Origin of the sequence: Burkholderia aenigmatica (assembly GCF_902499175.1) — a bacterium.
Taxonomy (GTDB): Bacteria; Pseudomonadota; Gammaproteobacteria; order Burkholderiales; family Burkholderiaceae; genus Burkholderia; species Burkholderia aenigmatica.
In genome coordinates this window covers 1-52,243 of sequence record NZ_CABVQC010000067.1, presented here as the reverse complement: position 1 = coordinate 52,243, position 52,243 = coordinate 1, and the positions used below count along the sequence as shown (strand labels likewise).

Sequence of the window (52,243 nt, the reverse complement as noted above, 5' to 3'; positions counted from 1 at the left end):
CTCGCCGGGCACGACGACGTGCGCACGTTCGACCTGCTGTGGCGCGCGGCCGCGCCGCTGGCGGTCGCTCGTCTCGATACCGAAACGAAGCCGGTAGCCGCCGCCGCGCTGCCCGCCTGAACCCCGACGCCGACACGGCCGCGCCGCGCGCTCGCAGCACGCGGGGCCGGCCCGTCGTCCACGCGCGCCCTCCCGTCATCCATCACGACATGCCCGACACCATGAGCACTCTCGCCCAGCCCGCCGCCCACGCGCCCCGCCGCGTCCGCAACAGCCGACTCGCGACCGCGAGCATGATCGGTACGTCGCTCGAGTGGTACGACTTCACGATCTACAACACGCTCGCCGCACTCGTCTTCAATCACCTGTTCTTTCCGTCGGTCGATCCGCTGGCCGGCACGATCCTCGCGTTCTCGACCTATGCGGTCGGCTACGTATCGCGCCCGCTAGGCGGTTTCGTGTTCGGCAATCTCGGTGACCGCATCGGCCGCCGCGCGGTACTGATGCTCACGCTCGTGCTGATGGGCGTGACGACCGCGCTGATGGGCGCGCTGCCGACCTACGCGCAGGCCGGCATCCTGAGCCCGATCCTGCTCGTCGCGCTGCGCTTCGTGCAGGGCGTCGCGCTCGGCGGCGAATGGGCCGGCGCGGTGCTGCTGTCGGTCGAGCACGGCGACCAGAAACGGCGTGGGCTGTCCGCATCGTGGACGCAGATCGGCCCGTCGTTCGGCACGCTGCTCGGCACCGGCTGCATCGCGCTCGTGACGCTGTCGACCACGTCGGGTGACTTCCTGTCGTGGGGTTGGCGCGTGCCGTTCGCGGCCAGCGCACTGCTCGTCGTGTTCGGTTTCTGGCTGCGTCGCGGTGTCGACGAAACGCCGCAGTTCGAGCAGCTCGCCGAATCGCACGCGACCGCCGAGGTGCCCGTCGCCGACGTGCTGAAATACCACTGGAAGCGCCTGCTGATCGCGGGCGGTTCGCGAATCGGCTCGGACGTGCTGTATGCGCTGATCGTCGTGTTCACGCTGACCTACGTGACGACCGTGCTGCATCTGTCGCGCCCCGTCGCCCTGACGGCCGTGATGATCGGCACGGCCTGCAACGCGCTCGCGGTGCCGTTCTTCGGCGCGCTGTCGGACCGCTTCGGCCGCCGGCCCGTGTATCTCGCCGGTGCGCTCGCCGGCATCGTGTGGGCGTTCGTGTTCTTCACGCTGCTCGATTCCGCGCGCCCGGGCGCGGTCGTCGCGGCCGTTGCGATCGGCCTCGTGATCCATGCGGTGATGTACGGCCCGCAGGGTGCGTTCGTGACCGAACAGTTCCCGACCCGCGTGCGCTATGCGGGCTCGTCGCTCGCGTACACGCTGGCCGGCATCGTCGGCGGCGGCTTTGCGCCACTCGTGATCGCCGCGCTGTTCCGGCAGACGGGCACGACGACGGCCGTATCGCTGTATGTCGCCGCAGCGCTGGTCGTCACGTCGATCGCGCTCCTCGCCGCGCGCGAAACCGCGCACCAGCCGCTCGCGGATTGAACGTCGCCGCCAGCCGTTTCATTCCTTCGTACTTCAAACGGATACCCGCATGCAAACCCTGTCGTTCAACGTGATGTCCCGGCAACACGCGCCGGCCGCCGTCGAGGTCGAGATCGAGCGCGTCGTGATCGCCGGCTGGGCCGGCCGCGATCCGGCCGCGATCCGCGCGCATATCGACGAACTCGCGGCGCTCGGCGTCGCGCCGCCATCGACCACGCCGTGCTTCTATCGCGTGTCGGCCGCACTGCTCACGCAGGCGCCGTCGATCGGCGTGCTCGGCGCGCGCTCGGGCGGCGAGATCGAATGCGTGCTGGTCGACAGCCCGGCCGGCACGCTCGTGACCGTCGGCTCCGATCATACGGATCGCGAAGTCGAAGCCTACGGCGTCGCGGTGTCGAAGCAGGTGTGCGCGAAACCGCTCGGCCGCGACGCGTGGCTTTACGCGGAAGTCGCGGATCACTGGGATGCGATCGAGATGCGTTCGTGGCTGATCTCGCGCGATGGCGAGCGGACCGCATACCAGCACGGCGCGGTGAGCGGCCTGCTCGCGCCCGACGTGCTGTGGCAGCGCTTCGACGACCGCCGCACGATGCCCGCGCGCGGCGCGATGTATGGCGGCACGGTCGCCGTGCATGGCGCAATCGCGGCGATGGGCGACGGCGATGCGTTCGAGATGGAACTGCACGATCCGGTGCTCGGGCGCAGCCTTCGGCACCGCTACGCGGTGGAGGTGTTGCCGGTCGTCGCGTAACGGGCCATGAGCCATCGCGCGGCACACGGGCGCGACAGCTGTCTGTCGCCGCGCGTGTCCCTGCCGGTACGGCTAAAAGCAGTGATAGTCCGGGAAGTTGAACTGTGAGTTGCCGCAATACAGCACACCGACCAGGTTGGTGCACCCGCTCAATGCAAACATGATTGCCCCCACAACCGACACTTTCCATCCGATATGCAACATGGCGCCCCCGTTTTCGCTGTTTCGACGTTGACCGCCATGATGCGCATCGGACGCGCCCGGTTATGTGGAAAATTGTTGTCGCGCGGGTTCCGCGGTTCGCGATGACGCGTTCCCCGTGCCCGGGCGCAGCCCGCGGCACGGGTAGGCGGACGGCGGGTCGCCGTTCCTCGCGCAAGCGATGACGGCGGCCGCGGAGCACGCCGCCGCGCGTCACGCCTTGAACGTGACCCACGGCTTCAACCGGACCGCGCTGCGAATGAGGCCGGCCTGCTCCTGCGCGTCGATCACGGGCCCGATCGGCTTGTAGGCTTCCGGCGCTTCCTCGATGCGACGCTCGTCGCGCAGCGTGACGCAGCGCCACGTGCCCGGCGCCTGCTCCGTGCGCATCCGCCGCACCGCCTGCCGGCGCACGCTGCGGCCGGCGCCGTGGCTGCACGACCATAGCCAGTCCGGATGGCCGAGCCCCGTCGCGAGAAACGACGCATCGCCCATCGATCCGGGAATCAGCGCGAGATCGCCGTCGCGGGCGGGCGTCGCCCCCTTGCGATGGATGTTCATCCCGTCTTCGCGCAGCACGACGTTGTGCGGCACGTCGACCACCAGTGCCGAGCGGGTCTCGCCGGTGAGTTCCGCCAGTTCCTTGCGCACCATCTCGGCCAGCACGACACGGTTGAGCCACGCATAGCGTGCGGCCGTGCCCATCGCGACGAGGTATTCGCGCGCCAGTTCGCCGGAAAGACCGTACAGGCCGCTTTCCGGATGCCTGACGCCCGCCGGCCACGCCGCGCGCGCCCGGTCCATCCAGCGGCGCCCGACGTAGAAACCGACATCGCGCGAACCACTGTGGATCATCACGACGACATCGTCCTTCGCGAGTCCCGCACGGTAGGCCGCATGTCGGTCGAACACTTCGTCGACCACCTGCAGTTCGACGAAATGATTGCCCGCCCCGGGGGTGCCGAGGCACGGATCGCGGAATACCTCGCGCGACCCGACGTGTGCGTCCGGCGCGTATTTCGCGCTGCCGTCGAACCGGTCGAGGCCGATGCACGCCGACAGTTCGTCGATGAGCCGGTCGCGGTCGACGTGCTGCCAGAGCCCCTGCGGCGCAACGCGATCGACGAATGCCGCCGGGCCCGCATCGAACAGCGCGCGGAATGCGTCACTGCCGACCGGCACGTCGCGCCGGTCCGCGAGAATCGCGCGCGTCAGCCGCTCGACGAGCGCCGTCTCGAACGGCGCGAGCGCCGACCGCTTGAGGCCCGTGGTGACGAGACGCATCCCGCAATTGATATCGGTGCCGATCGCGGCGGGAATCACGAACGCGTCGTCGGTCGCGACGATCGAGCCGACCGGCGCGACCCCGCCCGGATGAAAATCGGGCGTCGCGCACGCATTGCATACGCGCTGATGACCGTCCGGCGAACGGACGGCCGCGAACGCGAGCAACTGCTGAACGGCCTTCTCCTCGAGCGGGAGCGAAGCGGGCAACAGGACGGATGCCTGCGTCAGTTCATTGCGCAGGTGATAGATGCCGGCGTGATAGTCGACATGGATGCCTTGCCGTTGCAAGGCCTTTTTTAAGCGAGGAAGAGTAGACATCGCTGCTGGAAATGAAAAAGGTACGACGCGACCTCCGGCCTTCCGGCGGTCGTGGGTACCTTCCTGCAGCAGCGTCGAGGAAGGGAGCGCGGATCATAGCAGAACGCGATTCCGTTCGCGACCGCCGTTGCTCAGTTGAGACACCCGAGCCCCGCCAGCGTCGCCTCCACCGCCGCGTCGAGCGGCGTCACCGGCTCGCGGCCGAGCACCGCGGTCACCCGCGTGTTGTCGAGCCGGATCGGCTCGCGCCACAGATAGCGCATCTCGAGCAATTCGCGCAGCGTCGTGACGAACGGCGCCGCCGCCCACACGAACCACCACGGGAACTTGCGCACCGTCGGCCGCAGCCCGTGCCGCTGCGCGACGCGGCGCACGGCCTCCGCCATCTGCGTGCCGTCCGCGTCCCAATGGCCGCCGAGATGAAAGCGCGCGAACGGCTCCAGCGTGTCGCGCCGCTCGATCAGCTCGACCATCGAGCGCGCGGCGTCCGGCACATACGACCATTGATGCCCGATGCCGTCCCGCCCCGGCACGCTGATGGCCGCAACCGGCCGCCCGGCCTTGACGAACCCCGCCGCAAACCAGCTGTTGCCGGTGAGCTTCGGCCCGAAGAAATCGCCGGCACGCACGATGATCGTGCGGACGCCCTGCCCGGCCGCATCCTGCAGCCGGCGCTCCAGCTCGACGCGGATCGCGCCCTTGCGTGTCGACGGATGCTGCGGCGCATCTTCGACCAGCACCGGAAATGCATCGGCGCCGTAGTTGTAGACGGTGCCCGGCAGCACGACGGTGGCCTGCTCCGCCTTCGCCGCCGCGATCGTGTTGTCGATCATCGGCAGCACCTGCCCGGCCCAGTTCCGATAGCCGGGCGGATTCACCGCGTGCACGATCACGCTGCAGCCGCGCGCGGCCCGGACGACCGCGTCGCGGTCCATTGCGTCGCCGCGCATCCACGCGATGCCGTCGCGCTCCACGACCTCGGCGTCGAGCCCGCGCTTCAACCCACGCACCTGCCAGCCCGCATCGCGCAACTGCCGCGCGACTTCCCCGCCAATCCCGCCGCTCGCGCCGAGCACGAGTGCCTGTCGTTGGGTCCCGCCTGCGTGGGTCGTCATTGCCGCTCTCCTTGAATGAACTTCCGTGATGACACGCATTCTGGCGCGCCTTCAGCTATCAAGGAATTGCCGAACCTAGTTGATCAGCTATACATTTATGTATGACCGCCGATCTGAACTGGGAACGCTACCGCACCTTCCTCGCCGTGCTGACAGAGGGCTCGTTGTCCGGCGCGGCCCGCGCGCTCGGCATTACGCAACCGACGGCCGGCCGCCACGTCGCGGCGCTCGAGGCCGGGTTCGGCCAGACGCTGTTCACGCGCTCGCCGTCCGGCCTGCTGCCGACCGAGGCGGCGCTTGCGCTGCGCGGCCATGCGGAGGCGCTGCGCAGCGCGGCGGCCGCGTTCGAGCGCGCGGCCGCGAGCCACGGCGCCGGCGTGCGCGGCATCGTGCGGATCTCCGCCAGCGACGTGATCGCCGTCGAAGTGCTGCCGCCGATTCTCGCGCAATTGCGGCGCAACCATCCGGGGCTCGTCATCGAACTGGTGCCGACCGACCGCATCCAGGACGTGCTCAAGCGCGAGGCCGACATCGCGGTCCGGATGGCGCCGCCCGTGCAGGAGGCGCTGGTTGCGCGGCGCATCGGCGAAATCGATGTCGGGATGTATGCGCGCGACGACTACCTGGCGCGCAACGGGGTGCCCGCGACGACCGACGAACTCGCGCATCACGCGCTGATCGGCTTCGACACGGTCACGCCGTTCATCCGCTCGGTGGGCCGCAGCATGCCACTGTGGAAGCGCGATGCGTTCTCGCTGCGCACCGACAGCAACCTCGCGCAGCTCGCGATGATCCGCGCCGGGTACGGGATCGGCTTCTGCCAGACCGGGCTCGCGAAACGCGACGCACGGCTCGTGCGCGTGCTGCCGGACGGGCCCGCGATGCAGCTGGAAACCTGGGTCGTGATGCACGAGGACCTGCGGACGAGCCCGCGCTGCCGCGCGGTGTTCGATGCGCTGGCCGACGGGCTGCGTGCGTATGTGGACGGCGAAGCCGTCGAATAGACGGTTCCGGCGGCGTACGCGAACGAAGTGAACGAAGCGCCCGAGCGGCGCTATTCGTAGATTTTCCCGGCGAACAGGATGTCCGCCATGCGCCGCCACGGATTGTCGGGCAGGTCGTAGCAGCGCAGCCCTTCCTCCGACGCTTCGGCCCAGTCGACCATCGCGTCGAGGTATTCGCCGATCGAGTGGTTTTCCCAGCCGAGCGCGGCGCGCGCGTACGGCGACGGCGGCACGTCGGCCTCGAGCTGGCGCTCCTTGTTCCAGTCGTGCCCAAGCACGCGCAGGAAGTGGATCAGCGAGCGTTCATCGACCACGCGCTCCAGCGCATCCTGCAGCTTCGCGGCCATCTGGCGTTGCAGTTCGTCGTTCATTTTTATGTTCCTTCGCGCGCCTCTCAGATACGCGCCGCCGCAGGTCGTGCGGCCCGGTTTTACATCAGCAATTGCCGCGACAGCACCTCGCGCGCCTGCGTGACGGTTTCGCGTTCGCCCGGCATCGGCGGCGTCAGCGAAAACACCGCGTCGGGCAGCGGCGGCAGCCGGTATTTCGTGCCGAGCCGCATCAGGCCCTCGCCGATCGCCGACGCGCACAGGCAGCCCACCCCGAGCCCCGCCGCCAGCATCGACTGCAGCCCCGCGACCCCCGACGCGCTGTGCACGAGCCGGTACGGCGTGTGCTGCTCGTCGAGCGAGCGCACCGCGACCTGATGCATCATGCAATCGTCCGGTAGCAGCACGAGCGGCAACGGCTCGGGCAACTGCTCGGCGAGCGCGGGCGATGCGACCCATGACAGCGGCTCACGCCGCAGCACCCAGCGCGTATCGGCCGACGCCGGCCGGAACGGCCCGCTCGACAGGTTCATCACCACACCGAGATCGACCTGCCCGCGCGCGTGCGCGGCCTCGATATCGGCGCTCTTCATCGCGCTGACGTGCAGGCTCAGCTGCGGGTAGCACTCCCGCAGCCGCGCGAGCAGGCCCGCGACTTCGTTGGTTCGGTAGTAATCGGTGATCGCGACGCGCAGCTCGCCCTTGATCGCCTGCCCGCGCACTTCGTCGAACGCGGCCTCGTTCAGCGCGACGATGCGCCGCGCGTGCTGCAGCAGCCGCGAGCCGGCCGGGGTCGGCTCGACCCCGCGCTTGCTGCGCACGAACAGCGGCACGCCGGCGCGCGATTCAAGCTTGCGCACCTGCTCGCTGACCGTCGACTGCGACAGGTGCAGCAGCGGCGCCGCGGCCGTCAGGCTGCCGGCGTCCGCGACCGCCGCGAAAGTACGCAACTGATCCAGATCGAAACCGCGCATCGCCATTCTCCATCCATCGATTAACCCGATGGATGCTACCACCAATTCCCGCTTTTCCGATTCATTACCACCACCCAGAATGGGGGGCAATCGCCCATCCACGGCCGAACCGGCGCCCCTGACGTCACGTCCGGCGTGAATGTGGCACTCATTCTTTCGGACTTGCTTCCATGACGAACGACACCCTTGCCCCCTGCGTGCCGGCCGGCACGGCCGCCGCGGCGACGCCGCGCAGCCACCACGGCTGGGCGCTGGTGGTCCTGCTGGTTGGCGCGATTCTGCCGCCGCTCGACTACTTCATTGTGAATCTCGCGCTACCGGCCATCCGCGACGGCATCGGCGCGCGCCCGGCCGAGTTGCAGCTGGTCGTGTCGGCATACGCGTGCGCGAACGCGGTCGTGCAGATCACCGGCGGCCGGCTCGGCGACCTGTACGGCCGCAAGCGCATGTTCATGATCGGAATGGCCGGCTTCGTCGTCGCGTCGACGCTGTGCGGGCTCGCCGGCAGCGGCGCGGTGCTGGTCGGCGGCCGCGTGCTGCAGGGCCTGTTCGCCGCGATCCTCGCGCCGCAGGTGCTCGCGACGATCCGCAGCGTGTTCAGCCCGCAGGAGCAGGTGCGCGTGATGGGCTTCTACGGTTTCGTGTTCGGCCTCGCGGCCGTGATCGGCCAGCTCGGCGGCGGTGCGTTGATCAGCCTGCATCCGTTCGGGCTCGGCTGGCGCGCGATCTTCCTCGTCAATCTGCCGATCGGCATCCTCGCGCTGATCGGCAGCTGGCGCTTCATCCCGGAAAGCCGGCCGCCGCGCGGCCAGCGCATCGACGTGCCGGGCATGGCGCTGCTGTCGCTGTTCCTGCTGATGCTCGTGTACCCGCTCACGCACGGGCGCGAGGCCGGCTGGCCGCTGTGGATGATCGCGTGCCTCGCCGGCGCGCTGCCGATGCTCGGCGCGCTGCTGGCGGTCGAAGCGCGCCGTCTCACGAGCGGACACGATCCGCTGCTCGACGTGCGCCTGTTCCGTAACCCCGTCGTCGCGCTCGGGCTCGTGCTGGCGTTCCTGTTCTATACGCTGAGCGCGTTCTTCCTGAGCTACGGGATCTACCTGCAGGGCTGCCTGAACTGGTCGCCGCTTGCGTCGGGGCTCGCGATCCTGCCGCTCGGGCTCGGCTTCCTGTCGAGCCCGTTGCTGATGCCGCGACTCGTCGGCCGGTTCGGCGGCTATCGCGTGCTCACGCTCGGCTTCGCGATGCTCGCGGCCGGCGTCGCGACGGCCGCCGCGCTAGCGGGCGCGGCCGCGCCGGGCCCCGGTTTCTACGCGGGAATTGCGGCGATCGGAATCGGCCAGGGACTCGTGCTGCCGTCGGTCGTGCGGATCGTGCTCGCGGAAGTCGACACGGCACGCGCGGGTGTCGCATCCGGCATGGTCACCGCGATGCTGCAGATCGGTGCGGCCGTCGGCGCGGCAACGCTCGGCGGCATGTTCTTCGCCCGGCTCGGCGCGCATCCGGCCGCACTCAATTACGTGCAGGGCTTCAGGACGTCGATGTTCGCGCTGACGGTGGTGCTGCTCGTGTGCATCGCGCTGTCGGCCATGCTTGGGCCGCTGCATCGGCAGCTGCATGCAGGCACGTAAGCGAAACGGGAATCGCGGCGCAGGCAGGGTCTGACGCGGAAACGGTGTAGACGCAGCCGCTCCCCTGCACCCGGCTCACGCGTGATGCTTGCGCTGTGCCTGGCGCGCTTCCCATTCGGCCAGCTCGACGCGATAGCGCGCGAGTGCTTCGTCGTAGAGATCGAAGACGCACGGCGAACAGCCGCTGTTGCAGCAGTCTTCCAGTTCGGGTTGGATGGGCGGGGTCGGACGGGGATCGTCGACGGACGGATCCCCGGAAGGTTGGTTCGGCACGGCGTGGTCCGGTGAAGTAAGACGATCAGTATAGGTCGATCCGGGCCACCGCCGCTTTCAGCAGACCGAACGGCTAGATCACTGTCAGTTCGACCCGCGTCGACGACTCGACCGTCGACACCTTCGACGTCGCGAGGTCGATCACACGCATCACCGTATCGTCATACGTCCGGAAGTAATACTTGCGCGCCTCCAGGTCGGCGATCGAGATCCACTGCGTGTATTCGTAGACCGGCGTGTCGTGATCGACCTCCTCCTTGATCCACCCTTTCGGAATGTCGAAGGTATTGACGATGTGCTCGGCCAGCCGGATCGCGTCGGCGCCGCCGTGCGGATTCTCGACGGACGTCACATAGCCGACCGCGCGCACGAAACGCGACGCCGGCGTGATGTCGCCGGGGAGGCCAAGCATCCCGTACCCCTGGCCGTACGACTTGAGCTTCACGTGTTTCGCATCGCGCGACAGCGACAGCGTCCTGCTCGCCGGTGTGACGCGCGACAGGTTCAGGTAGTTGTGCAGGTTGGTGCAATGCCAGTCGAACGGCGGCGAGTTGGTCATCACGCCGAGCGGATTGTCGTGGACGCGCAGTTCGCCGTGGACCGGCTCGACGACGAGCGACGCGCCGCTCGCGTCATGCAGCGTGTAATGCACGGGCGGCGCGCCATTGAACGCGGGATGCGGGATATCGGCGATGACGATGCCGCCAAGCGCCTGCTTGACGTCGCTCACGTTGTCGAAGCTGGTCAGCGCCCACGTGAGGAAATCCCACGGCGCCAACGCGCGCGCGGTGTTCTCCGGCGTCAGCGCCGGATACGCGGCGAACCCCGGGAAGTAAAGGATCCCGCCGGCCAGCCCCTTCTCGTTGATGCCGTCCACCAGGATCGGCATCTGCAGCCCGTTCATGCCGATCGCCTTGTACTTCGTCGTCCAGCTCAAGCCCTGCTTGCCGAGCGGCTCCGACGCGTTCAGCGTCTTGCCGGCCTCGACGACGACCGGGACCGAACCCAGATCCGGCGCGAACTCCATGGTTCTGCCATAGACGACGTGCTCATCCACCGTGCGGATCACAAAACTCGTACACATGTTGTTTTCCTTGTTTTGACGAGAAGCAATAGCGGGCGCGTGATCGTCCCGCCCCTCGGAATGTGCGCATTTCCAACTGACGAAAGCGCGTGTGAATCATAACGGTGCAAACGTGCGACAGGCGCAAATCACTGCGGAATTACTGCTACGTCAACAGTCGAATCGATTCACGCCGCGAATGAAAAAATGTGGCCGTCCGGGCGCCACCCGATCAGGGCAGGCGGGTTGCACAGGCCGCGAGCGGCGGCAAAAACGAACTCATCCATAATGGCGCGATGGTCGACAGCATCGATCCGCTTTGCCCGACCCATTCTCGACTCAATGGAGCTGCATCATGGCCGAAGCAGTGAACCCGCCGGAAGTCTGGGCGCCGTTCGGCGCATTCTCGATGGCCGTGATCCAGGGCAATGGCCGGATCGTGCATCTGAAGGGACAAGTGGCGCTCGACCGCGACGGCCAGGTGGTCGGCCACGGCGACATGCGCACGCAGGTGCGGCAGACGCTCGACAACATCCGCGCCGTGCTCCTTGCGATGGGCGGGCAGATGCAGGACGTGATCTCGCTCGTGCACTACGCGACCGACATCGATGCGTTCATGCAGGCCGGCGACATCCGCAAGACGTACTTCTCCGAGCCCTATCCCGTGACGACGACCGTCCAGGTCGAGCGCCTCTACCATCCCGATCTGCTGATCGAGATCACCGCCGTCGCCGAAATTCCGTTGGAGCGGTTTCGCCGGCCTGCATCGCGTGCGTGAATCGGCGACGCGACGCCGCGCCGTTTGACGCGCCGGCCAGAACATGCCGACCGGCGCGCTGCACTCGACCCGCGTGCTTACTTCACCTGCGCGCCCGGCTTCGCGGCACCCGCACCCGCCTTGTCGGCCAACGGCTGCCACGCGGCACCGAGCGAATACCAGTCGACGCGGCGCGTGAGCGTCATGATGCCGGCGAGAATCGCGAACAGCAGCAACGAGCCGAGCATCAATGCATTGTCTTCCGACAGCAGCAGCCCATAGAGCGCCGCGTACAGCACCGTGAGCAGCGCGGCAAACACCGCACCGCGCTTCACGCTTTGCAGCACGAACGACAGGTAGAAGCCGAGCAACCCGATGCATGCGCCGCTCGCCGCGAGATACGCATACGCGAACCTGATGTGCTCGGACAGGCTCAGCAGCAGCAGGAAGAACAGCGCGAGCGACAGGCCGACCAGCGCGTACTGGATCGGGTGAATGCGCAACCGCTTCACGAGCTCGTACATGAAGAAGCTCGCGAACGTGAGCATCACGAACAGCGCGCCGTACTTCGTCGCGCGTTCGGCCTGCAGATAGACGTTCACGGGTTCGATCACCGACACCGACGCCATTTCGATCGCACCTTCCCCGTTGCCCGACGCAATCTGTTCGCGCGCCTTCGTGTTGAACGACGTCACGCGCCAGTTGCCGGTGAAGCCGTGCGCATCGACCGTGCGGTTGTTCGGCAGGAACGCGCCGTCGAAGCTCGGATGCGGCCACGTCGATTTCAGCGAGAAATCGTTCTGGTCGCCCACCGGCGCGATCGCGACGGAATCCGCGCCGCGCAACGGCAGGTCGATGCTGAACGGCACGGCCGCCCCCGCGCTTGCGTCCGCCAGCGCCGCGAGATCGACGTTCGCGTGCACGCCCTGGCGCAGGCTGTCCAGCCGCGTGCCCTGCTCGACGTCGAAGCGCGCGCCGCCGATGCGCAGGTCGGGCTGCGCGGTCAGCCCGCGAATGTCGCCGATGCCGATCGCGACGTAAGCGTCGTCGACCTTGAAGCTCACGTGGCCGTCCGCCTGCGGCAGCTTCTTCAGGTCCGGCAACGGCAGCGTGCCGGTCAGCCGGCTCGCCAGCTCGTACACCAGCGCCTTGTGGATGCCGCGATAGCGGACGCTGGTCGTCAGCGTGCCGTCGACGTTCAGCGTCTTCGGGAACACGAGCAGGCGCTTCGTCTCGCTTCTGAGGCTCGTCTTCGTCGCGCCGCCGGCCGGCGTGTCGTCGCGCACGCGCGTGACTTCCGTGTAATGCACGACGAGCACCGGGCCCGTCACCGTCTGCGGCCCCGCATAGCTCGACCAGATGCTCTGCAGTGCATCCATCCGATACGCGGAGCGTTCCTGCACGATGCTTTGCACCATGTGCAGCGGGATCAGGATCAGCAGCGCGAGAAACGCGGTGATCGCGAATTTGAACAACAGGACTCGATTCATGGCCGACGGGTACCGGAGTAAAAGGGTACGGTCAGCATGAGCAGCCCCGGTGAAGGGCGATTGAAGCCGGTGTGAAGCGAATGTGTGGCGAACGTGAAGCGCGCTCAGCCCGCCGACGGCAGCGTGAGCGTCGCGCACGCACCGCCTTCGTCGCGGTTCGCGAGCGCGACCTGGCCGCGGTGCAGCATCGCGACTTCGCGGACGAAACACAGCCCGAGACCCGTGCTGCGATCCTGCCCGTCGGGGCGCGGCAGCGAATAGAAGCGCTCGAACACGCGCGCCAGTGCGTAGTCGGGCACGCCGGGGCCGTCGTCGGCCACGCGCACGACGGCGACGTGCGCCCTGCCCGCCGGCTGCCGTTCGAGCACGACGCGGATCGTGCTGCCCTGCGGCGCGAAATCCAGCGCGTTGTCGAGCAGGTTGCCGAGCGCCTGGCGCAACAGGAACGGATCGCCTTCGACGATCGCCGGATCGGCCGCGTCGTGTGCGTCGATCGCCAGGTTCACGCCGCGCTGCCGCGCGCGCGGCTCGATATCGTCGACGAGCTGTTCGAGCACCGGCCGCAGCGCGACCGGTTCGCGCACCGACAGGCGCTGCTTCTGCTCGACTTCGGCGAGCGCGAGCAGCTTGCGGATCATCTGTTCGAGGCGGCCGGCCTGGCGGCGGATGTTTCCGGTGAAGCGCCGGCGGTTCGCCACCGGCATGTCTTCCTGCAGCAGTTCGGCCGCGCCGCTGATCGCCGCCAGCGGGCTCTTCATCTCGTGCGTGAGCGTGTGGATGTAGGTCTCGACGTACTGCCGGTCCTCCAGCCGCTGATGCATGCTTTCCACCGCACGCCCGAGCTCGGCCAGCTCGCTCGCGCCCTGCAGCGGCATGTCGGCCCGCTCGCCCGCCGCGATCGCGCGCGCATAGCGCTGCAGGCGCCGCAGCCCGACCACCAGCCACCACGTGCAGGCCACGCCGATCAGGATCGCGCCGCCCATCAGCAGCGCGCCGTACAGCATGATCTTGCGCTGGCTGCGCGCGATGAACGGCGCAACCGTCTGGTTCGGCTTCGCGATCGTCAACACGCCGATGATCTCGTTGCCGCGCCGGATCGGCGCCGCCACGTGCATCACGGTGCTGCTGTCGTCGTTCGGATCGCTGCGCGTGCTGCGCGCGCCGTATTCGCCGCGCAGCGTCCGATACACGTCGTTCCAGCGCGAATAGTCCTGCCCGACCGCTTTGCCGGACGAGTCGTAGCGCACGATGCCGTGCGCGTCGGTGATGTAGAGGCGGTAGCCGATCGTGTTCTTCTGCACGCCCCACACGTTCGCGCTGACCGGGCGCTCGTGCAGGTTCGCGAGTTGCCGCGCGAACGCGCCATCGGCGATGTCGCCGTTCGCCATGTCGGCGGCGGCCAGTGTCGCGAGCACTTGCGCGGTATCGACGAGCGTGTCCTCCATCGCCTCGCGCACGCCGGGTTTCACCTCCTGCACGAAGACCCGCAGCGTGATCAGCGCGGCCAGACCGACGATCAGGAAAAAACCGAAGAAGATGCGCAGGCCGATATGCATGGGCGGTACCGCTCGTTACGGTTGCAGCGAGTAACCCATCCCGCGATGCGTGCGGATCGGGTCGCGCTCGGGGTCGACCGCGCGCAGCTTGGCGCGCAGCGTCTTGATATGCGTGTCGACCGTGCGGTCGGCCGAGTCGAATGCCTCGTGCCACACGAGGTCCATCAACTGCTCGCGCGAATAGATGCGCCCGGGATGCCGGACCAGCAGCGCCAGCAGCCCGAATTCGTAGCGCGTGAGATCCAGCGCGTGGCCGAGCCACGACACGCGCGCGCCGTCGGTATCGAGCGTGAAACCCGGTGCGATGGCCGCAGCCGGCGCGGGCGCCGCTTCGGGTGCGGCCGTCCGGTAGAAACGCCGCAGGATCACGCGCACGCGCGCCGCCAGCTCGCGCGGCGAAAACGGCTTGACCACGTAATCGTCGGCACCGATTTCGAGCCCGACGATCCGGTCGATTTCATCGTGCCGCGCGGTGAGGAAGATCACCGGCACGTCGGAGAAGGTGCGCAGCCGCCGGCATACTTCGAAGCCGCTGAGATCCGGCAGGCCGACGTCGAGCACCACGAGATCGAAGCGCGCGTCGCGCAGATGGTCGAGCGCCGCCTGCCCGAGCGTGCAGTGGACGGTCTGCATGCCGTCGGTGCCGAGGGCATAGACGATCGTGTCCGCGATCGCCACTTCATCTTCGACGATCAGGATATTGGGCTGATGCATGGTCTCTGGCTGGGCTCGCGCAATCCGGTTCGACATTGTACGCACGGCCGGCCACGGCGCGAGCCCCTGCCCTTGCCCCCGCCGCGTTACGCCACGCGGCCGGTCACCGGAATCGACGCGCCGGTGATCGCCTGCGCGTCGGCCGACAGCAGGAAGCCGATCGTCGCCGCGATCTGTTCCGGCCGCACCCAGCGCGTGAAATCCGCATCCGGCATGTCCGCGCGGTTCGGCGGCGTATCGATAATGCTCGGCAGGATCGCGTTCACCGTCACGCCGCGGTCGAGCAGCTCGGCCGCCAGTGCCTCGGTGAGCCGCGCGACGCCGGCCTTCGCGGCCGCGTAGGCGCCCATCCCCGTGCCGGCCTTGAACGCCGCGCCCGCGCCGATGTTGACGATGCGCCCGGCCGGGCTCGCCAGCAGGTGCGGCAGCGCGGCCTTCGATGCGTTCAGCGCGGTCTTCACGTTCAGTTCGTACATCCGGTCCCACGTGGCGGCGTCGCCGTCGGCGATCGTCTGCCACACGAACGCGCCCGCGATGTTCAGCAGCGCATCGACGCGGCCGAATTCACGCTGTACGGTATCGAGCGCCTGCGCGGCGGCCTGCGGATCGACGAGATCGATGCCGCCGATGCGCAGCGCGTCGGCCGGCACGCCGGGCAGCGCCTGCGCCGCCGGGGCCGCGCCGCGGCCGATCAGCGCGACGCGTGCGCCGCGCTCGCCGAGCCACGCGGCCGTCGCGACGCCCAGATGACCGAATCCGCCGGTGATCGCGACTGCCTTGCCTTTGAGTTCGTGTTCCATCGATGTTTTCTCCTGGATCGAGGGTTGCTTGATGCGTGTTGCATGAGTCATGCCGGCCGCGACATGCGGGCGCGGCCGGCAATGCGCCACAGCGTAGCGCCGTTCACGCATCCGTGCGCACCGCGACGAGGCTGCGGCGGCGCAATTCCTCCGTCGTTTCGCCCTGGTTGTCGGGGCGCCAGCCCGGCGGCAGCAGCACGAAGCGGATCGCGGTCCACACGTCGCGGGCCGTGGCGACGTCGCGGGCGAGGCTCGCCCAGTGCTCGAGCTCGACGACGAACGGATTGCGCGAGCGGGTCGGCGTGACGAGGCCAAAGCGGCACGGCTCGTCAGCACGCTCGGCGACATAGGTGCCGAACAGCCGGTCGAACACCACCAGCACGCCACCGTAGTTCGCATCGAGATAGTCGAGGTTCGACGCATGGTGCACGCGGTGCGCGGACGGCGTGTTGAACACGTATTCGAACCAGCCGAGCTTCGGCATCCACGTGTTGTGCAGCCAGAACTGGTACATCAGGTTGAACGACAGGATCGCCAGCACGGCTTCCGGACGCACGCCGAGCCATACGAGCGGCGTGAAGAACATCGCGGCGCCGGCGATCTTGCCGGTCCAGCCGAGGCGAAATGCGGACGACAGCGTCAACTGGTTCGGCGAATGATGCACCGCATGGGTCGACCAGAAGAAGCGCACGCGGTGCGATGCGCGGTGATACCCGTAGTAGCAGAACTCCTGGCCGACGAACACGAGCAGCGCGAGCGCGACGCTGTGGAGCGGGATCGTGAAGAGCCGGTGCGCCCACGCGAGGTCGAACAGGGGCGTGGCGAGCGACAGCGGCACCAGCGCGAGCAGCTTGCGGCCCGCGAGATCGGCGAGCGACAACCACACCTCGTTCCAGTCGAACGGTTCGGGCCCGCGGGCGCGGCGCCAGGTGAGCACGGCCGCCTCGACGAGCGAGACGGCGACGATGAAGAGCGTGACGTAGTACGTGAGCTTTCCTGTGGTGGTGAGCATGATGGGCCTTTCCTTCGGTTGAGTCGGACGCGTCATGGGCGGCACGGGCTGCCATCGCGTCGAATGGAACGCACTGTAGTGGGCGCGGAATGGAAAAACCACGCGGGAAATGTGTCGCCGTATGTCGCGGGGAAAGGTGTTCGGGTGGTGTGTGGCGGTCAAGGGCGCTTGTGGATTGGAGGACGGCCGGTTTGGGGCTGCGCGTATGTGTGTCCGGCGGGGAATGTGTCGCCGCATGTCGCGGGAAAGGCGATCAGGTGCTACATGGCGGGCGCGGGCGCTTGTGGACTGGAGCCGAGCCGGTTTGGGGCTGCGCGTACGCCTGTCCTGCGGAAAATGTGTCGCCCGTGACGAAGCCGGTCGACGGCGTCGTACACGGCATGACACGGGCCGACGGACAAGCCCTGCGCGACAGCTGAACCCTGTCGTTACCGATCGGAAGGAAATCGATTCTTCGGATGGCTGGCGACGGTCGCGCCCTGTTACGGCGAAGCACGTTCCAGTCGCACATGGCGTACTGCATGCGTTCAAATCGCGTGACGCGGCTCGACACAAAACACGCATGAATCGGCCGGCAAATATGTCGCCGCATGTCGCCGCGACACGCTTTCGCGCTGCGCACGACACGGTCCGCTCGCGTGCCGCGGCACCGTGCCCTCACGCGACCGCATCGCCGACAGCCTTGCCCGGCGTGGCATGCCCGCGATCGCCGTGGCCGGCGCACGCATTCGTCGTACTTCGAAACAGCACGCCACGTGTAACACCGCGACATCTTTTATGACGCGACGGGCGGGTGTCATCGCCCTAAAGTTCGTCCCGTCGCCACGCCACTGCGTGCACCGAAACGAACCGCAAGGACACCCGATGAAAACCCGCTTCCTCGTCACCGCCACTGCTCTCACCCTCGCCTGCGCACCGGCCTTCGCCGGCTGGGCCGGCCACGGCACCGCGTACACGCCGCGCGGCACCTACAACGGCGCGCACGCCGGCTCGTGCGGCGGCGGCAGCTGCTCACATGCGGGCGGCGTGATCGGCCCCGGCGGCGGTATCGCGACCAACACGGGCACCGTCACGCGCACCGCGCCCGGCCAATTCTCGAACAGCGGCACGGCCGTCGGGCCGAACGGGCGCTCGGTCGAACACAGCGGCGACACGAGCTGCGCGGGCGGCACCTGCTCGCACACCGGTTCGCTGACGGGCTCGGACGGCCGCAGCGCCACGACGTCGGGCAGCGTGACGCGCAACGGCCCGGGCCAGTACTCGTCGAGCGGCACGATCACGGGCGCGAACGGCAACACGGCCAGCCACACGGCGTCGACGAATTGCGCGGGCTCGACCTGCTCGCGCTCCGGCACCGTGACGGGCACCGACGGCGGAACCGTCACGCATTCCGGCAGCGCGACGCGCGTGGCGCCGGGTGTCGTGACGACGTCGGGCGGCTCGACGGTCGTACACGGCGGCACGGTCTCGACCGGTGGCACGACCGTGATCCACGGCAGCACGACAGTGGGCGGCACGGTGGTCGTGGCCGGCGGAACGGTGCCGGTTCCTGTCCCGGTGCCGGCGCCTGTCGTGGCGCCTCCGCCGGCCGCCGTGGTCGTGACGACCCCACCGCCCGCCGCCACGGTCGCTGTCGCGGCACCTGCACCGGCCGCCGTCGTGGTCACGCCCCCGCCGCCCGTACCTGCCGCTGTCATCGTCCCGCCGCCCCCGCCGAAGGTCGTGCGCGTTGCGGCGCCGAAGGCTGTCGTGGTCGCACCCCCGCCGCGAGTCGTCTACGTCGCACCGCCGCCGCCGAAGGTCCTGTACCTCGCGCCGCCGCTGCCGCGTTCCGTGTACGTCGCCCCGCGTGCCGTGTATGTCGCCCACCCGCCGCGCGCCGTCATCTGGGTGCCCGCCCACTGGGCCGGCCGCGTATGGATACCCGCGCACTGGGCATAACCCGGCGCCGCTTCGTTTCGCTTCGTTTTCCATCCGCTTGTTTCATCAACCACCCGGCCGGCGCAGACCGTCGGCCACGCAAGGAGAAACCCCATGAAGTCCATCAAGAAGATGATTGCCATCGTCGTTTTGTGTATCGTCTCAGCAGCAGCGTCGGCCCAGCAGGTGCCGCCCGGCGCGGCGAACGGCGGTGCACGCGTCGAACGTGCGCTGATGCAGTTGCAGTCCCGTTTCGCCAGCGCGAACACGACGCACGACGGCAAGCTCACCCGCGAGCAGGCCGCCGCGGGCATGCCAATGGTCGCGCAGCATTTCGACGAAATCGACACGCAGCACAACGGCTACGTCACGCTCGAGCAGCTCGCCGGTTTCATGCGCCAGCGCATGGCGGCCCGTTGAACCCGCACGAGAATCCGGCCGCGCACGCACCGGGAGGCAAGCGATGGAACAGTCCTGCAGGATCGTCGTGCTCGACGACGAAGCCGAGCTGCGCAACATGCTGCAGCGCTTCCTGACCGGCCACGGCTTCCAGGTGCGCGCGGTCGCCGACGGCAAGCGGCTCGACCGCCTGCTACAGCGCGAACCGTATGACCTGCTGGTGCTCGACCTGATGATGGAGCCCGAGGACGGCCTGAGCGTGTGCCGGCGCCTGCGCGCCGAAGGCCAGACGCTGCCGATCCTGATGCTCACCGCGAAAGGCGACGCCGCCGACAAGGTCGTCGGCCTCGAGACGGGCGCCGACGATTACCTGGCGAAACCGTTTCTCCCCGACGAACTCGTGGCCCGCGTCCGCGCATTGCTGCGGCGGCAGAAGATGGCGGCCGGCGAGCCGACCGTCACGTCGCAGCGGTTGCGTTTCGGCGCATTCACGTTCGACGTCGGCCAGCAGACGCTGATGCGCGACGGCACGCCCGTCGAGATCCATTCGGCGCAGATGCTGCTGTTGCATGCGCTCGGCTCGTCGCCAAACCGCGCGGTGAGCCGCGAAAACCTGCTCGCCCGCGCGCGCGGCCGCGACCATGCCGCACTCGACCGCAGCGTCGACGTGCAGATCCTGCGGCTGCGCCAGATCGTCGAGGACGATCCCGGCAAGCCGCGCTTCATCAAGACCGTCTGGGGCATCGGCTACATGCTGGTGGCCGGCGTCGAGCCGTGATGCGCATCCCGCTGCCGCGCTCGCTGCTCGCGCGCAACATCGCGCTGCTGGTGGCACTCGTCGCGCTGTCGCTCGCCTGTTCGCTCACCGTGCTGCTGCACTACGTGCAGCGCCCGCGCATCGAGCGGGCGTCGATCGTCTTTTCCGACTACGTCAGGCTGCTCGACCGCACGCTCGCCAGCCTGCCGCCCGACGCCGGCCGCACGGTCATCGCGCAATTCGGCGGCCAGGCTGCGCTGCCGCCCGCCGCATCGCCGCAAGCACCGAACCTGGCGGCCTTCTTCCGCACCTGGCAGCGTGACGTGTTCATGCAGGCACTCGAACGCCACCTGCCGCCTGACCTCCCCGCGCGTTGGCAGTCTGGCGACGACGAGCGTCTCTGGATCCGGTTGCATGTTGCCGGCTCGCCTGTGTGGTTGCCGCTGCCGATGGCCGCCGACGCGCAGGCGAGCGGCATCACGACAGCACTCATGCTGTCGGTCGGGCTGGCGTTGCTCGCCGTGCTGACCGGCTACCTGATCCAGCTCCACCTGAACCGGCCGCTCGACGCACTGGCGCGCGCGGCGCAACGCGTCAGCGCGGGCGAGCGCCCACCGCCGCTGCCCACCGACGGCCCGACCGAAATCGCCGACGTGAGCCGCGCATTCAACCAGATGGCCGACGCGCTGCAACAGGCGGAAGCGACCCGCTCGCTGATGCTCGCCGGCGTGTCGCACGACATCCGCACGCCGCTCACCAAACTGCGCCTGGCGATCGCGATGGCGCTGCCGCGGGGCACGCACGACGCGCTCACCACGTCGACCGAGCACTACCTGGACCAGATCGATACGATCCTGCAGCAATTCATGGACTATGCAGGCAGCGGCGAACGAGAAACACCGCAAACCGGCGACCTGAATGCGCTGATCGGCCAGCTCGTCGCGGATTTCGCGGGGCTCGGCCACGAATTCGACTTCGACGAAGGCGCGGTGCCCGCGTTCGCGTTCCGTCCGATCGCCCTGATGCGGCTGCTGATGAACCTGATGCAGAACGCGGTCGTCTACGGCCGGACGGGCCTCGGCGTGCGCACGTGGACCGAGCGCGGCATCGCGTATGCGGTGGTCAGCGATCGCGGCAACGGCATCGGCGCCGCCGAACTCGAACGGCTCAAGGCACCGTTCAGCCGGGGCGCGAACGCCCGCAGCCATGCGGGCGGCACGGGCCTCGGCCTCGCGATCGTCGAGCGGATCGCCCGCCTGCATGGTGGGTCGCTGACGTTCCGCGACCGCGATGGCGGCGGGCTGGAGGCCGTCGTCGCGTTGCCGCTCGATTCGTCCGGGGCGGTGCGGCGGTCGCTGTCGGCCTGACGGACTGTTTGCCTGATGGCCTGCCTTACTGCCCGACGGCTCGCCCGTTCGCCGTTCGCCGTTCGCCGTTCGCCACTTGCCACTTGCCACTTGCCACTTGCCACTTGCCACTCGCCACTCGCCACTCGCCACTCGCCACTCGCCACTCGCCACTCGCCACTCGCCACTCGCCACTCGCCACTCACCGTCCACCGTCCACCGTCCGTTCGTCCGTTCGTCCGTTCGTCCGTTCGTCCGCCGTCCGTGCGTCCGTTCGCCCGTTTGTCTGCTCGCCCGTTTGTCTGCTCGCCTATCTGCCTATCTGCCTATCTGCCTATCTGCCTATCTGCGCGTCTGCACGCCCGCCCGTTCGTCCATCTGCCCGACGGCCAACCTACCATCCGCGCCAGCGCGCAGCCTTGCGTGACATCCGCCGACATAATTCCTGCGTGGCGCATCCCGCCCGACCTCCGCATACTTGCGCCTGCGTGTTGCGCAACGGCATGAACCCTCTCCCTCGCCAGCGATCACGCCCCGCTTCCGATCGTTCGCGTTCCTGAATGCCGCGACAGTATCGGCAACTTCATCCAGGCCACGGAGATCGACATGTTCCCTTCCCTTCACGCACTCGCCGCCCACGCCAAACGTCTGACCAGTGTCGCGCTGATCGCCGGCACGCTCGCGATGACCGGCTGCGCATCGACCGCGACCACGTCCATGACCGCCGCGCCGGCCGCCCGCACGCAGCCGCAGGTTCGTGCAGACGTCGTCTATGTGTCCGCGTTCGACGTGGCCACGACCGACGTCAAGGTCGACGGCGGGATGATCAGCAAGCTTGCGACCCTCGCGAGCGGATCGTCCGCCGACGTGCAGCGCCAGCAAAGCGCGCTGAAGACCCGCGACCAGCTCGCCGACGCCCTCGTGCGCGAGCTCCGGTCGCAAGGCATCCCCGCGCTGCGCGGCCCGGTGCCCGACGGTCGCGACGCGCTGGTGGTCGAGGGCCGCTTCGAGTCGATCGACGCCGGCAACCGCCGCCGCCGCACGCTGATCGGGCTCGGCGCGGGCAAGAGCGAAGTGAAGGCATCGGTCACCGTGCTGTTCCAGCCGGCGCATGGCGCACCGCAGCCGCTCGGCACGTTCTCGTCCAGCGCGAACAGCGGCCACCTGCCGGGCATGGTGGAAACCGCCGGAGTCGGCGCGGCGGCCGGCCGCCTCGCGACGTCAGCAGCGGTGGGCGCCGGCTTGCACGGCGTGTCGGAAGCGAAGCACGACACGGTGGCGTCCGATACGGACCGCCTCGCGCGCTCGATCGCGAAGCAGCTCGCGACGCAGAACGCCGCGAACGCGTGGCTGCCGACGGTGTCGGCAAGCTGACGCACCGCGCCGCCGCCTGCACAGCCCCGGCGGGCACGCTGGCGGCCGGCCGGGCATAATGCGCGAGGCCGCTCCGGCGCCACGCGCCGCGACCGAGCCGGGCGACCCGACAGCCCTCGCCGTTCTCGCCCTGAATCCTGAACCTCAACCCGTCAATTCCATGCAAGTACTCGTCGTAGGAACCGGCAAGCTGGCCAGCGAGCTGCTCGGCGCGCACCGGCTCGACCCGGCAACCTGTCGCGTGACCCCCTGGTCGGACAGCGCGCGCAACGATGCGCAGCGCAGCGACGCCCGAACGATCGTCGTGCACGCCGGTTCCGGCCGCGAACTCCCGGACGTGATCGCGTTCTGCGAAGCCACCGGATCGCCACTCGTCGAGCTGTCCACCGGCTCCGAGCTCGAGACCGGCTCGCACGCGTTCCCGGTCGTGCTGTGCCCGAACACGAACATCCTGATGCTCAAGTTCATGAGCATGCTGGAAACCAGCGGTCACCTGTTTCATGACTGCCAGATCAGCCTGACGGAGTCGCATCAGGCCGGCAAGACGTCCGTCCCCGGCACGGCTGTAGGAATCGGCCAGTCGCTCGGCGTGCGGCCGGAAGATATCCGCTCCGTGCGTGACCCGGATGTACAGGGCAGCGAATTCGCGGTCGCCGACGATCAGCTCGGCCGCCACGCGATTCACCGGATCCGCATCGACGACGGTGCGTGCAGCCTGCAATTCGAATCGCGCGTAGTGGGCGCGACGCCTTACGCGGACGGCGTGTCGCGTATCGTCGATGCCGTCCGGCTGCACGATCTCGAGCACCGCCGCTATTCGATCGTCGAGTTCATCCGCAACGGCTGGCTGTAATCGCAGCGATACGCGGCGGCGAGCATCCGTGCATCGCGTCGCAGACTTTTTTGCACAACGCAAGAAGCGGTGCGGTGCTGATTTCCGCAGATGTCGTCGACCGCCCGATCCGCGACATCCGGGCCGCCATGAATCTCGCCGACCGGCACCTGACGTCCCGCGTCGCCGGCGGTCAAGATCACGCCAGCCGGCTTCGCCGCCACGGCCGCTCGAGAAATCCGACGAGCAATCGTCCCGCCGCATTCGCTGGTAAGTTATCGGGCGAGGTTCATTCGCCGAGAGGGCGCGCGAGTCACCGCCGACTTCGGTGCCTGAACCGCTACCGTCACCATCTCCCCGAAAGGAGCGCAACCGATGACCCGCCCCGATTTCATCAAGCACTGGACCGAGCTCGAAGAACCGGAAGCGCATTGCTATCGCGGCGACACCGAGCCGATGGCGCTGGACGCACCGCTTTCCGCCGAGCTCGGCATCACCCGTATCGGCATTCATCACGTGCGGCTTCTGCCGGGCCGGCGGACGTCCTATCCGCATGCAGAAAGTACCGAGCAGGAGTTTGTGTACGTGCTCGAAGGCAAGCCGGATGTCTGGATCGACGGCGTGCTGCACCCCGTTGCCGAAGGCGATTCGGTTGCGTTTCCGGCAGGCACCGGCATCTGCCACACCTTCATCAACAACACGCAGGACGAAGTCCGGCTGATGGTGATCGGTGAACGTCCGCGCGACGACAACCGCATCCGCTACCCGATGAACCAGGCGTATGAGCTTACCCGCGCGGACCGCTGGGTGGACTGGCCCGAACGGCCGCTCGGGGGCCACAACGGGATGCCGGACTGACGCGCGCGAAGATGCCCGCGACGGTCATCGAACCCGTGTTCTGACGGACGCCATAAGGGCGTCGCTGACGCTCGACAGTCGACCCGAGTGCATGGCCGAACGGCCAGCAGTGATCCGGGCCAACCGTTACCGGCGCCCACCTCGCCATGGCGCGACGCGCAAAAAAATCCCTCCGCCGTCGATCCAGGCTGGAGGGCAAGCGATCCCGATCGTGCGGGATCGAGGCACGGGATGGACAGCCGGCCCGCTCAGGCCAGCCCGTTTCCCGACACGTACAGAAACAGCTCGGCGTCGCTGCGGATGCCGAGCTTCTTCATCGCGTTGTGCTTCTGCGTGCTGATCGTCTTGATGCTGCGGCCGTAGTAATGCGCGATATCGGTCATCGTCATCCCGCTCGCGCACATCCGCACGACTTCGATCTCGCGCGGGCTCAGCGCATAGACGTCGTCGTTCACGGCCATCGGCATCGGCCGCACGGCCGGCAGGAACGGACGGCCCGCATACGCGGCGACGATCGCGCGCGCCAGGTCGGCCGCCACGCCGCGCTTGTTGAGCACGGTCAGCACGCCCGTATTGCAGATGTTCTGCATCAGCGCCGGATTGTCGAGCATCGTCAGCACGACCACGCGCACCAGCGGAAACGCTTCGCGGATCGCCTCGAGCATCAGCAGACCATCCGCGTGCGCACGCCCCGGCATCGCGAAATCGGTCACTACGACATCGCAGTGCGTGCGCGCGATGCAGCTTAGCAGCGCGCCGGGCTCGAGGGCCTCGCCGACCACGCTGATACTCGTCTCGGATGCCAACGCATGACGAATGCCGTACAACATCAGCGGATGGTCATCCGCTATCACAACCCTGATACTCACTTTCGCCCTCCTTCGTCTCTCGCCATCAACTCAATGCCGTCAGGCGCCCGCTGCGCGTGCCCGTTCGCCGACGTGCGTCAGCAGATGATCCGTCATCTTCGATACTTCTGCTCCGGCGTTGCCGATCGCCGCCGCCGAGCCGGACATGAGGGCCGCGTGAAAGCGGTCGAGCAGGCAGTCGATGTGACGCTGCCCGAACAGCGCGTATGTGCCGCGCGCCGCATGACTCCATGCCCGCAGCGCTTGCCGATCCCCCGCGCGCAGCGCGCGCGACAGCACCGCGCAGTCGGCATCGAGCGACGCGCGGCACGCGGCGAGCACGTTTCGGGCATCAGCGCCGCCATCCCCCGCTACGCCGAACGCATCGAACAGCGTCGCGTAATCGAGCGCCGCCGCGTCGAAGCCGAGCGCGTCGCCGGCATCGTGCGATGCGCGCATGTCGAGTGCATCGAGCACGTCGCGCAGTTCGCCGGGCGTGACCGGCCGGCGCAGGCACGCAACCATGCCGGCGCCGGCCCAGCCGGACGCATCAGGGTCGGCCCCGTCGCCGGCCGTCAGGCCGATGACCGGTATGCGCGCGAGCCGTGGATCGCGGTGATCGCGCAACGCGGCCGCCAGCACGAACCCGTCCATCCCCGGCATCCGGCAGTCGGTCAGCACGACGTCGATCGGCATCGCGCCCGTCTCCAGCAGATCGAGCGCCGCGCGCCCGTCGTGACGCTCGATCGCACGATGCCCGAGGCGGGCCAGTTGATGCGCGAGCGCGATGCGGTTGACCGCGCGATCGTCGACGATCAGCACGCACAACGGCCGCTGGGGCGCCTCGGTGCCCCCGCTATCGTGCGGTGAATCGGCAGCGGCAACGGCAGCGCCGGAGTCAGACGTGGTCGCATTCGCGCGTGCTGGCGCCGCCACCGGGCAACGCAGCGTCAACGCAAACGCCGCACCGGTGCGATGCGTATCGAGCAACCGCAGGTCGCCGCCGAGCGCCCGCGCGAGCTTGCGCGAAATGGCCAGGCCGAGCCCGCTGCCGGCACCACCATCGCGCTCGACACCGGCATGCGTGACGAATGGCGTGAACAGGCCCGGTTTCAGCGCATCCGGAATACCGGGCCCGGTATCCTCGACGACGATCTCCAGCACGACGCCATCGCGTGCCCGCGATACCACGTCCGCACGCAACCCCACCGCGCCGTGCGCGGTAAACGCGATCGCATTGCCGACCAGGTTCGACAGGATCTGACGCACGCGCTCGCCGTCCGTCGTCACGCACGTGGGCACCGCGCCGGCCACCTGCACCTGCAGGCGCAGCCCTTTCGCGGCCGCGCGCGCCGAAAACAACGCCGACACGTCGTCGAGCAGCGCGCGCGGATCGACCGCCGACGGTGCGATCGGCAGCCGGCCCGCGTCGACGCGCGCATGCACGAGGATGTCGTCCAGCAGACGCATGAGCCGCAACCCCGTCTCATGCACGAGCGCCAGCAGGCCGCGGCGCTCGTGCGCGGGCGCCTCGCGACGCGCGACGTCGACGAGCGCGAGCATCGCCGCGAGCGGCGTGCGCAGTTCGTGCCCGGCCAACGCCAGCGCGTCGTTCGACGCGCGCAGCGCCGCTTCGAGACGCAGCCGCTCGCGTCTCATGCAGGCCCACACCGCCACCCCCGCGAGGGCGCTGCAGACACATGACGCAAACACCGACCATAGCACCACGGGTCATCTCCCTGCCGCAGAACCGGCGCGGTCGTTCGGTGTCACTTCACGCCCCCGGAACCGCGCCGGCATCCCGGTGGTTCGTCACTCGTGGTCATCCTCATCCTTGTCGTCATTCGGGGCGCCAACCAGGCATGCCTTCGCGCGCCCGCTAGTAGCGGACGTCGACGATCACGCTGTCGGTATAGGTGCCGACGGGCGGCGTGGCCTGGTCGTTGTAGATTCTAGCCACGTACGGCATCGTATTCACCGACGTTCCGTCCGCCGGGCCGCTGCCGGCGACGCGGTTGCTCGCCTGCCCCCAGACCGTCGCACCGCCGCCGGCAAACAGGTCGTACTGAAGACGATTCGCACCGCTCGCCATCTGTCGGCGCCCGTTGCCGGCCGCGTTGTTGCCGGGGCTCAGCCCGACCGTGTAGATCATCCCCTTCGTGCAGGTCAGCGCAATCGCACCGGACACGGGCTGGAAGCTCGACACGGTCGGCGCAGCGCCAAAGCTCACGTCCGGCGCGGTGATCGTGCAGTCGTTGGTGACGGTCATCGTGACCTGGAACGTCGACACGCCGCTGCCCTGGTCGCGGCCGAGGCAGATCCCGAGAATCCCGATCCCCGCGCAATAGTTCCAGGTCCAGTTGATCGTCAGCGTGTCGGTATAGACGCCCGCCGCGACGTTGCTGTTGGTGCTCGTGCGGAAATAGAGCGGCAGCGAGGCGGCCGGCCCGCCGAAAATCCCGAGCAGGTTGAGCAGCGCGCCGCTGAACCAGTTGTATTGCTGCCCCCTGTTCAGCACGACCGAATAAGCCGAATCCGCGAAGATCGTGTACGGAATCGCATCGCCGGTCGGGCCGGTCAACTGGCCGCCGTTGGCCGACGTGATGGTCGCGTCGATCTGGTCGCCGACCTGCAGCAGCGACAACAGGGCGCCCGAGCAGGTCAATCCGCTGTTCGTCGTCGAAGTCGACTGCGCCTGGTTTAGCGCCGCGAACGACGTGACGGTGCCGAACGACGCACCGTTCGCCGGCGTCACCGCGCATCCGGCATACGCGGCCGACGGCGCGAGCACGGCCGCCATCGCGGCCGTCAGCGCCCATTTCAAGATCCAGCCGAACTGTTTCATCCGTCCCCTCCCTTCCGTCTAGTTGCCGCAGCGCAGCGGCCCGATGCGCTGCATCCGGTCCGCGCCGGCGTCGGACGGGAACGTCGCTTCGCAAGTCCGGCCACCCGGCAACGCGACGTCCACGTGATTGATGTCCGACAGTCCTTCGAAATACGTCTCGCCGCCCCAGCCGACGAGCGCCGTCTGCCCCGATTCGCGATGCGTCGCACGCGCGCCGACCGGCAGCGGCCGACCCTGCGCGTCGACGAGCGTGATGCTGGCGGACACGATGCGCTCGACCGGAAACCGTACGATCGCGCCCGCCCGCTGGCGCACCGCAACACGCCGCTCGACCGTCGGGACGCGCACGTTGCTCGGCAGGCCGAGCGGATCGATCTCGTACTTGGCCGCGTAATACGCGGGCGCCCACGGCACGAGCAAGTGGCCGCCACCGTCGGTCTTGCCGACCACCTGGTTCTCGTAGCGCACGGGCACGCCCGGTTGCCCCTGCGTATCGATCAGCACGAACGCATCGTCGACGCGGTCGGCCGCGAGCACCGCGCCGCCCATCACGACGAACGAGCCCTGCACGTCGGCCCAGCGCGTGTAGCCCTGGCCGGCACCGCCGCCGTATGCGCCGCCCTGCACCTGGAAGTAGCGATTGCGCCACGTCAGGTCGGCCTGCTGGTAACGCGAACCGCCGCCGGCATACGCGAGGTTCCAGCCCAGCCCGCCATCGCTCGGCACCGAGCGGCTGTACTGCACGCGCTCGGTCCAGTTGTCGCGCTCGTCGCGCGCGGTGCCGGCCGTCACCGTGCCGCCGCCGCCGAATGGCACGATCAGCTGCATCTGGGCGGCGACGCCGTGATTGCCGATGGTCTTGTTCAGCGACGCGTAGAACGTCGCGCGCCCGAACAGCGGCCGCGTGTACGACACGTTCGCGATCCGCGTGTGCGATCCGTCGCCGCCGTGCACGTCGAAATAGCCGGCCCCGAGCGTGCCGCCGATCATCCCGAGATTCAGCGCGCCGGTCGCCTGCGTGCTGCTGCGCACGAGCCGGTAGGTCACGCCGGACGCCTGGTCGTACACGGACAGGTCGCGAAACCCGTCGGTGCGCTGGATGCGCTGCAACGCGACGCTGAATCGGCGCGACGTGTAGCTGTAGCCGAATGCGTATTGCTGCCCCGACGTGCCGGCGAGGCTGCTTTGCGTCGCCGCGAAGTTGAACACCCCCGCGCGGCCGGCCGCGACGTCAAAGCCGAGCCCGCCGAGCGCGAGCCGTTCGCCGGTCTCCGCATGCCCTTCGAGCGTCAGGTAGTCCGTGAGCCCGTAGCGCGCGGTGCCGGACATCGCGAACTTGCCGTATGAGAACGAGCGGATGCCGTAGTCACGGCGCATCGCGCCGACCGACAGCGAATAGTCGGACAGCCCTTTCTGCAGCAGCGTGTTCGCGACGTAGAACGGCACCGTGGTCGCAACCTGGCGGCCGAGCGCGTCGGTCGTCACGACGGTCGCCTCGCCCGCGCCGTTGATGAACGGCACGTCGTTCAGCGCGAACGGGCCCGGGTTGACCTGCCCCGACGTCGCCTTGCTGCCGTTGATGAACAGGTCGACCGCGGTCGGCACCGCTGCTTGCCCCGCGAACTGCGGCAGCGGATAGGTAACGATGTCCGGCCGGACACGAAAATCCCGCGCAACCGACACGCCGCCCAGCCGCACCGCGCTCGTCCACGACAGCGCCCCCGTGACGAGGTCGCCGGCCGTGAAGCTCAGCATCCGGTCCTGATCGGCATAGCGCCAGGTCGTGTCGTAACGCATGTAACGGTTGTCGCCGGGCGCGCCGCCGATACCGTAGGTGCGTCGATAGACGCCCGTGTTCGCGAGCGTGCCCCAGCGGTCGAACAGCCGCTGCTCGGTCCACGCGGACGTCTGGCTGCGGCCGAGCGTCGGCGAGTTCGTATAGACGTCGTAGTTGAACAGCAGCCCGAAATCCGCCGCCGCCGGCGTGCGGTCGTACAGCCGCCGCGTGCCGATCGTCTGGGCCGGCAGCCAGTCGGGCGGCACCGTGAGCCTGAGCTGCTGCGACGTGCTTTCGTATTCGACCTCGACGTGAGCGAGCTTCGCGAGATCGACCATCCGGTCAGGCTCGGCGTCGGTTCGCACCGACACCTTCGCGAGATCGCCGGCGCGCACGTAGTACGCGCCGTCCTGATAGCGAACCGGCACGACCTGCCCGGTGGGCAGCGCGTTGACCACGAGTTCGAGATACAGCGTGCCGCTGCGCAGCGCCGGGTCGGAGGTCGGCAACGCGCGCCCGAAGTTGTCGGCGAGTTTCATTGCGTCGTCCGCACGTGCCGCACCGGTCACCGAAACGGCGATGCCGATCGCCCACGCGGCGCCGCGCAGGCGCGGCCGCCTGCGTCCCTGTCGATTGAACCGCTCCAAGACTGCCCCCGTTTGCCGTGATATCCCGTCCGTTCCTGCTCGATCCCCTGCGACGACCTCGCGTCGCTGCGCGCATGCGAAGCGTCAGCGCTTCATGTCGGCGGGCTCCGGCTCGATGGCCACGTCGTGCTCTCCATTGACCGTCGCGACCAGTCGCGCTTGTGGCGTCTCCAGCACGGCATCCGGCAGCACCCAGCGCATCCGCGCGCCGGGCAGCACATAGCCGAGCAGCCCGCGCGCCACGTCGCTGCGTTCGCCCCGCGCGACGAGCGCAACCTGCGTCAGCCGGGCGTGCACGGGGCCGCGGTTCTCGATCGCGAGCCAGCGCTTGCCGCCCTCGTGCTCGATGCGCCAGCCGAGCCGCGGCTGCCCGACGCCAGCCTGGCCGGACGACGGCTCCGCAGGCGCCTTCGCGCGCAGCCCCGCCCCATACGCGAACAGCGGGATCGAGTAGTGCATCTGGAACTTCACGCCGAGCGACGCCTGGCCGCCAGCCTGTGCCGTGTCGTCGTCCGGTTGCGGAATCTCGTCGATCAACACGCGGTACGCGTCCTCGGTGCCGGGCGTGACGTCGGTCAAGCGCGTCAGGCGAATCAGTTGCCGCTTGCCCGGCGGCACGGTCGTCATCGGCGGACTGCCCGCGACGCGCGTCTGATCTTCCGCATACAGGTCCTCGCCGCCCGCCTCGCGCCAGCCGAGCACGCGTACCTGCAGCGTGACGGGCTTCATGTCGCGGTTCTCGAGCCACAGCGCCGCTGCGCGCTGGTCGCTCTCGATGACGGGATCGATCGGCCAGATCATCACGGACGCAGCCGCGCGGGCCGCGCCGGCCGCGACCGCCATGGCCAGCGCCACGGCCGCGCGCACCCTCGTGCGCCTGCGCCGCGCGCATCCGCGGCGAAGTCCTGAAACGGCATCATTCATGTCGGAATCCTGATTGAATCAATAACTCAGCGTGACCTGCGCGGTGTCGGTATAGGTGCCGGGCGGCGTCGCACCACCCGGCAGCGTCAGTGCGCCGTAGATCGGCAGGCTGACGACACCGGACGCCGGGATCGACACCGATTGCCCGACCGCCAGCACGGTCGTGCGGCTTGCGTCCGCATAGAGCCGGTAGGCGATCAGCGCATTGCCCGCGCTCGCGAGGTTGCGCTGCGTGTTGCCGCCCGTCGGATGCATGCCGCCGTCTACCGACATCTTCAGCGTCGTGCCGGGCGAGCACTCGATTTGCAGCGCGCTGCCGCCCGACGTCGCGACGGCCTGCCCCGTCGCGACCGCGGGATACGCACCGAAATCGAGCGTGCCGAAATCGAGCCCCGTGCCCGGCCCGCCGCCGGCCACGCCGCAGCCGGACACGATCTGCGCGCTGACCGCGAAGGTTCGGGTGGTCGGCACCGCCGTATCCGCGAGGCCGGCGATCGGGCACGCGAGCGCGCCCATCAGGAAGACCAGAGGTTCAGCTATCCGCATGATGGCAAGTGAGTCGAAGGGGGTCGCGGCAGCGCAGCCGACGGGCCGCCAGGCGGCGGCGCCGGCCGCGCGCTTACCAGCCGAGCGTGACGTTGAGCGTGTCCGTGTAGGTGCCGGCAGAAAGTGCGCCGCGGCTCGTCTTGTTGATCGCGCCGTAGATCGGCAGGTTGAACGCCGAACCCGGCGCCGGCACCGGGACGGACTGCACGGTGCCCGCGACGTACTGGACCGAGCGCGCGGAATCCGCGTACACCTCGTAAGGCACGTAGCTCGAGCCGCTCGCGAGCGCGCGCGTGCCGGCGCCGACCGCCACGCCCTTGCCGAGGTTCTGGCCGCCGTCGATCGTCACCTGCAGCGCGGTCACGTCCGGCGAACAGGTCACCTGCGTCGCGCCGGCGCTGCCGCCGCCCGCGGCCTGGGCCGTCAGTGCCCCGGTAAAGCCCGACGGCTGCGTGCCGAAGTCGAGCGTGCCGAGGTTGGTCGAGTTGCCGGTCGAGCCCGAGCCGGCATCGATCGCGCAGCCGGTCGTCAGCACGAGCTTCGAATTGACGGAGCCGGTAATCGGGCTCGTTTGCGCGCCGGCGGTCATGCATACCGACGCCAGAGCGACCGCTGCCAGGGTGTTCCATTGAGTTTTCACGCGTGTTCCTTTGACGAATGAGAGGTGAAGTTGCTACGCATCCGCCCGGGCTCACCAGTTGACGGTGATCCCGAGCAAATCTTCATAAGTCCCGGCCGGGACGAACTGCATCTGTGTGCCGACGACGCCGAACAGCGGCAGCGCGACGGCATCGCGCCGCTCGTCGACACGAAACGATTGGGGTATCTGCGGGACGTACGCCACGCTGCGCGCCGGATCGCGATAGATGTTGTAGGGCACGCGCGCGACGCTCCGGCCCGCCGCATCGCGCCGCACCAGATAGCGGGTCGACTGCAGGCCGTGCCGGCCCTCGTCGACCGACACCAGGAAACCGCCGATATCGGGGCTGCACACGACGTGCAGCGGGCCGCTGCCGGACGGGCGCGTGTCGCCGGTCAGGGGCTCGGCCCACGTGGGCCCGCGCGTGCCGAAGTCGAGCGCGCCGAAATCCGCGCCGATCGGCCCGCCGCCGACCTGACAACCGCTGCGCACCTGCAGGCTGACGTTCACCGAGCCGTTGACCTGCCCGGCCTGAATGCCGGCGAACGGAACCAGCATCAGCCCGAGCCAGACCGTCTTCCGAATCGCTTTGACCATGCTGGCCTCCGGCGCACGCACAATTACGGCGCAATTACCCGCCATTGCCGCGCAATTGATTAACCCATTGGAATTCCGGCCATTCGGGCCGGTGCAAACGATTGAAAAGGGAATATCCCGGCGACACGAGACAGCGAAATGGAACGATACCGATCGATATCGGCGCATCGCTCCATTCGCATTTTTCAGGGACGACAAAGCCTGCCCGGCATCGCGCTCAGCGCCTGCCGGAGCCCTTCCCTTTATGATGTCTTGTGCTGTCGTTAATCCGCGATTCGCTTCCCCGCTCGCGGACTCGATTTATTCGATGAAATGCATGTTGGTGACCTCGGATTGCTTTTCGCTTTCTTTACACACAGTAATGATCCAGAAAAAATTCCCGGCACACAATCGGAATATTCCTAGAACCGAAAAAATAATCCGGAATGAAGACAAGTTTATCGCTCAGCCAATAACCAATTCTTCATTTTCCAAAATGATCGCGTTGCTCGTGCGAATACATTGTCGGAAAAGTCCTATGATTCGTCTCGGAGAAGGTGGAAACCGGTGGCGTTACCGCGCGATTCGTTCCGGCACGGGTAGATTCGCCACAAATCAGCGATTTTTTTGTCGGGCAATGGGGAGACGGCGAGACGGGACGGCTGATCGGTAAGATTGGCGTCCAGTGGCCAGCAGACAGACAGGAAGGACCCTGGCGATCGATTCACTCGGTATGACGGCCCGGGTTTCGGATGCGGGCAAGGCGCCGCGGATCGCGATGCAAACGAGTCGGGATTGGGCGCGGCAAGTGTTGCTGGGGGGGCTTGGGGCTTGGGGCTTGGGGCTTGGGGCTTGGGGCTTGGGGCTAATCGATTGTCGACTGTTGTCGACTGTTGTCGCTGGCCGTCACTGGCCGCCATCGGCCAAGACGTCGGCGGCACGTCCCGCATTGCGCGGAACGAAGGGGCGCGAAGCAGCGCCTAGGCGGCCGCCGCTTGCCGCGTTACGGAGAAGCCATCCGGCAACCGCCTGCGGGAACCATGGAGAGCCTGCTGCGCAAACGCACAGCAGGCCGGCGCCGCCGCTCGCGTTCCACCGGAGCGTGACGCAGTAAACCGTCATTCGCCGCCCAGCACCGCCCCGCTCTCCGGCAAGGTCGCACCGCCGTCGACGACGATCGTCTGCCCCGTGATGTACGCGGCATCGGCCGATGCGAGAAACAGCATCGCGTTCGCGATGTCTTCCGGCTCGCCCATCCTTGCGAGCGGAATGTCGCGCGCGATCTGCGCGGCGACCGACGCGTCGCCGAGATTGCCGGCCGCCGGCGTGCGGATCATGCCCGGCTCGACGCCGTTCACCGTCACGTTGCGACGCGCGAGTTCCAGCGCCGCCGCGCGAATGAAGCCGTTCACGCCGGCCTTCGACGCCGCATAATGCGCGAGCCCCGGATACACGACGCGCGGCCCCGTCACCGACGACGTGACGAGCAGCCGCCCGGTTCCCGCGCGCTCGAATGCCGGCAACGCGGCCTGTGCGAGCCAGAACAGCGCCGACAGGTTGACCGACAGCGTTCGGTCGAGTGTCGGCTCGTCGATCTGCGTGAACGGCGTCAGCGGAAAATACGCGGCATTGTGGACGACGACATCGAGCCGGCCGCCGTCACGCTCGACCGCCGCGACCAGCGCGCCCAGTTCGTCGCGGCTGGCGGCATCCACCCGATAGGCACGCGCCTCGCCGCCCGTGCTCGCGAGCGCGTCGGCCTGTGCGGCGGCGGCCTCGCCGTTCAGGTCGGCCAGTGCGACGAACGCATCGGCTTCCGCGAAACGGCGCGCGATCGCTGCGCCGATCCCCTGCGCGGCGCCCGTGACGAGCACGACACGCCCGCTGAAATCCGCCCGCAGGCGGCCGCTGCCCGGGGCGGCATTCATCGCGGCGCCTCGCCGTCGAGCGGATGCACGGTGTCGTTCAGCACCTGCGCATGCGCGCCGATCGGGAAGTTCGACAGCGTGCCGAAATCGCCCCCCTGATAGCCGAAGATCTTGCCGTCGGTCTTGCGCTGCGCGAGGTCGATCAGCACGACACCGAGCGTCGGCACCACCTTTTCACGCCACACGAACAGATACAGCTCGTCTGCAATCCTGAAGTAATGGCAGCGGTCGACATCGGCCAGCCCGCACTCGACACCCAGCAGGCACTGCCACGCGTAGAAGTTCTCGTTCAGGTAGATGTGCTCGTAGCATTCGGTCGGGCTGTAGCGGTACATCGTCCGCTTGCCGATCAGCGCGCGCGTGGGCCCGTGCAACGGCCCCGGCTGCGTGTGGCCGCCGAGCGTGCCGTGCCGGAACCCGGCCTCGACGGCCGTCAGCGGCAGCCCGCGCGCAACCCGCGTGAACGCGTCGATGCGCGTGTCGGCTTCGGTCGGCAGCGTGCCGACCACCGACGTCCATACGCCGTTGTCGAGATCGATCACGAGACTGATCGAAGTCGCACGGGCGGCCGAATCGAGGTAGTCGACGAAGTACAGCGCGTCGCGCAGCCGCGTCACGCGGCACGGCTCGCGGCCGCTCGCGCCGGTCGCCGCATCGCGCCACTGCAGCGCGCCGGGCTCGAACGTATAGACGCGCCACACGCCCGATGCGTCGCCGAGCGTGAGCGTCCGCCCCGCGAGCGCGTCGACGGATGCGAGGATGTTCGCTTCGGGCGCGAAGCCGTCCGCGAGCGCGCCAACCTGGATGAATACCGGATCCTGTCGTTCCACCTGCCGTCTCCCGCGCAGCTTCAGGCCCGGCGGGCCGTGTACGCTGCTCATGTGCACATGGTGCGGGCTGCGTGCGCCGCGCGGTATCGGCCAAAAGGATGAAGGGCGCGCGGCGCCGGAACGCGCTAAAGTGCACGCAATCCGCGCCGCGACCGGCGCGAGGAGCGCACATGCACCGCATCACCCATTACCGACGAACCGGCGAAGGCATCGAGGCGATCAGCCTCGAATCCGATCGCGCGTTTCCGCGCCATGCACACGACGAATTCGGGGTCGGCGTGATCGTCAGCGGCGCGCACCGGTCGTGGAGCGGCCGCGGGCAGGTCGACGCACTGGCCGGCGACGCGATCATGGTCAACCCGGGCGAGATGCACGACGGCTCGCCGATCGAGGCCGGCACGGGCCGGCGCTGGCGGATGCTGTACCTCGCGCCCGCGCTGGTCGCGGGCGTCGCGGCGGAAGAAGGTCTCGGCGGCGTCGAACTGGCGCACCCGGCGGTGCGCGACGCACGGCTCACGGCCGCCGTCGGCCGGCTGCATACACGCATCGTCGCGGGGGCATCCCAGCCGCTCGCCCGTGACGAGGCACTCGTGATGCTCGTCGCCGGGCTGCTCGCCCGGCACGCGAACCGCACGCTGCCGGCGGCGGGGGTCGCACCGGCGATCCGCATCGCCCGGGAGCGGCTCGACGCGGCGCCGGCCGCTCCCGTCTCGCTCGCCGAGCTGGCCGACCTGAGCGGCGTCAGCCGCTTCCAGCTGCTGCGCGGGTTTGCCCGCGAACTCGGCATCACACCGCACGCGTACCTGATCCAGTCGCGCGCACGGCTGGCGCGCGCGCTGCTCGCCAGCGGCCTGCCGATCGCCGATGCCGCGGCCGAAGCCGGCTTTGCCGATCAGAGCCACCTGACGCGTGCATTCGCGCGCCAGTTCGGGATCACGCCCGGGCGGTTCACGCAGGCCGTTTGACGCCGCCGTCCTCCCGCGCGAGGCCACCAGGCAAACCGCCGTCGACGGCACGGCCACTGCGACCGCAGTAACACATAACCGCAGCGGTGGCAGCCGATGCCCGTGGCGCACGCATGCCGAATCCCGTGCGCCGCATTCGACACGCCCGCGTGTGCTGCAATTTCGTTCAAGACGCACGCTGCCGCCGTGCGCGACGATGCGGCGCATGAAGACACGACTGATTGGCTATCTCTATCTCGCCGCCGCGATGGCGGGCGTCGGCAGCACCGTCATCGCGAGCCGTCTCGCGGCAGGCGGCCTGCCGCCGTTCGCGGCCACGGCGCTGCGCTTCCTGATCGCGACACCGCTGCTGTTCGCGCTGATGCGCGCGCAGCGCATGCGCTGGCCACGCATCTCCACACGCGACGCCGTGCTGCTCGTCATCCAGGCGGCGGCGGGCGGCGTCGGTTATACGGTGCTGCTGATCTGCGGCACGAAGCTGTCATCGCCGCTCGATGCGGGCGTGATGCTCGGTACGCTGCCCGCGATGTCGACGCTGATCGCGGCCGTCGTACTGCGCGAGCGTCAGACACCGCGCGACTGGCTGGCCGCTGCGCTCGCCACGGCCGGCGTGCTGTTCGTCACGTTCGCGCCCGGCCAAGCGTTGCCGTCGCTCCGCACGCTGGCCGGCGATGCGCTGGTGCTGACCGCCGTCGCGTGCGAAGCCGTCTTCATCCTGCTCAACCGGCGGCTTGCCGCACCCTTGCCGCCGCTGGCGCTGTCCACCGCGATGTCGGGCCTCGGCTTCGTGCTCGCACTCGTGCCGGCCGCGTTCGAATGGCGCGCGGTAGCGACCGGCTGGACCGTCGGCGCCGTATCGGCGATCGCCTACTACGCACTGGTGCCGACCGTGCTCGGCTACCTGTGCTGGTATGCGGGTTCGGCGCGCACGAGCGGCACCGAGGCCGCGCTGTTCACGGCGGTCGCGCCGGTCTCCGCCGTGCTGTTCGCAGTCGCGCTGTTCGGCGAAACGCTCAACGGCACGCGGGTCGCGGGCATCGCGCTCGTCGTCGCGGGCATGGCCGTCGGCGCAACACGGCGGCGCGAACCGCCCGCTCAGGCACGCGATGCGCGGCCGGCGAAGCCGGTACGGCCAGCCCGCCCCGCACCAACCGCGACCGACTGATCGGCGTTCGTCGCGTCATCTCAACATGGGAGATCGTTCGGCCCTGTCGCTCCGCCGCGTTCCCGCGCCGCCGCAGGCGATTGTAGGAATGTGTCCGCGCGCCGCAAAACCGTTGCGTGGCACCCGGCGAGATGCAATATTCGCGTGACCGGGACCTTTGACGACCATCGAACGACACACCGCCGCGCAATGAACAGGAAGGAAGCCAAAACAAGAATCGCGGTGCTGATGTCCGCTGGAACGAGGAAGGCCGACGTCCTGGCCGATCTGTCCGGACAAGGGCTCGACGATCGTGTGCTCGCCGGCCTGATTGCGTCGCGCCCCGATCCCGAACGCTGCCGCAAGAACAAGGTGCACGTCCGGATCCTGGTCGCACTCGCTGTCGTCCAGCTCGCGAACGGCCTGACGTTCGCTTATGGCGTCGCCCAATCCGGCGGCGACCTCGGCGTCTCGGGCGCGCTCGGCAATGGCCTCGTCATGCTGTTGCTCGCGCTGAACGTACTGCTGTCGCTGCTGTTCATCTGGGGCTTCGCGACGCATCGCGTCGGCGCCTATCACGCGTTCATCCTGTTGTCGCTGGTGCAGGTGCCGAAGACCATCGCCGAGCTCGGACGCAGTCCGTCGACCGCGCTGCCGAGCCTCGTGGTCACGGTCCTGCTGGTGGGCTATGTCTGGTTCGTCCGCAACCGGATGTTCCCCGACTACGGCGGGTTCACGCCGCGCAAGGTCGAAGGCCGCTACGCGTTCGTCGAGCACGCCTGACGCCACTGGCATCGGACATCAGACGCAAAAAAAACGCCGGGCCGCCCCGCGATCGCGGGACGGCCCGGCGCTTTCTGTATTCCTGAACCAGTCGGCTTACTTGGCCTTTTCAGCCGTATCGCTGATCGCCTGGCCGCCCTTCGAAATGTCCTGCCCCATGCCGGCCACCGTGTTGCAACCGGCAAGCGCGGCGGTCACCACCAGCAGCATTGCAGCAATCGTACGCGTCATTCCCATTCTCCTTCGAATCATCAAGCCCGACGGGCGAATCATGTGTGGCGTGGTGCCCGGCAAGATGCCGGGCACGGGGCCTGACCTGATTATACGGAGACAGCCGCCGCACGCCAGTACGAACCCGCCGCCTGTCACACGGGCCACCCAGCCGGGTCGCGCAGATTTTCCTTGACTTCAACGCGCCACGATCTAATATACGCACCGCGTATATTTTCTGTCAGGAGCCGCCGATGACCGTTCCCCAGCAAGCCTTCCTTCGCGACGCGATGCGCCGCCTCAACATGACCCGCGAAGCGTTCGCCAATCGTATCGGTGTCAGCCGGCGCGCGCTGGACACCTGGCTGTTGCCCGACGATTCGCAGGAATCGCGCGGGATGCCCGAGATCGTCGAGCGCTTCGTGTCGGAAATCGTCGAGCGCTCGGCACCGGATGGCGGGGACTATACGCAAAGCGTAGACAAACAAGGGCTCTCGAAGCAGTTCCTGTTCGAAGGCAAGCCGCAATTGATCTCGGTCGACCAGTTCTCGCGGGATTCGGTCGAGGCGCTGTTCCGCGTGGCCGACGTGATGCAGCCGATCGCGCGCCGCCACAAGATCTCGCGCGTGCTGGAGGGCGCGGTGCTTGGCAACCTGTTCTTCGAGGCCAGCACGCGTACGCGCGTGTCGTTCGGTGCCGCCTTCTGCCGGCTCGGCGGCTCGGTGTGCGACACGACGGGCTTCACGTTCTCGTCGATGGCCAAGGGCGAATCGATCTACGACACGAGCCGCGTGATGGCCGGCTACGTCGACGCGCTCGTGATCCGCCATCCGGAGAAAGGCTCGGTGGCCGAGTTCGCGCGTGCGACCAACCTGCCCGTGATCAATGGTGGCGACGGCCCCGGCGAGCACCCGAGCCAGGCGCTGCTCGATCTCTATACGATCCAGCGCGAGTTCTCGCGGCTCGGCAAGATCGTCGACGGCGCGCACATCGCGCTGGTCGGCGACCTCAAGTACGGCCGCACCGTGCACTCGCTCGTCAAGCTGCTCGCGCTGTACCGCGGGCTCAAGTTCACGCTCGTGTCGCCGCCGACGCTCGAGATGCCGGCTTACATCGTCGACCAGATCGCCACGAACGGCCATGTGATCGAGCAGACGACCGACCTCGCGGCCGGGCTGCGCGGCGCGGACGTCGTCTACGCGACGCGGATCCAGAAGGAACGCTTCACCGACGAGTCGTTCGAAGGCTACACGCCGGATTTCCAGATCAACCAGGCGCTCGTCGACTCGGTATGCAAACCCGACACGCTGATCATGCACCCGCTGCCGCGTGACAGCCGGCCCGGCGCGAACGACCTGTCGGTCGACCTGAACCGCGACCCGCGCCTCGCGATCTTCCGCCAGACCGACAACGGCATTCCGGTGCGGATGGCGATCTTCGCGGTACTGCTCGGTGTGGAGAACCTCGTCCAGCATTCGATGCGCGACGCGACGTGGCGCCCGCCGGCATATCTCGGGCCGGAGGACGCGGTGTTTCACGGGGTGGATTGAGCAGGAACTGCGGGGGCGCGCCAGTCAGGCGCCCCTACGTTCAACAGAAAGCGCACCGGGTTACCCGACGCGCTTTATTTTTTGCGCGCGGTGAACGGGTGCGCAATCGGCGCCTAGGACGCCCACGGATCGATCACCCGCAGGCCGACCGCCTCGAATGGCGCGACGTCGCGTGTCGCAATGATGAGTCCGTTCGCCTCGGCCGTCGCGGCGATAAAGCAGTCGGCGGGCGCGATCGCGGTGCCCGCGGCACGGGCCCGCGCGCGAATACCTGCATACGCTTTGCTCGCTGCATCGTCGAATGGCACGATTCGACCGCGAAACAGCGGCACGACACGCTGCTCGATGCTTTGGTGAAGCCAGTCGCGCCTGCGCCCTTCCGGTAACGCCGCCACACCGAAGCGCATTTCGGCAAGGCTGATCGCAGCAAGAAACAGCGTTTCGACGTTCTGGGCATCGAGCCACTCGATCACGGCCGAACTCGGCTCGCGCCGCAGCGGTTCGGACATCACGTTCGTATCAACAAGGATCATTCGAAGCTCATCGGGTCGGTTAGCGTCTTGTCGCGCTGAACGTCGAAATCGACGCCGCCCGCGTCCCGTCCGATTTCCGCCAGTAGCGTCCCCAGCTTGAGCCGGCCACCCGGCAAAACGGCCTGCTCGAGGATGTCTCGCACCTCGGCTTCGGTGCTGCGCCCATGCTGGGCCGCGCGAATCCGGAGCGCACGGTGCACTTCATCGGGCAGATTTCGAACGGTAATCACGGGCATGATGCACCTCACCACATTTGCTTTCAATGCAGTCATATTAGCACCTTGATGTCATGGCGGGTGATCCGCGACAGCACCACTCTAACCCGCCCGGCAAGCCCGTCCCACCTGGCCTTTCGGCCATCCGCCACCGCCCCGTCGACCGCGCAACCACCCCGCAACATTCCTCAACAATTTCCCAACAAACGCGAACAAGAACGCTTCTCATTTAACTAAAAATTACATAGAATGCCGCCTGAAAACAAATCGTAATAATTCCCGGCGGCATGCACATTTCCGCAGCGCACCGCCCCGGGGCCACACCGCGAGGTCGAAGCGCACCATGAAGTCACGTTCCGACGAGCTGAAGCTCGGCAAATTCACCACCCTGTGCAGCGTGCTCGCCGCGAGTCCGGCATTCGCGGCGGACGGCACGCCGCCGCCCGCCCCGGCGAGCACCGAAGGCCATCTCGCGCCGATCGAGATCCAGGGCAAGGCCGAGCACAGCTACAAGGCCGACTTCTCCGCTTCCGCGAAATTCACCGCACCGCTCGTCGACACGCCGAAATCCGTCACCGTGATCCCGCAGGAACTGATCCAGAACAGCGGCGCGTCGACGCTGACGGAAGCGCTGCGCACCGTGCCCGGCATCACGTTCGGCGCCGGCGAAGGCGGCAACCCGCTCGGCGATCGTCCGTTCATCCGCGGCTACGACACGCAGGGCAGCATGTTCGTCGACGGCATGCGCGACACGGGCGCCACGACGCGCGAGATCTTCAACACCGAGCGCATCGAGATCACCAAGGGTTCCGACGGCGCGTACGGCGGTCGCGGCGGCGCGGGCGGCAGCATCAACCTGATCACGAAGGCCCCGCACCTCGGCACCACCGCCGCCGCGAGCGCGGGCCTCGGCACCGACCGCTATCGCCGCTTCACGGCCGACGGCAACTGGCAGTTCGCCGATCACGCCGCGTTCCGCCTGAACCTGATGAGCCACAACAACGACGTGGCCGGCCGCGACGCGGTGAACAACGAGCGCTGGGGCGTCGCGCCGTCGATCGCGTTCGGCCTCGGCACGTCGACGCGCGTCGTCGCGAGCTACTACCACCTGTCCACCGACGACCTGCCCGACGGCGGCATCCCGTACTACTACGGCTTCAACCTCCCGAAGGGCGTCGCCACCGACGGCCCGGCGCCCGTCGACCGCCACAACTTCTACGGGCTGATCAACCGCGATTTCCGCAAGACGACGTCGGACATCAGCACGCTCAAGATCGAGCACGACATCACGTCGTCGCTGACGATCCGCAACACCACGCGCTACACGGAGTCCACCCAGGACTACATCTGGACGCAGCCAGACGACAGCCAGGGCAACGTGGTCAACGGCAAGGTCTGGCGGCGCGCGAACACCCGCAACAGCGCGATCAACAGCATCGCGAACCAGACCGAGCTGTTCGGCGAATTCCGCACCGGCCCGTTCAAGCACAGCTTCACGACCGGCATCGAGCTGTCACGTGAATGGGGCAAGCGCGACACGTACAACGTCGCCACCGCGAACGGCAAGATCTGCCAGAACGGCATCGGCGCGGCGTCGGGCTACAACTGCACGAGCCTGTGGTCGCCGAATCCCAACGACCCGTGGGCCGGCTCGATCACGCGCAACAACGACTACTCGCATGCCCGCACCGTGACGAAGTCGATCTACGGCTTCGACACGATCGAGATCACGCCGCGCTGGCAGGTCAACGGCGGCGTGCGCATCGACGACTACTCGACCCGCTTCACCGACACCAAGGCCAACGGCGGCAAGACCACCACGCGTGACGACACGCTCGTGAACTGGCAGGCCGGCCTCGTGTTCAAGCCGGCGCAGAACGGCAGCATCTATGCGTCGTACGCGACGTCGTCGACGCCGGCCGGCATGCTGCTCGGCGAAGGCAGCGAATCGCAGTCGCTCACGCCGGGTCGTGGCGGCGTCGGCTCGAACGCCGATCAGCTGTCGCCGGAAAAGAACCGCAGCATCGAGCTCGGCACGAAGTGGAACGTGCTGAACGACAAGCTCGCGCTGACCGCCGCGCTGTTCCAGATCGACACGACGAACGCACGCGTGACGCTGCCGAACAACCAGTACGCGATGGTCGGCAACAAGCGCGTGCAGGGGCTCGAACTCGGCGTCGCGGGCCAGATCACGAAGCAGTGGCAACTGTTCGGCGGCTATACGTACATGAAGAGCGAACTGCGCGACAACGGCAAGGACACGGCGAGCAACGGCAACCAGTTCCCGAACACGCCGAAGCACAGCTTCACGATGTGGTCGAACTACGACGTGACGCCGAAGTTCACCGTCGGCGGCGGCGCGTTCTACATGTCGCAGGTGTTCGGCGATACCGCGAACCAGCACGCGGTGCCGTCGTACTGGCGCTTCGATGCGATGGCGCAGTACCGGATCAACAAGAAGCTCGACCTGCAGCTGAACGTGAACAACCTGTTCAACCGCACCTACTTCGACCAGGCGTATCCGGCGCACTACGCGTCGATCGCACCGGGCCGCTCGGCGTTCGTCACGCTGAACGCGCGCTACTGATCGATGGAGGCCGTGTCGCTGAAGGCGCTCGCGTCGGTATCGCCGCGCGAGTTCGCCGACATCCTGGCCGGGCCGCCCGAGCGTGCCGCCGCGTGGGTCGCGGCGGCGGCCGACAACGGCATCGTCGATGCGCAGGCCGTCTACGGGCAGTACCTGCTCGACGGGCATGGCGTCGCGCACGATCCGGCGGCCGCGTTCAACTGGTTCCGGCACGCGGCGCGGGCCGGCCACGCGATGGCGATGAACATGCTCGGCCGCTGCTACGAGTTCGGCTGGGGCACGGCCGCGTGCGCACCGGTCGCCGTGTACTGGTACCGGCTCGCCGCGCAGGCGGGGCTCGACTGGGGCATGTACAACTACGCGACGGCGCTCGCGCTCGGCAACGGCGTCGACGAGAACCGCGCCGATGCGCTCGACTGGTTCCAGCGCGCGGCCGCGCTCGGCCATGCGAAATCGATCAACCTGATCGGCGGCTTCTACGAGGATGGCTGGGTCGTCCCGGTCGACCCCGACGCCGCGTTCGACCACTATCGCCGCGCCGCCGTGGCCGGCGACTTCCGCGGCCAGTTCAACCTTGCGCGGCTGCTCGCCGAGCGCGGGCGCATCGACGAAGCGCTCGCCTGGCTCGCTCGCGTACCGGCCACGGCTACCCCCGCGTTCGTCGCGAAGATGCACGCGTATCTCGCGTCGTCGCCGATCGACGCGTTTCGTGCGGCGGCGATGCAGTTGCCACCGCAGCCGCAGCCGCAGCCGCACTGCATGGAATCCGCATCATGATGCTTCATATCCCCGGCGTACTCACGAAAGCGCAGGTCGCGCAATGTCGCGAGCTGCTCGATGCAGCCGAATGGGTCGACGGCAATGCGACGTCCGGCACACAGTCGGCGCTCGCGAAACGCAACCGGCAATTGCCGGAAGGTTCGCCAGCGGCGCGCGCGGTCGGTGACGCGATCCAGGACGCACTCGCACGCCATCCACTGTTCTTTTCGGCGGCGCTGCCGCTCAAGGTGTTTCCGCCGCTGTTCAATCGCTACGAAGGCGGCGAGACGTTCGGCACGCACGTCGACAACGCAATCCGGCTGCTGCGCGGCACGGATTTCCGCGTGCGCAGCGATCTGTCGGCGACGCTGTTTCTCGAAGAACCCGATGCGTACGACGGCGGCGAGCTGTGTGTCGAGGATACGTACGGCACGCATCGCGCGAAGCTGCCGGCGGGCGACCTCGTGCTGTATCCGGCATCGAGCCTGCACCACGTCACGCCCGTGACGCGCGGCGAGCGCGTCGCGTCGTTCTTCTGGATCCAGAGCATGGTGCGCGACGACGGCGACCGCACGCTGCTGTTCCAGCTCGATACGCAGATTCAGGCGCTGTCCGGCGAGAAAGGCGCGAAGGATCCGATGGTCATTGCGTTGACGGGGATTTATCACAACCTGTTGAGGAAATGGGCGGATGCGTAGCGCGAACGGGTAGCGCTGCTTGCCCCGGCGCTTGCGCCACGCCGGCATCCGTGACTAAATTGACCATCGTCAAATGACCATGCTCACATCATGATGCCGCACGACCCCGTATCGAAATCCGAATTCAAGGCTCGCGCACTCGAATACTTCCGGCTCGTCGAGGCGTCCGGTGAAAGCCTGATCGTCACCGATCACGGCAAGCCGACGCTCGAAATCCGGCCGTATCGCGCACGTGAGGCTCAGCCGTTGGACATATTGCGCGGCTCGGCCATGCGCTACGACAATCCTCTCGATCCGATTGCGGAAGATGATTGGGAGGCGTCGCGGTGATCGTGCTGGATACGCATGCATTGGTGTGGTGGGTGGCGGGCGATCCTTCGCTCAGCAAGAAGGCGAGGAGCGCGATCGATCGCGCTCGGAGCGAAGGCGCGCTCGTCGCATCCGCGATCTCCGCGTGGGAGATTGCGATGCTGGTGCGCAACGACCGCCTCGCACTGACGATGGATGTCGACGCATGGCTCGCCACCGTCGCGCAGATCGACGGCATGCGCTTCGTGCCCGTCGATGCCGACATCGCCGCGAAATCCACCGACCTGCCCGGCACGTTCCACAAGGATCCGGCCGACCGCACGATCGTCGCGACCGCGCGGCGGCTCGGCGCGCCGCTCGTCACGCGCGACGAAAAAATCCGCGCTTACGCGCACGTCAAGACGCTCTGGTAAGCGCCGCCCTCCTGCGGGCCAAACCGCAACACCATCTCCGCCGGACTCTGGCATATTGGCGATTCGTCTGACAAAAATGACCTCGGCCGGCCAGCCTCACCGCCGGCGCGTGGCCCGCAACCGTCATCGCGCCACCTCGTCCGCTATCGTGATATCGCTCTCCGATCCCGTTGTCCGGTCGATCGCCCTGCTGGAGTCGCACGAAGGGTTTGTCGATCTCGCAGGCTTCCATGACCGCATCGTTGTCGTTCCCGGCCCCGACGATGTCGCCAACAAGAGCCCGCATTTCCTGAAGGTGCGCGGTGGCGTGGCGGACCGGCTGATCGCCGCCGCGCACGCGCTGCCCGACGGCCTGCGCCTGTATGTCAAGGAAGGCTATCGTCCGCTGGCCCTGCAGCGCCACTACTTCACAAGGCATCTCGCGCACCTGCGCCGGACGCTGAATCCGCTGCCGGACGAAGACACATTGGTCGCACTCACGAGCCACTACGTCGCACCGCCGGAAGTCGCCGCGCATCCGACGGGCGCAGCCGTCGACCTCACACTGATCTCGCCGGACGGCATCGAGCTCGACATGGGCTGCGCGCTCGACGCCACCGACCAGGAATCGTCCGGCGCGTGCTACACGCACAACCCGTTCATCAGCCGCGCGGCCGCCCGTAATCGCAAGATGCTGATCGCCGCACTGACGGGCGCCGGCTTCACGAATTACCCGTCGGAATGGTGGCATTGGTCGTTCGGCGACCGTTATTGGGCCGTCATGCACCATCAATCGCACGCAATTTACGGTCCCGTCGAGGAAAACATGCTCGACGAAGCCGCGCGCTGACATTCTTTCCGACGAAACGCGCCCGTCTCGGTAACATCCTCACTTGTCGATCCCTGCTCGCTCCCGCACAATCGCAGCACCTGCTTCACTCTCCCCCGCGCCGATGTCCTACGCGTCATTCGCCACCGGCGTCCTTCTCGCCGGCGGCCTCGGTCAACGCTTCGACCCGAGCGGCCTGCACAGCAAGCTGCTCGCGCCGCTTCCCGACGGCACGCCGGTTGCGGTCGCGGCCGCCCGCCATCTCGCGGCGGTCACGTCCGACGTGATCGCCGTCGTGCGTCCCGGCGCCGAAAAACTCGCGATGCTGCTGAACGAAGCCGGCTGCCACGTCGTCTACGCGCCCGACGCGGTGCGCGGCATGGGCGCGAGCCTCTCGGCCGGCGTGCGCGCGACACCCGAGGCGAACGGCTGGCTCGTCGCGCTCGGCGACATGCCGTGGATCGCGGCTTCCACCTACGAAACCGTCACGCGCGCGCTCGACACCGACGGCGCGTCGATCGTCGCGCCCGCCCATCGCGGCGTGCGCGGCCATCCGGTCGGTTTCTCCGCGCACCACTTCGATGCGCTCGCCGCCCTCGACGGCGACACGGGCGCCCGCGCGCTGTTCGCCAGCGCGCCGGTCAAGCTGCTCGACGTCGACGATCCCGGCATCGTGCGCGACGTCGACACGCCGGCGGATTTGCGCTGACCGCGATCACGCAGTGTTCGCGCTGCAACGCATGACCCGCGCCGGCGCAGCAGATTCCTGCACGAAAACCGCCCATGCACGGATTGCGCAGACGAAAGACCGCCGCCACAACAATCCCGCTGCAAACGCATGCCCGATTGGCTATAACGGAGACGAGGCGCCCCCGCCGCGCCACCGCCGTCACATACTCCGCGAGTTCTCCATGACCGATCACACGACCCCGACACCCGAACCTCCGGCCGACCCGAACCGCGACCCCGAAGACGACCCGCTGTCATCACCGCCCGGCCATCACGACAACCCGCAGCAACCGGACGGACCGCCGAGCAAGGATCCGGTCTAGCCGCCGGGCGGCCGCACGACCGCCCGCTCCGGTGCCTACGCGGCCGCGTGCTCGCGCGCGGTACGCACTTCGTATGCCTTCAGGTGGTTGTACGCAATCCGCAGCAGCGACAGTGCATCGGCCGCCTGCGGGTCGCGGCGCGCGAGCAGGTCGCCGATCACGTGATCGGCTTCGACGCGCGCGTGGTTCTCGACGTCGCGCAGCATCGACGCGGTCAGCGGCGACGGCGTCAGCACCATCCGCTGCATCCGCTCGATGGCGGCCGGGTCGGGCCGGTGGCCGTTGTGCTCGGCAATCGCGCTGCATTCGGCGAGCATCGTCTCGAGCAGGTGACGGCCGTCCGGCGCGGCGAGAATGTCGCCCACCGAGCCGCGAAACAGCGACGTGCTCGCGGCGAGCGTCGCGAGGAACACCCACTTTTCCCACATCCGCGCGGCTACGTTGTCGCTGAGCGTCGCATCGAAACCCGCGCCGCCGAGCACGTCGGCCACCGCCCGCACGCGGGGCGATTCGCCGCCCGCGAGTTCGCCGAAGGTGACCCCGTGCGTGTCGTTGAGGTGCACGATGCGCTGCTCGCGATCGAGCGTCGCCGCGATCACGCACAGCCCGCCGAGCACCTGCGCGGCGCCGAACCGGTCGCGCAGCACGTCGAGATGACGCATCCCGTTGAGCATCGGCAGGATCAGCGTCTGCGGGCCGACGAATGGTGCAAACGACGCAATCGCATCGTCGAGGCTGTATGCCTTGCAGCTCAGCAACACGAGGTCGAACGGCGCGACGCCGGCATCCGCGTCGCCCGCGCGCACGGTCTGCACGTTCGCGAGCGTCAGGTCGCCGCGCGGGCTGCGGATCAGCAGCCCGTCGCGCGCCAGCGCGGCCGCGCGGCCGTTGCGCACCAGGAACGTCACGTCGCGCCCCGCCGCGGCCAGCCGGCCGCCGAAGTATCCGCCGACCGCGCCGGCCCCTACCACCAGAATTCGCATCGTTGCCTCCTTTCGGTTTCATGCGGCGCCGCGCCGCCGAACCGGAGGTGCGGCGCGCCCGCCATCGCCCCGTGAGTATAGCGACACCCGTTATGCATATGCATAGATACTCTTGTCGGCGTTAGAGGCATGCGTCCACGGTACCGGTTCCTAGGGATAACCCGTCTACGGCGACGCATGTCGGACGCCGTCAAGACACTTATCCCGTCACGCCGTTTCGGCGAGCTTCCAAGACCGACCGACCACACACCATGCGCAACCTTTCCCTGAATCAGAAACTCGCCTCGATGATCGTCATCCTCTGGCTCGGCCTGCTCGTGATCGCGGGGCTCGGCGCCTGGCAGACGCGCGCATCGATGATCACGGACCGCCGCGACCAGCTCGCGTCGCTGGTCGCGCAGGCCACGAGCGTGGCCGACCATTACTACAAGCTGTCGCAGCAGAATGCGCTGCCGGAAGCCGACGCCAAGCAGAAGGCGCTCGAGGCGATCGCCGCGATGCGCTACGGCGCCGACGGCTACATTTCCGTCAACGACTCGAAGCCGGTGATCGTGATGCATCCGATCAAGACCGATCTCAACGGCAAGGACGTGTCGAATTTCACCGATCCGAATGGCAAGCATCTGTTCGTCGAGATCGTGAAAGCCGGCAACGTGGAAGGCGGCAAGGGCTTCGTCGAATATCTGTGGCCGAAGCCGGGCGCCGACAAGCCGCAGGAGAAAACCAGCGCCGTGCAGCGCTTCGCGCCGTGGGACTGGTATCTCGTGACCGGCATGTACATGAACGACGTGCGCTCGGCCGTGCTCGAGAGCATCGGCCGCTGGCTCGCGATGACGACCGTGCTCGGCGGGATCGCAACCGCCGTGATGGTGCTGGTGCTGAAAAGCGTGCGTGCGAACCTCGGCGGCGAGCTGGAAGTGGCGCTCGACGCCGCGCAGCGCATCGCGCAGGGTGACCTGACCGCGCGCGTCGCCGTGAAGCAGGACGATCGCGGCAGCCTGCTGCATGCACTGCACACGATGCAGGGCGGGCTGATCGACATGGTGTCGCGCGTGCGGATGGGCACCGAGAACATCAACGTCGGCGCGAGCGAGATCGCGTCCGGCAACACCGACCTGTCGCAGCGCACCGAGGAACAGGCGGCCGCGCTCGTGCAGACCGCGTCGAGCATGGACCAGATGACCGCGAACGTGAAGCAGAACGCGGACAGCGCCGCACAGGCCGCCTCGCTCGCCGACCAGGCCGCGCAAGTGGCGACGCGCGGCAGCGCGGTGGTCGACGACGTCGTGCGCACGATGAACGAGATCACCGACCGCTCGCACAAGATCGGCGACATCATCGGCGTGATCGACGGGATCGCGTTCCAGACCAACATCCTCGCACTGAATGCGGCCGTCGAAGCCGCGCGGGCGGGCGAACAGGGCCGCGGCTTCGCGGTGGTCGCGGCCGAGGTGCGCTCGCTCGCGCAACGCTCGGCGACGGCCGCGAAGGAGATCAAGACGCTGATCGTGTCGTCGAACGAGACCGTCGAGCAAGGTGCGGCGCTCGTCACGAATGCGGGCGAGACGATGGCCGAAATCGTGCAGTCGGTGCGGCGCGTGAACGAGATCCTCGACGAGATCAGCCATGCGTCGCGCGAACAGAGCGCCGGGATCGAACAGGTCAATCGCGCGGTGGGCGAGATGGATCAGGTCACGCAGCAGAACGCGGCCCTCGTCGAAGAAGCCGCGGCCGCCGCGCATTCGTTGCGCGATCAGGCCGAGGCGCTGCGGGACGCCGTGACGCGGTTTGCGTTGCCGGCGTAGGCCTTGAAAGCGTGCGGGCCCGGTTTTCCTGCGCCCGGCCCGCACGCTCGATCGTGCATCGATCGGGATGTCATCTTGTCTGCACGTCGAGCGCATCCATCAGCGCCCCGCAATATCAATTCGCTGTGCAGCACTTGTTGGAGCAATCGGGCAGGAAGGAAATTTCTACGTGCCGCCCGTTATCCACGTCGCCACGCAAATAAACGCGTGTGCTTGCCGAACAGCCCGTTGAGTCGCTTCAGCGCCTGATTGACCAGCAGCCGCAGTGGCCACAACGGGTGATCGGCCGCCACGAAGTCTTCCAGCCTCACCGTCGTAAACAGCGGTTCTTGCATCTCGTCCATGCTAGAACCTGTCCACCTGTTGACAACGTGTCGCCCACAACTGCCATGCGTCGTTTCATTGTTTTGCCCTCCCGGTCACGATGTTCGGTGCTGGGTGGCGGGTTCCGATGTCTGGAAGTTTGGAGAACCACCATCCGCGCATTCTATCAATCGTGGTCGGTAGCACTGGAAAAGCAGGAACAAGAAAGCCCGCATTGCGCGAGCTTCTGTTGGTGTCCCCTGGTAGGTCACTGCGTCTTCGGTACGGGGTTCAGGTTCGGGCAGCAGTGATTCGGGCACCCCGGACTAACGTTGACCTCGACGCGTCGCCCGGATTGACCAAACTTGTCCGGCTTGAAGATTTTTCCAGCTAAGGCGCGATTCTCGCCGTGGATCGAATATTGATCCAAGACCGACATCACGCTTTCGGCTCGTCGCGTCGCAAGCTGTTGTGCGTCATGTTCGGTCCGTTCGGCCAACCCGTTCAACCACACGGTATCGATGATCGGAAAGTGCTTGTGCATGTCGATCGACCATTCGGACAACCGTGATAGCTCGGCCGGCGAAATTGCGCTCGAATCCGTATCGAACACAACATCGATGTAGTGAGCGGGCATGTTCGATGCGCCGTCACATGCGGCGGATGCGTGTACGCAGGTCAACGCGAGCGCGGCGGCAACTGCGAATTTAGTAATCGCCATCGACAACGTACCCCGCAATGCTATCGGCGTTGTTAATTGCCAAGTCAGGATTCGACCGACCCCAGGGCGCTAGAAGCGGCGTGATGGTGTATTTGTCGTCAATGGAAGACATGGTGTCGTGAAAATGTGTAGCTTCGTGGATGATAGTTGATACGTGAGAATCAGCGCCGTCCGTCCACGGGCGCATCGTGCAGAATCGCGCGCTGATTGCAATCGTATGCGTTGCCGTGTCCGGCGCACATACGTGGGCGGCTTCGTTTTCCGTCCCTCGCGGATGAGGAGTGCAGCCTGTCGCCAGATCGCCCGCGCTGCCGCTACGGACGACGTTGTGTTCGTTGAACCCACGTACCACGGCAAGCACTTTCGTTAGGCCGGAAAGTAGGTGCATGCGCGTGGTTTCGTCGTTACGACCGAACCACTTGGATACCCGATTCCTTTCGGCCTGCGACCACCTTTGCAATGCCGTGACGCGTGCGCCTAGTGCAGTGTTCCGTTCTGTTTGGAACTTAAGCGACTGTTGGCGCGAATGACCTTCTGCAAGATGTCGCGCGCGC

General features: G+C 67.8%; 53 protein-coding genes and 1 pseudogene. 25 read left to right on the top strand and 29 right to left on the bottom strand.

Features of this window, described 5'->3' with window-relative positions:
• The first annotated feature begins 209 nt into the window (after positions 1–209).
• A complete protein-coding gene (locus BDO18943_RS34010) occupies positions 210–1,529 on the top strand; it encodes an MFS transporter (protein ID WP_175025728.1) in 1,320 nt (439 codons plus the stop codon).
• 49 nt (positions 1,530–1,578) lie between these two features.
• Positions 1,579–2,280: a DUF2848 domain-containing protein gene (locus tag BDO18943_RS34005; protein WP_175025727.1), complete on the top strand. Its 702-nt coding sequence runs from the start codon at positions 1,579–1,581 to the stop codon at positions 2,278–2,280.
• A 414-nt stretch (positions 2,281–2,694) separates the two neighbouring features.
• Here BDO18943_RS34005 and BDO18943_RS34000 read toward each other — a convergent pair whose 3' ends face one another.
• Together BDO18943_RS34000 and BDO18943_RS33995 are read right to left on the bottom strand one after the other, a co-directional pair.
• Positions 2,695–4,086 carry an RtcB family protein gene (locus BDO18943_RS34000; RefSeq protein WP_175025726.1) on the bottom strand — a complete coding sequence of 464 codons (1,392 nt, stop codon included), beginning with the start codon at positions 4,084–4,086 and terminating at the stop codon, positions 2,695–2,697.
• A gap of 131 nt (positions 4,087–4,217) precedes the next feature.
• A complete protein-coding gene (locus BDO18943_RS33995; protein ID WP_175025725.1) occupies positions 4,218–5,201 on the bottom strand; it encodes an NAD-dependent epimerase/dehydratase family protein in 984 nt (327 codons plus the stop codon).
• Between the two features lie 101 nt (positions 5,202–5,302).
• On the opposite strand from BDO18943_RS33995, the gene BDO18943_RS33990 reads away from it, so the two are divergent.
• Positions 5,303–6,205, top strand: coding sequence for a LysR family transcriptional regulator (locus BDO18943_RS33990; protein ID WP_175025724.1), 903 nt, complete (start codon positions 5,303–5,305; stop codon positions 6,203–6,205).
• Between the two features lie 50 nt (positions 6,206–6,255).
• On the opposite strand, the gene BDO18943_RS33985 is transcribed toward BDO18943_RS33990, so the two are convergent.
• Positions 6,256–6,576 (bottom strand): DUF7660 family protein, encoded by a 321-nt coding sequence (locus tag BDO18943_RS33985; RefSeq protein ID WP_043179842.1) that lies wholly within the window; start codon positions 6,574–6,576, stop codon positions 6,256–6,258.
• Between the two features lie 59 nt (positions 6,577–6,635).
• Positions 6,636–7,508: a LysR family transcriptional regulator gene (locus BDO18943_RS33980; RefSeq protein ID WP_043181331.1), complete on the bottom strand. Its 873-nt coding sequence runs from the start codon at positions 7,506–7,508 to the stop codon at positions 6,636–6,638.
• Between the two features lie 170 nt (positions 7,509–7,678).
• Between BDO18943_RS33980 and BDO18943_RS33975 the strand changes: the two genes are divergently transcribed.
• Positions 7,679–9,139: an MFS transporter gene (locus BDO18943_RS33975; RefSeq protein WP_175025723.1), complete on the top strand. Its 1,461-nt coding sequence runs from the start codon at positions 7,679–7,681 to the stop codon at positions 9,137–9,139.
• A 75-nt stretch (positions 9,140–9,214) separates the two neighbouring features.
• On the opposite strand, the gene BDO18943_RS33970 is transcribed toward BDO18943_RS33975, so the two are convergent.
• Together BDO18943_RS33970 and BDO18943_RS33965 are read right to left on the bottom strand one after the other, a co-directional pair.
• On the bottom strand, positions 9,215–9,412 hold the full coding sequence (locus BDO18943_RS33970; protein WP_011354524.1) for an oxidoreductase-like domain-containing protein: 198 nt from the start codon (positions 9,410–9,412) through the stop codon (positions 9,215–9,217).
• Between the two features lie 73 nt (positions 9,413–9,485).
• Positions 9,486–10,496 carry a choloylglycine hydrolase family protein gene (locus tag BDO18943_RS33965; RefSeq protein ID WP_175025722.1) on the bottom strand — a complete coding sequence of 337 codons (1,011 nt, stop codon included), beginning with the start codon at positions 10,494–10,496 and terminating at the stop codon, positions 9,486–9,488.
• Positions 10,497–10,830: 334 nt separating this feature from the next.
• Between BDO18943_RS33965 and BDO18943_RS33960 the strand changes: the two genes are divergently transcribed.
• Entirely contained in the window at positions 10,831–11,253 is a 423-nt protein-coding gene (locus BDO18943_RS33960) for a RidA family protein (protein ID WP_175025721.1), read from the top strand.
• A gap of 77 nt (positions 11,254–11,330) precedes the next feature.
• Here BDO18943_RS33960 and creD read toward each other — a convergent pair whose 3' ends face one another.
• From creD to BDO18943_RS33935, 5 genes are all read right to left on the bottom strand, one after another.
• Complete coding sequence (creD, locus tag BDO18943_RS33955; RefSeq protein ID WP_175025720.1) at positions 11,331–12,722, bottom strand: cell envelope integrity protein CreD; 1,392 nt, start codon at positions 12,720–12,722, stop codon at positions 11,331–11,333.
• Positions 12,723–12,826: 104 nt separating this feature from the next.
• Positions 12,827–14,278, bottom strand: coding sequence for a two-component system sensor histidine kinase CreC (gene creC / locus BDO18943_RS33950; RefSeq protein ID WP_175025719.1), 1,452 nt, complete (start codon positions 14,276–14,278; stop codon positions 12,827–12,829).
• Between the two features lie 15 nt (positions 14,279–14,293).
• The gene (gene creB, locus BDO18943_RS33945) at positions 14,294–14,992 is read right to left on the bottom strand and encodes a two-component system response regulator CreB (RefSeq protein ID WP_175025718.1); all 699 of its coding nucleotides are present in this window, start codon (positions 14,990–14,992) and stop codon (positions 14,294–14,296) included.
• Between the two features lie 86 nt (positions 14,993–15,078).
• Positions 15,079–15,792 (bottom strand): SDR family NAD(P)-dependent oxidoreductase, encoded by a 714-nt coding sequence (locus BDO18943_RS33940; protein ID WP_175025717.1) that lies wholly within the window; start codon positions 15,790–15,792, stop codon positions 15,079–15,081.
• A gap of 103 nt (positions 15,793–15,895) precedes the next feature.
• On the bottom strand, positions 15,896–16,804 hold the full coding sequence (locus BDO18943_RS33935) for a sterol desaturase family protein (protein ID WP_175025716.1): 909 nt from the start codon (positions 16,802–16,804) through the stop codon (positions 15,896–15,898).
• Positions 16,805–17,668: 864 nt separating this feature from the next.
• Here BDO18943_RS33935 and BDO18943_RS33930 point away from each other — a divergent pair.
• From BDO18943_RS33930 to BDO18943_RS33905, 6 genes are all read left to right on the top strand, one after another.
• Entirely contained in the window at positions 17,669–18,745 is a 1,077-nt protein-coding gene (locus tag BDO18943_RS33930; protein WP_175025715.1) for a hypothetical protein, read from the top strand.
• A 93-nt stretch (positions 18,746–18,838) separates the two neighbouring features.
• Positions 18,839–19,144, top strand: a complete 306-nt coding sequence (locus BDO18943_RS33925) for an EF-hand domain-containing protein (protein ID WP_175025714.1) — start codon at positions 18,839–18,841, stop codon at positions 19,142–19,144.
• A gap of 43 nt (positions 19,145–19,187) precedes the next feature.
• Complete coding sequence (locus tag BDO18943_RS33920; RefSeq protein ID WP_043179863.1) at positions 19,188–19,901, top strand: response regulator; 714 nt, start codon at positions 19,188–19,190, stop codon at positions 19,899–19,901.
• A complete protein-coding gene (locus BDO18943_RS33915) occupies positions 19,901–21,247 on the top strand; it encodes an ATP-binding protein (RefSeq protein WP_175025713.1) in 1,347 nt (448 codons plus the stop codon). The genes BDO18943_RS33920 and BDO18943_RS33915 overlap by 1 nt, the downstream gene beginning before the upstream one ends.
• A 585-nt stretch (positions 21,248–21,832) precedes the next feature.
• Positions 21,833–22,600: a DUF4410 domain-containing protein gene (locus BDO18943_RS33910; RefSeq protein ID WP_175025712.1), complete on the top strand. Its 768-nt coding sequence runs from the start codon at positions 21,833–21,835 to the stop codon at positions 22,598–22,600.
• Between the two features lie 160 nt (positions 22,601–22,760).
• Positions 22,761–23,453: a dihydrodipicolinate reductase gene (locus BDO18943_RS33905; RefSeq protein ID WP_175025711.1), complete on the top strand. Its 693-nt coding sequence runs from the start codon at positions 22,761–22,763 to the stop codon at positions 23,451–23,453.
• On the opposite strand, the gene BDO18943_RS33900 is transcribed toward BDO18943_RS33905, so the two are convergent.
• Positions 23,414–23,656 carry a hypothetical protein gene (locus tag BDO18943_RS33900; RefSeq protein WP_175025710.1) on the bottom strand — a complete coding sequence of 81 codons (243 nt, stop codon included), beginning with the start codon at positions 23,654–23,656 and terminating at the stop codon, positions 23,414–23,416. The genes BDO18943_RS33905 and BDO18943_RS33900 overlap by 40 nt on opposite strands.
• Positions 23,657–23,807: 151 nt before the next feature.
• Between BDO18943_RS33900 and BDO18943_RS33895 the strand changes: the two genes are divergently transcribed.
• Entirely contained in the window at positions 23,808–24,290 is a 483-nt protein-coding gene (locus tag BDO18943_RS33895; protein WP_175025709.1) for a cupin domain-containing protein, read from the top strand.
• Positions 24,291–24,538: 248 nt separating this feature from the next.
• On the opposite strand, the gene BDO18943_RS33890 is transcribed toward BDO18943_RS33895, so the two are convergent.
• From BDO18943_RS33890 to BDO18943_RS33845, 10 genes are all read right to left on the bottom strand, one after another.
• On the bottom strand, positions 24,539–25,159 hold the full coding sequence (locus tag BDO18943_RS33890) for a response regulator (RefSeq protein ID WP_175025708.1): 621 nt from the start codon (positions 25,157–25,159) through the stop codon (positions 24,539–24,541).
• A gap of 39 nt (positions 25,160–25,198) precedes the next feature.
• Entirely contained in the window at positions 25,199–26,797 is a 1,599-nt protein-coding gene (locus BDO18943_RS33885; RefSeq protein WP_175025707.1) for a hybrid sensor histidine kinase/response regulator, read from the bottom strand.
• A 220-nt stretch (positions 26,798–27,017) separates the two neighbouring features.
• Positions 27,018–27,983: a Csu type fimbrial protein gene (locus BDO18943_RS33880; RefSeq protein WP_175025706.1), complete on the bottom strand. Its 966-nt coding sequence runs from the start codon at positions 27,981–27,983 to the stop codon at positions 27,018–27,020.
• A gap of 18 nt (positions 27,984–28,001) precedes the next feature.
• Entirely contained in the window at positions 28,002–30,407 is a 2,406-nt protein-coding gene (locus tag BDO18943_RS33875; protein WP_374101853.1) for a fimbria/pilus outer membrane usher protein, read from the bottom strand.
• An 84-nt stretch (positions 30,408–30,491) separates the two neighbouring features.
• The gene (locus tag BDO18943_RS33870) at positions 30,492–31,331 is read right to left on the bottom strand and encodes a fimbrial biogenesis chaperone (RefSeq protein WP_175025704.1); all 840 of its coding nucleotides are present in this window, start codon (positions 31,329–31,331) and stop codon (positions 30,492–30,494) included.
• An 18-nt stretch (positions 31,332–31,349) separates the two neighbouring features.
• Complete coding sequence (locus BDO18943_RS33865; RefSeq protein WP_175025731.1) at positions 31,350–31,859, bottom strand: Csu type fimbrial protein; 510 nt, start codon at positions 31,857–31,859, stop codon at positions 31,350–31,352.
• 91 nt (positions 31,860–31,950) lie between these two features.
• On the bottom strand, positions 31,951–32,517 hold the full coding sequence (locus BDO18943_RS33860) for a Csu type fimbrial protein (protein WP_374101917.1): 567 nt from the start codon (positions 32,515–32,517) through the stop codon (positions 31,951–31,953).
• Between the two features lie 51 nt (positions 32,518–32,568).
• The gene (locus BDO18943_RS33855; RefSeq protein ID WP_175025703.1) at positions 32,569–33,114 is read right to left on the bottom strand and encodes a Csu type fimbrial protein; all 546 of its coding nucleotides are present in this window, start codon (positions 33,112–33,114) and stop codon (positions 32,569–32,571) included.
• 1,097 nt (positions 33,115–34,211) lie between these two features.
• The gene (locus BDO18943_RS33850) at positions 34,212–35,021 is read right to left on the bottom strand and encodes an SDR family oxidoreductase (protein WP_175025702.1); all 810 of its coding nucleotides are present in this window, start codon (positions 35,019–35,021) and stop codon (positions 34,212–34,214) included.
• Positions 35,018–35,851 carry a molybdenum cofactor biosynthesis F family protein gene (locus tag BDO18943_RS33845; RefSeq protein WP_175025701.1) on the bottom strand — a complete coding sequence of 278 codons (834 nt, stop codon included), beginning with the start codon at positions 35,849–35,851 and terminating at the stop codon, positions 35,018–35,020. The genes BDO18943_RS33850 and BDO18943_RS33845 overlap by 4 nt, the downstream gene beginning before the upstream one ends.
• Before the next feature lie 170 nt (positions 35,852–36,021).
• Here BDO18943_RS33845 and BDO18943_RS33840 point away from each other — a divergent pair, with 170 nt between their 5' ends.
• The 3 genes from BDO18943_RS33840 (at position 36,022) to BDO18943_RS33830 (ending at position 38,743) form a co-directional block, all read left to right on the top strand.
• Positions 36,022–36,816 carry an AraC family transcriptional regulator gene (locus BDO18943_RS33840; RefSeq protein WP_175025700.1) on the top strand — a complete coding sequence of 265 codons (795 nt, stop codon included), beginning with the start codon at positions 36,022–36,024 and terminating at the stop codon, positions 36,814–36,816.
• 205 nt (positions 36,817–37,021) lie between these two features.
• Complete coding sequence (locus tag BDO18943_RS33835) at positions 37,022–37,981, top strand: DMT family transporter (protein WP_175025699.1); 960 nt, start codon at positions 37,022–37,024, stop codon at positions 37,979–37,981.
• A 189-nt stretch (positions 37,982–38,170) separates the two neighbouring features.
• Positions 38,171–38,743: a permease gene (locus BDO18943_RS33830; protein WP_089452296.1), complete on the top strand. Its 573-nt coding sequence runs from the start codon at positions 38,171–38,173 to the stop codon at positions 38,741–38,743.
• A 96-nt stretch (positions 38,744–38,839) separates the two neighbouring features.
• Here the strand turns inward: BDO18943_RS33830 and BDO18943_RS33825 are convergent, their stop codons facing one another.
• A complete protein-coding gene (locus BDO18943_RS33825; RefSeq protein ID WP_009688930.1) occupies positions 38,840–38,974 on the bottom strand; it encodes an entericidin A/B family lipoprotein in 135 nt (44 codons plus the stop codon).
• A 233-nt stretch (positions 38,975–39,207) separates the two neighbouring features.
• Here BDO18943_RS33825 and BDO18943_RS33820 point away from each other — a divergent pair, with 233 nt between their 5' ends.
• Positions 39,208–40,503: an aspartate carbamoyltransferase gene (locus tag BDO18943_RS33820; protein ID WP_043179892.1), complete on the top strand. Its 1,296-nt coding sequence runs from the start codon at positions 39,208–39,210 to the stop codon at positions 40,501–40,503.
• A 113-nt stretch (positions 40,504–40,616) separates the two neighbouring features.
• Here the strand turns inward: BDO18943_RS33820 and BDO18943_RS33815 are convergent, their stop codons facing one another.
• Positions 40,617–41,036 carry a type II toxin-antitoxin system VapC family toxin gene (locus BDO18943_RS33815; RefSeq protein ID WP_175025698.1) on the bottom strand — a complete coding sequence of 140 codons (420 nt, stop codon included), beginning with the start codon at positions 41,034–41,036 and terminating at the stop codon, positions 40,617–40,619.
• Positions 41,033–41,272, bottom strand: a complete 240-nt coding sequence (locus tag BDO18943_RS33810) for a FitA-like ribbon-helix-helix domain-containing protein (protein ID WP_175025697.1) — start codon at positions 41,270–41,272, stop codon at positions 41,033–41,035. The genes BDO18943_RS33815 and BDO18943_RS33810 overlap by 4 nt, the downstream gene beginning before the upstream one ends.
• Before the next feature lie 322 nt (positions 41,273–41,594).
• On the opposite strand from BDO18943_RS33810, the gene BDO18943_RS33805 reads away from it, so the two are divergent.
• The 8 genes from BDO18943_RS33805 to BDO18943_RS33770 all read left to right on the top strand — a co-directional run bounded on the left by BDO18943_RS33805 (position 41,595) and on the right by BDO18943_RS33770 (position 47,877).
• Positions 41,595–43,838 (top strand): TonB-dependent receptor, encoded by a 2,244-nt coding sequence (locus BDO18943_RS33805; RefSeq protein ID WP_175025696.1) that lies wholly within the window; start codon positions 41,595–41,597, stop codon positions 43,836–43,838.
• Positions 43,839–43,841: 3 nt separating this feature from the next.
• Positions 43,842–44,615 (top strand): tetratricopeptide repeat protein, encoded by a 774-nt coding sequence (locus BDO18943_RS33800; protein ID WP_175025695.1) that lies wholly within the window; start codon positions 43,842–43,844, stop codon positions 44,613–44,615.
• The gene (locus tag BDO18943_RS33795; RefSeq protein ID WP_175025694.1) at positions 44,612–45,295 is read left to right on the top strand and encodes a Fe2+-dependent dioxygenase; all 684 of its coding nucleotides are present in this window, start codon (positions 44,612–44,614) and stop codon (positions 45,293–45,295) included. The genes BDO18943_RS33800 and BDO18943_RS33795 overlap by 4 nt, the downstream gene beginning before the upstream one ends.
• Before the next feature lie 90 nt (positions 45,296–45,385).
• Positions 45,386–45,625 carry a type II toxin-antitoxin system Phd/YefM family antitoxin gene (locus tag BDO18943_RS33790; RefSeq protein WP_175025693.1) on the top strand — a complete coding sequence of 80 codons (240 nt, stop codon included), beginning with the start codon at positions 45,386–45,388 and terminating at the stop codon, positions 45,623–45,625.
• Positions 45,622–46,017, top strand: coding sequence for a type II toxin-antitoxin system VapC family toxin (locus BDO18943_RS33785; protein ID WP_175025730.1), 396 nt, complete (start codon positions 45,622–45,624; stop codon positions 46,015–46,017). Before BDO18943_RS33790 ends, BDO18943_RS33785 begins: the two co-directional genes overlap by 4 nt.
• 148 nt (positions 46,018–46,165) lie before the next feature.
• Entirely contained in the window at positions 46,166–46,846 is a 681-nt protein-coding gene (locus BDO18943_RS33780) for a M15 family metallopeptidase (RefSeq protein WP_235996264.1), read from the top strand.
• A gap of 103 nt (positions 46,847–46,949) precedes the next feature.
• Complete coding sequence (locus tag BDO18943_RS33775; protein ID WP_175025691.1) at positions 46,950–47,534, top strand: nucleotidyltransferase family protein; 585 nt, start codon at positions 46,950–46,952, stop codon at positions 47,532–47,534.
• A gap of 202 nt (positions 47,535–47,736) precedes the next feature.
• A complete protein-coding gene (locus tag BDO18943_RS33770) occupies positions 47,737–47,877 on the top strand; it encodes a hypothetical protein (RefSeq protein WP_021158153.1) in 141 nt (46 codons plus the stop codon).
• A 35-nt stretch (positions 47,878–47,912) separates the two neighbouring features.
• Here the strand turns inward: BDO18943_RS33770 and panE are convergent, their stop codons facing one another.
• On the bottom strand, positions 47,913–48,860 hold the full coding sequence (gene panE, locus BDO18943_RS33765) for a 2-dehydropantoate 2-reductase (protein WP_175025690.1): 948 nt from the start codon (positions 48,858–48,860) through the stop codon (positions 47,913–47,915).
• Positions 48,861–49,111: 251 nt separating this feature from the next.
• On the opposite strand from panE, the gene BDO18943_RS33760 reads away from it, so the two are divergent.
• Positions 49,112–50,665 (top strand): methyl-accepting chemotaxis protein, encoded by a 1,554-nt coding sequence (locus BDO18943_RS33760; RefSeq protein ID WP_175025689.1) that lies wholly within the window; start codon positions 49,112–49,114, stop codon positions 50,663–50,665.
• Between the two features lie 215 nt (positions 50,666–50,880).
• Here BDO18943_RS33760 and BDO18943_RS33755 read toward each other — a convergent pair.
• The 3 genes and pseudogenes from BDO18943_RS33755 to BDO18943_RS33745 all read right to left on the bottom strand — a co-directional run.
• Positions 50,881–51,009: pseudogene (locus tag BDO18943_RS33755) on the bottom strand (IS5/IS1182 family transposase); the annotation flags it as partial.
• 227 nt (positions 51,010–51,236) lie between these two features.
• Positions 51,237–51,605: an OmpA family protein gene (locus tag BDO18943_RS33750; RefSeq protein WP_235996263.1), complete on the bottom strand. Its 369-nt coding sequence runs from the start codon at positions 51,603–51,605 to the stop codon at positions 51,237–51,239.
• 70 nt (positions 51,606–51,675) lie between these two features.
• Positions 51,676–52,243, bottom strand: a 568-nt coding sequence (locus BDO18943_RS33745; protein WP_210771960.1) for a M35 family metallo-endopeptidase, incomplete at its 5' end; no start/stop codon positions are given.

Coding starts and splice junctions, on each gene's coding strand:
- BDO18943_RS34010 (WP_175025728.1), top strand. CDS start 210: ATGCCCGACACCATGAGCACTCTCGCCCAGCCCGCCGCCCACGCGCCC.
- BDO18943_RS34005 (WP_175025727.1), top strand. CDS start 1,579: ATGCAAACCCTGTCGTTCAACGTGATGTCCCGGCAACACGCGCCGGCC.
- BDO18943_RS34000 (WP_175025726.1), bottom strand. CDS start 4,086: ATGTCTACTCTTCCTCGCTTAAAAAAGGCCTTGCAACGGCAAGGCATC.
- BDO18943_RS33995 (WP_175025725.1), bottom strand. CDS start 5,201: ATGACGACCCACGCAGGCGGGACCCAACGACAGGCACTCGTGCTCGGC.
- BDO18943_RS33990 (WP_175025724.1), top strand. CDS start 5,303: ATGACCGCCGATCTGAACTGGGAACGCTACCGCACCTTCCTCGCCGTG.
- BDO18943_RS33985 (WP_043179842.1), bottom strand. CDS start 6,576: ATGAACGACGAACTGCAACGCCAGATGGCCGCGAAGCTGCAGGATGCG.
- BDO18943_RS33980 (WP_043181331.1), bottom strand. CDS start 7,508: ATGCGCGGTTTCGATCTGGATCAGTTGCGTACTTTCGCGGCGGTCGCG.
- BDO18943_RS33975 (WP_175025723.1), top strand. CDS start 7,679: ATGACGAACGACACCCTTGCCCCCTGCGTGCCGGCCGGCACGGCCGCC.
- BDO18943_RS33965 (WP_175025722.1), bottom strand. CDS start 10,496: ATGTGTACGAGTTTTGTGATCCGCACGGTGGATGAGCACGTCGTCTAT.
- BDO18943_RS33960 (WP_175025721.1), top strand. CDS start 10,831: ATGGCCGAAGCAGTGAACCCGCCGGAAGTCTGGGCGCCGTTCGGCGCA.
- creD (WP_175025720.1), bottom strand. CDS start 12,722: ATGAATCGAGTCCTGTTGTTCAAATTCGCGATCACCGCGTTTCTCGCG.
- creC (WP_175025719.1), bottom strand. CDS start 14,278: ATGCATATCGGCCTGCGCATCTTCTTCGGTTTTTTCCTGATCGTCGGT.
- creB (WP_175025718.1), bottom strand. CDS start 14,992: ATGCATCAGCCCAATATCCTGATCGTCGAAGATGAAGTGGCGATCGCG.
- BDO18943_RS33940 (WP_175025717.1), bottom strand. CDS start 15,792: ATGGAACACGAACTCAAAGGCAAGGCAGTCGCGATCACCGGCGGATTC.
- BDO18943_RS33935 (WP_175025716.1), bottom strand. CDS start 16,804: ATGCTCACCACCACAGGAAAGCTCACGTACTACGTCACGCTCTTCATC.
- BDO18943_RS33930 (WP_175025715.1), top strand. CDS start 17,669: ATGAAAACCCGCTTCCTCGTCACCGCCACTGCTCTCACCCTCGCCTGC.
- BDO18943_RS33925 (WP_175025714.1), top strand. CDS start 18,839: ATGAAGTCCATCAAGAAGATGATTGCCATCGTCGTTTTGTGTATCGTC.
- BDO18943_RS33920 (WP_043179863.1), top strand. CDS start 19,188: ATGGAACAGTCCTGCAGGATCGTCGTGCTCGACGACGAAGCCGAGCTG.
- BDO18943_RS33915 (WP_175025713.1), top strand. CDS start 19,901: ATGCGCATCCCGCTGCCGCGCTCGCTGCTCGCGCGCAACATCGCGCTG.
- BDO18943_RS33910 (WP_175025712.1), top strand. CDS start 21,833: ATGTTCCCTTCCCTTCACGCACTCGCCGCCCACGCCAAACGTCTGACC.
- BDO18943_RS33905 (WP_175025711.1), top strand. CDS start 22,761: ATGCAAGTACTCGTCGTAGGAACCGGCAAGCTGGCCAGCGAGCTGCTC.
- BDO18943_RS33895 (WP_175025709.1), top strand. CDS start 23,808: ATGACCCGCCCCGATTTCATCAAGCACTGGACCGAGCTCGAAGAACCG.
- BDO18943_RS33885 (WP_175025707.1), bottom strand. CDS start 26,797: ATGAGACGCGAGCGGCTGCGTCTCGAAGCGGCGCTGCGCGCGTCGAAC.
- BDO18943_RS33880 (WP_175025706.1), bottom strand. CDS start 27,983: ATGAAACAGTTCGGCTGGATCTTGAAATGGGCGCTGACGGCCGCGATG.
- BDO18943_RS33870 (WP_175025704.1), bottom strand. CDS start 31,331: ATGAATGATGCCGTTTCAGGACTTCGCCGCGGATGCGCGCGGCGCAGG.
- BDO18943_RS33855 (WP_175025703.1), bottom strand. CDS start 33,114: ATGGTCAAAGCGATTCGGAAGACGGTCTGGCTCGGGCTGATGCTGGTT.
- BDO18943_RS33850 (WP_175025702.1), bottom strand. CDS start 35,021: ATGAATGCCGCCCCGGGCAGCGGCCGCCTGCGGGCGGATTTCAGCGGG.
- BDO18943_RS33840 (WP_175025700.1), top strand. CDS start 36,022: ATGCACCGCATCACCCATTACCGACGAACCGGCGAAGGCATCGAGGCG.
- BDO18943_RS33835 (WP_175025699.1), top strand. CDS start 37,022: ATGAAGACACGACTGATTGGCTATCTCTATCTCGCCGCCGCGATGGCG.
- BDO18943_RS33830 (WP_089452296.1), top strand. CDS start 38,171: ATGAACAGGAAGGAAGCCAAAACAAGAATCGCGGTGCTGATGTCCGCT.
- BDO18943_RS33825 (WP_009688930.1), bottom strand. CDS start 38,974: ATGACGCGTACGATTGCTGCAATGCTGCTGGTGGTGACCGCCGCGCTT.
- BDO18943_RS33820 (WP_043179892.1), top strand. CDS start 39,208: ATGACCGTTCCCCAGCAAGCCTTCCTTCGCGACGCGATGCGCCGCCTC.
- BDO18943_RS33815 (WP_175025698.1), bottom strand. CDS start 41,036: ATGATCCTTGTTGATACGAACGTGATGTCCGAACCGCTGCGGCGCGAG.
- BDO18943_RS33810 (WP_175025697.1), bottom strand. CDS start 41,272: ATGCCCGTGATTACCGTTCGAAATCTGCCCGATGAAGTGCACCGTGCG.
- BDO18943_RS33805 (WP_175025696.1), top strand. CDS start 41,595: ATGAAGTCACGTTCCGACGAGCTGAAGCTCGGCAAATTCACCACCCTG.
- BDO18943_RS33800 (WP_175025695.1), top strand. CDS start 43,842: ATGGAGGCCGTGTCGCTGAAGGCGCTCGCGTCGGTATCGCCGCGCGAG.
- BDO18943_RS33795 (WP_175025694.1), top strand. CDS start 44,612: ATGATGCTTCATATCCCCGGCGTACTCACGAAAGCGCAGGTCGCGCAA.
- BDO18943_RS33790 (WP_175025693.1), top strand. CDS start 45,386: ATGATGCCGCACGACCCCGTATCGAAATCCGAATTCAAGGCTCGCGCA.
- BDO18943_RS33775 (WP_175025691.1), top strand. CDS start 46,950: ATGTCCTACGCGTCATTCGCCACCGGCGTCCTTCTCGCCGGCGGCCTC.
- BDO18943_RS33770 (WP_021158153.1), top strand. CDS start 47,737: ATGACCGATCACACGACCCCGACACCCGAACCTCCGGCCGACCCGAAC.
- panE (WP_175025690.1), bottom strand. CDS start 48,860: ATGCGAATTCTGGTGGTAGGGGCCGGCGCGGTCGGCGGATACTTCGGC.
- BDO18943_RS33760 (WP_175025689.1), top strand. CDS start 49,112: ATGCGCAACCTTTCCCTGAATCAGAAACTCGCCTCGATGATCGTCATC.
- BDO18943_RS33750 (WP_235996263.1), bottom strand. CDS start 51,605: ATGCCCGCTCACTACATCGATGTTGTGTTCGATACGGATTCGAGCGCA.